This is a genomic window from Micromonospora pallida (assembly GCF_900090325.1).
GTDB classification, from domain to species: domain Bacteria; phylum Actinomycetota; class Actinomycetes; order Mycobacteriales; family Micromonosporaceae; genus Micromonospora; species Micromonospora pallida.
The window spans coordinates 2,532,887-2,590,557 of sequence record NZ_FMHW01000002.1 but is presented as its reverse complement, the minus strand read 5'-3'; the positions used below and the strand labels follow the sequence as shown (position 1 = coordinate 2,590,557).

The following is a 57,671-nucleotide window of genomic DNA, read 5'->3' as shown; positions in this document are numbered from 1 at the left end:
ACCAGCAGCGGCTGCGGCGGGTCGGGATGAACGGCCTCTCACCGGCCGAGGGCGCCGAGCTCCTCGACGCCGCCCTGCCGGCAGTCTCGTCGGTCGTCGTCGCGGCCCGGCTCCAGGTCACCGGCGAGGCGAGCCACGTGCCGCCGCTGATGCGGCACCTGCTGCGCGGCACCGGACGGCGCCGCACGGCCGCCGACCAGCCGACCGCCGGGGCGTCCTGGCGGGACCGGCTCGGCGGCCTGTCCGAGGCGGACGCCCGCCAGGCGCTGGTCGACCTGGTCTGCGGCCAGGCCGCGACCGTGCTGGGCCACTCCTCGGCGCAGGCGGTCCCCGCAGCCCGGGCCTTCAAGGACCTCGGCTTCGACTCGCTGACCTCGGTGGAACTGCGCAACCGGCTGGGCGCGGCGACCGGGCTGCGGCTGTCCGCGACGCTGGCCTTCGACCACCCCACCCCGGCCCGACTGGCCGACCACCTGTTCCAGCAGCTCGGCCACGCCACCGGCACCGGCCCGACCGTGCGTACCGTCGTCACCGCCGACGCCGACGAACCGATCGCCATCATCGGCATGGCCTGCCGCTACCCGGGCGGTGTCGCCACCCCGAGCAGCTGTGGCAGCTCGTCACCTCCGGGTCCGACGCGATCGGCGGGTTCCCCAGCGACCGGGGCTGGGACCTCGACCGGCTGTACGGCACGGACGGCGACCAGGCCGGCGGCACCGTCACCGACCAGGGCGGTTTCCTCTACGACGCGGCCGACTTCGACGCCGGCTTCTTCAACATCAGCCCGCGCGAGGCCCTCGCCATGGACCCGCAGCAGCGGCTCCTGCTGGAGACCGCCTGGGAGAGCTTCGAGTACGCCGGCATCGACCCCACCGCGGTCACCGGCACCGCCACGGGCGTCTTCGTCGGAGCCGCCTCCTCCGGCTACGCCAGCAGCGGCCGGGACGACCTGGACGGCCTCGAGGGGCATCTGCTGACCGGGACGGCGGGCAGCGTCACCTCCGGGCGGGTCGCCTACACGTTCGGCCTCGAAGGCCCGGCGGTCACCGTCGACACCGCCTGCTCCTCGTCCCTGGTCGCGCTGCACCTCGCCGCCCAGGCGCTGCGCGGTGGGGAGTGCGACCTGGCCCTGGCCGGCGGGGTGGCGCTGATGGCGCAGCCCGGCATGTTCTCCGAGTTTTCCCGCCAGGGCGGGCTGGCCCCGGACGGGCGGTGCAAGGCGTTCGCCACCGCCGCGGACGGCACCGGCTGGTCCGAGGGCGTGGGGATGCTGCTGGTGGAGCGTCTCTCCGACGCCCGGCGCAACGGCCACCGCGTCCTCGCCGTCGTGCGCGGATCCGCGATCAACCAGGACGGCGCGTCCAACGGGCTGACCGCCCCGAACGGGCCGGCGCAGCAGCGGGTGATCCGGCAGGCGCTCGCCAACGCCCGGCTGACCACGGCCGACGTGGACGCCGTCGAGGCGCACGGCACCGGCACCGTCCTCGGCGACCCGATCGAGGCCCAGGCACTGCTGGCCACCTACGGGCAGGACCGCAACGGCGGGGAGCCGCTCTGGCTCGGGTCGATCAAGTCGAACATCGGCCACGCCCAGGCAGCGGCGGGCGTCGCCGGTGTGATCAAGATGGTGCTGGCGATGCGGCACGGAATGCTGCCGCCCACCCTGCACGTGGACGAGCCGTCGCCACACGTCGACTGGAGCGCCGGGGCGGTCGCCCTGCTCACCGAGGCGCGGCCGTGGCCGGCCGGGGACCGGCCCCGCCGCGCGGCGGTGTCGTCGTTCGGCATCAGCGGCACCAATGCGCACACCATCATCGAACAGGTGCCGGACGAGGACGTCCCGGCGACGCCCCCGCCGGCGGAGGACCTGCCCGGCCTGGTCGGGCCCGCCGCCGTGCCGCTGCTGGTGTCCGGCCGCAGCCCCCGCGCCCTGCGCGAGCAGGCCACCCGCCTCGGCGAGCGCCTCGCCGCCGACGCCGACCTGGACCTGAGCGACCTCGGGTTCTCCCTGGCCACCCGGCGGGCCCACCTCGCGTACCGAGTGGTCGCCGTGGCCGGCGGCCGGGACGACGCGATCGCCCGCCTGTCCGCGCTCGCCGCCGCCGCCGACGCGCCGACCGGCACCGACGCGACGCCGAAGGTCGTCTTCGTCTTCCCGGGCCAGGGCTCGCAGTGGGCGGGCATGGCGTTGGACCTGCTGGACACCTCCCCGGTCTTCGCGCAGCGGATGCGGCAGTGCGCGGACGAGCTGTCCCGCCACGTGGACTGGTCCCTGGAGGACGTGCTCCGGGAGGCGCCCGGCGCGCCACCGCTGGACCGGGTCGACGTGGTCCAGCCCGTGCTCTTCTCCGTCATGGTGTCCCTCGCGCAGCTCTGGCGGTCGTGCGGCGTCGAGCCGGCCGCCGTCGTCGGGCACTCGCAGGGCGAGATCGCCGCGGCCTGCGTCGCCGGCGCGCTGACCCTCGCGGACGCGGTGCGGCTCGTCGTGGCGCGTAGCCGCGGCCTGCTGGCGATCGTGGGCCTGGGCGGCATGGTCTCCGTCCCGCTCTCGGCCGCCGACACCGAGCAGCTGATCGCGCCGTGGCAGGGAAGTCTCTCCGTCGCCGCCGTCAACGGCGCCGCCGTGACCGTGGTCTCCGGCGACTCGGCGTCGGTCACCGCGCTGCTCGCGCACTGCGCCGAGCGGGACATCCGGGCCCGGCAGGTCGCCGTCGACTACGCGTCGCACTGCGGCCACGTCGACGCGGTCCGCGACGAGGTGATGGCCGGGCTCGGCACGGTCGAGCCGCGGTCCACCACGGTGGCCTTCCACTCCACCGTCACCGGCGAGCTCGTCGACACCGCCGAGCTCGACGCGGAGTACTGGTACCGCAACCTGCGGGAACCGGTCCGGCTCGGGCCCGTGGTGGACCGGCTGGTCGACGGGGGCTTCCGGGTCTTCGTCGAGGTCAGCCCGCACCCCGTGCTGAAGGTGGCCGTCCAGGACGCGCTCGACCGGGCCGCCGGCGCCGGCGACGCGGGCGTGGTCGCGGGTTCGCTGCGCCGCGACGAGCACGGGCCGCGTCAGCTGCTGGCCAACGTCGGCGACCTGCACGTCGCCGGTGTGCCGGTGGACTGGGCGAGGGTGTTCGCCGGCTGCGGCGCCGCCCCCGTCGACCTGCCCACGTACGCCTTCCAGCGGGACCGCTTCTGGCCGGCGGTCGACCGGTCGGCGACCGGCGACGTGTCGGGCGCTGGCCTGGGCGTGGCGGGGCACGGGCTGCTCGGTGCGGCGGTGCGGCTCGCGGGTGACGACGAGGTGGTGCTGACCGGCCGGCTGTCGGTGTCGACGCACCCCTGGCTGGCGGACCACGTGGTCGGAGGCGCGGTGGTTCTGCCGGGCACCGCCCTGGTCGAACTCGCGGTGCGCGGCGGCGACGAGGTGGGCGCGTCGCGGGTGCGCGAACTGACCATCGCCGCGCCGCTGGTGCTGCCGGCGACGGGCGCGGTCCGCGTGCAGGTGCGCGTCGGCACGGCCGACGGTTCCGGCGCTCGGCCCGTGGCGGTGCACTCGCAGCCCGACGGCGACCCGGACGCCGCGTGGATGCGGCACGCCGACGGACTGCTGGAACAGGCCGCCGACGAGCCGGCCGTGGGCCCCTGGCCGCCGGCCGGGGCAACCGAGGTGGACCTCGCCGGCTGGTACCCGGCGCTGGCGGAGCGCGGCCTGGCTTACGGGCCGGCGTTCCGGGGCCTGCGCCGACTGTGGACCGCCGGCGAAGAGGCGTACGCCGAGGTCGCCCTGCCGGACGAGGCGGCCACCGACGCCGCCAGCTTCGCCGTGCACCCGGCACTGCTGGACGCCGCGCTGCACCCCGTCGGGCTGCTGCTGACCGAGCGGTCCGGCGGACCGCGCGTGCCGTTCGTGTTCGAGGGCGTGCAGGTGCATGCGTCCGGCGCCAGGACGCTGCGGGTGCGGCTGATCCGAGCAGGCTCGCGCGTGCGGCTGGTGGCCGGCGACGAGTCCGGCGCGCCGGTGGTGTCCGTGGAGTCGCTCGCCCTGCGGGAGATGACCGATGCCGCCGGTGCGGAGACCGCGGAGCGGTCGCTGTTCGAGGTGACGTGGCAGCCTGAGCCGGTCACCCCGGCGCGGGACGTCTCCGGCTGGGCGCTGCTCGGCGACGGGAACCCGCCGGAGGGCCTGGCCATGCCGGTGTTCCCGACCGTCGAGGAGTTGACGGCGGCGGTCTCGGCCGGGTCGGCCGAGGCGCCCCGCGCGCTGGTCCTCCCGGTGCACGCCGGTACGCCGGAGGGCGACCTGTCCCACCTCGTCCGTGCGGTCACCGCCCGGGTGCTGGCCGTGGTGCGGTCCTGGCTGGACAGCGAGGCCCTGGCCGACACGCCGTTGGTGGTGCTGACCCGCGGCGCCGTGGTCGCCACCCCGGCCGACGTGTTGCGGGACCTGCCCGGCGCGGCGGTCTGGGGCCTGCTGCGCTCCGCGCAGTCCGAGCACCCGGGACGGATCGTCCTCGCCGACGTCGACGGCGAACTCACCCCGGCCACCCTCGCCCTGCTGGCCGCCGTGGCCGAGGATCCGTCGACGACCGGCGGCCAGGTGGCCGTACGCGGCGACGAGGTGCGTACCCCCCGCCTGGGCCGGCCCGCCGGCCCGGCCGCCGAGGAACTCGTTCCGCCGGCCGGACTGTGGCGGGTCGGGGCGGTGAGCCCCGGCACCCTGGACGGCATCGGCATGGTGCCCGCCTCGGCCGTGGCTCTGGACGCGGGTCAGGTGCGCATCGCCGTGCGCGCGGCGGGGGTCAACTTCCGGGACGTGCTGATCGGCCTGGGGATGTATCCGGATCCGGCGGCGGTGATGGGCAGCGAGGGCGCGGGCGTGGTGGTCGAGGTCGGCCCCGGCGTGACCGACCTGGCGCCCGGCGACCGGGTGCTCGGCATGTTCGAGCCCGCCTTCGCCCCCGAGGTGATCGCCACCCGCGACCTCGTCGCGAAGATCCCCGCCGGCTGGTCCTTCGCGCAGGCCGCGTCCGTGCCGGTGGTCTTCCTGACGGCGTACTACGCCCTGCGTGACCTGGCCGGTCTGCGGGCCGGCGAGTCGGTGCTGATCCACAACGGCGCGGGCGGTGTCGGTATGGCCGCGATCCAGCTCGCCCGGCATTGGGGCGCGACGGTGTACGCCACGGCCAGCCCCGGTAAGTGGGGCGTGTTGCGTGGGCTGGGGGTGGCTGAGGAGCGGATCGCGTCGTCGCGTACGACCGAGTTCGAGCGGTCCTTCTCCTTGGTGACTGGTGGTGCCGGGGTGGACGTGGTGTTGGACGCGTTGGCGGGGGAGTTCGTCGACGCGTCGTTGCGGCTGCTGCCGCGTGGTGGCCGGTTTGTGGAGATGGGCAAGGCCGACCTGCGCGACCCGGGCATGGTCGCCGCCGACCACCCGGGCGTGACGTACCGGGCGTTCGACCTGAACGAGGCCGGACACCGGCGCATCGGCGAGATGCTCACCGAGGTCCTCGCCCTCTTCCAACAGGGCGCGCTGCGGCCGCTGCCCGTGCGGGCGTGGGACGTGCGGCAGGCCCGGCAGGCGCTGCGGCACATCAGCCAGGCCCGGCACATCGGCAAGGTCGTCCTGCGGGTGCCCGCGCCCGCCGACCCGGACGGCACTGTGCTGATCACCGGCGCCGGCGGCGCCCTCGCCGGCGTATTCGCCCGGCACCTCGTCACCACCGGCCAGGCGCGGCACCTGCTGCTGGCCTCCCGGCGCGGCCCGGAGCGGTACCGGGACCTGGTCGAGGAGCTGACCCGCGCGGGCGCCCGGGTCACCGTCGGCACCGCCGACGTGGCCGACCCCGCGCAGGTGACCCGGCTGCTGGAACTGGTGGAACCGGCGCACCCGCTGACTGCGGTGATTCACACCGCCGGGGTGATCGCCGACGCGACCATCGGCTCGCTCGACGAGCAGGCCCTCCGTACGGTGCTGGCGCCGAAGGTGGACGCCGGCTGGGCGCTGCACGAGGCCACCCGGCACCTGGACCTGTCCGCGTTCGTGCTGTTCTCCTCGGTGGCGGCCACCCTCGGCTCTCCGGGGCAGGGCAACTACGCGGCGGCCAACGCGTTCCTCGACGCCCTCGCCCGGCACCGCCACCAGCAGGGCCTGCCCGCCACCAGCCTCGCCTGGGGCATGTGGGCCACCAGCAGCGCCATGACGGCCCACCTGAGCGGCACCGAACACCGCAAGGCGATCCGCGCCACCAGCGCCCCGCTGACCGACCGGCAGGGCGTGGCGCTCTACGAGCTGGCGCGGCAGCGCGGCAACGCGCACCTCGTCCTCATGAACCTGCCGCCGGCGGCATCGCGGCCGACCGGCCAGAGCGTGCCCAGCCTGCTGCGTGACGTGGTCCGGACCACCGGCCCGGTCCGGCGCGCGGTGGGCCGCGGCTTGGCGGACACCGCGTCGGTGCGGGACCGGCTGGCGATGCTCAGCCCGGCGGAGCGGCGCGGGCACCTGCTCGACCTGGTGGCCGCCAGCGTGGCGGCCGTGCTCGGGCACCGCTCGGCGGAGAGCGTCGACGCCCAGCGCGCCTTCAAGGAACTGGGCTTCGACTCGCTCACCTCGGTGGAACTGCGCAACCGGCTTTCCGCCGCGACCGGGTTGCGGCTGCCCGCGACCGTGGCGTTCGACTACCCCACCCCGGCGGTGCTCGCCGAGTTCCTCGACAAGGAACTCGGCGGCGCGGCGGCCGTGGACCGGCCCGCCGCGGTCGGCACCGCCGCCGCCCTCGACGAGCCGATCGCCATCATCGGCATGGCCTGCCGGTTCCCCGGCGACGTGCAGACCCCCGAGCAGCTCTGGGACGTGGTCACCGCTGGCGCCGACGTCATCTCGCCCTTCCCCACCGACCGGGGCTGGAACCTGGACGACCTGCGCGCCGGCGGCGAGGACGACACCTCCGTACCGCGCCAGGGCGGTTTCCTCCACGACGCCGCACAGTTCGACGCCGCCTTCTTCGGGATCTCCCCCCGCGAGGCCCTCGCCATGGACCCGCAGCAGCGGCTGCTGCTGGAGACGTCCTGGGAGGCATTCGAACGGGCCGGGATCGATCCCCACACGGCGCGGGGCAGCAGCACCGGCGTCTACGTCGGGCTCATCTACCACGACTACGCCTCCCAGGCCGCCGGCACCGACGACGAACTGGGCGGCCACGTCGGCAACGGCAGCGCCGGCAGCGTCGCCTCGGGCCGGATTTCGTACCTGTTCGGTCTCGAGGGTCCCGCCGTCACCGTCGACACCGCCTGCTCGTCGTCGCTGGTGGCGGTGCACCTGGCCACCCAGGCGCTGCGGCAGGACGAGTGCCGGCTCGCGCTCGCCGGCGGGGTGAGCGTCATGTCCACCCCCGGCATGCTCACCGAGTTCTCCCGGCAGCGCGGCCTGTCGCCCGACGGGCGGTGCAAGGCGTTCGGCGCGGGCGCCGACGGCACCGGCTTCGCCGAAGGCGTCGGCATGCTCCTGCTGGAGCGCCTCTCCGACGCGCAACGCAACGGCCACCGCGTCCTCGCCGTCGTGCGCGGCAGCGCGATCAACCAGGACGGCGCCAGCAGCGGCCTGACCGCGCCGAACGGCCCCGCCCAGCAGCGGGTGATCCGGCAGGCCCTCGCCAACGCCCGGCTCGCCACGACCGACGTGGACGCCGTCGAGGCGCACGGCACCGGCACCGCCCTGGGCGACCCGATCGAGGCGCAGGCGCTGCTGGCCACGTACGGGCAGGGCCGGCCGCAGGACCGGCCGCTGTGGTTGGGGTCGGTGAAGTCGAACATCGGCCACGCCCAGGCGGCGGCCGGCGTCGCCGGCGTGATCAAGATGGTGCTGGCGATGCGGCACGGCATGCTGCCGCCGACCCTGCACGCCGAGAAGCCGTCCCCGCACATCGACTGGACGACCGGGTCGGTCGCCCTGCTCACCGAGGCGCGGCCGTGGCCGGCCGGGGACCGGCCCCGCCGCGCGGCGGTGTCGTCGTTCGGCATCAGCGGCACCAACGCGCACACGATCATCGAGCAGGCCCCGGAGTCCGCCTCGGCGCAGCCCGCACCGCCCGCCACCACCGTTCCGGGCGGCCTTGTCGCCTGCGTCCTCTCGGCCCGCGACGACGCCGCCCTGCGCGCGCAGGCGCGCCGACTGCGGACCCTGGTCGACGACGAGCCGGACCTGACCGTCGCCGACGTCGGCCGGGCGCTCGCCACCGGCCGGACCGCCTTCGAACACCGCGCCGTGCTGCTGCCCGGCGACCGCGACGGACTGCTCGCCGCCCTCGGCGCGCTGGCCGACGACGAGCCCTCGGCCGCCGTCGTGCGGGGGGTCGCCCGGGCCGGGCGGACCGCCGTCCTCTTCTCGGGTCAGGGCGCGCAGCGTGCCGGCATGGGTCGCGAGTTGTACGCGGCTTTCCCGGTCTTCGCCGCCGCACTGGACGACGTGTGCGGACAGCTCGATCCGCTGCTGCCGCGTGCGTTGCGTGAGGTGCTGTTCGCTGAGGCGGGTACGGCCGAGGCGGACCTCCTGGACCAGACGGTGTTCACCCAGGCGGGGTTGTTCGCCGTCGAGGTCGCGCTGTTCCGGCTGGTCGAGTCGTTCGGAGTGGTGCCGGACCTGGTGGCCGGGCACTCCATCGGCGAGATCGCCGCCGCCCACGTCGCCGGCCTGTTCAGCCTGGCCGACGCGTGCGCGCTGGTCGCGGCGCGCGGCCGGTTGATGCAGGCCCTGCCCGCCGGTGGCGGCATGCTGGCCGTGGCCGCCGCCGAGGACGCGGTGGCCGAGTCGATCGCGGGCCTCACCGACCGGATCGGCGTCGCGGCGGTGAACGCCCCGACCGCCGTGGTGGTCAGCGGGGACGTCGAGGCGCTCGACGGGCTGGAGCTGACCTGGCGGGAGCGGGGCGTCCGCACCCGTCGGCTGACCGTCAGCCACGCGTTCCACAGCCCGCTGATGGAGCCGATGCTGGCCGAGTTCCGGCAGGTGCTCGACGGACTGACGTTCCACTGGCCCGTCCTGCCGATCGTGTCCAACCTGACCGGACAGGTCGCGGACCCCGACGAGATCGGCACCCCCGACTACTGGGTCCGGCACGTCCGGGAGACGGTCCGGTTCGCCGACGGGGTCGCGAGCCTCCGCGAGCGCAACGTCCGTACGTTCCTCGAACTCGGTCCCGACGCGGTGCTCGCCGGCATGGTGGGCGCCTGCCTGCCGGACGACGGCGCCGCGCCGTCAGCGGCGGTCGTGGCGACCCTCCGCCCGGGGCGGCCCGAACCGGTGTCGCTGGTCCACGCGCTGGCGGAGCTGCACGTGTACGGCGTGCCGGTCACCTGGACCGCCCTCCTGCCGGGCGCGACCCGCCCGGTCGACCTGCCGACGTACCCGTTCCAGCGGCAGCGCTTCTGGCCGGCCCTGGGCCGGCTGCGGGCCGGTGACGTCAGCGGCGCCGGCCTCGGCGTGGCGGGGCACGGGCTGCTCGGCGCGGCGGTGGACCTGGCCGGGGACGACGAGGTCGTGCTGACCGGCCGGATCTCCCTGACCACGCACCCCTGGCTGGCAGACCACGTGGTCTCCGGCGTGACGCTGGTCCCGGGTACGGCGCTGGTCGAGCTGGCCGTACGCGCCGGCGACGAGGTGGACCTGCCCCGGCTGCGCGACCTGACGGTGCTGGTGCCGCTGGTGCTCCCCGAGTCCGGCTCCGTACGGATCCAGGTGCGGGTGTCCGCGTCGGAGTCGCCGCAGCGCCCCGTCGCCGTCTACTCCCGCCCCGACGACGACCCCGAGGCGGGCTGGACCCGGCACGCGGAGGGCGTGCTGGAGCCGGCGTTGGCCGACGAGCCGCGGATGGCCGCCTGGCCGCCGCCTGGCGCGTCTGAGGTGGACCTGGCGGGCTGGTATCCGATGCTGGCGGAGCATGGCCTGGCGTACGGGCCGGTGTTCCGGGGGCTGCGTCGGGTGTGGGCCGGTGGTGGTGGCGTGTTCGCCGAGGTGGTCCTGCCGGACGACGCCGCGACGGGGGCCGCCGGGTTCGGGGTGCATCCGGCGCTGTTGGATGCGGCCCTGCATCCGATCGGGTTGCTGCCCGGTTCGGTGGAGTCGGGTGGGCCGCGGGTGCCGTTCGTGTTCGAGGGTGTGCAGGTGTATGCCTCGGGTGCCGGGGTGCTGCGGGTGCGGTTGACCCGCAATGGTTCCGGGGTGCGGCTGGCGGCGTACGACGAGGCGGGCGCGCCGGTGGTGTCGGTGGACTCCCTCGTCCTGCGGGAGCTGACCGGCGTGGCCGCCGCGAGCGCAGCGTCCCGCTCGCTGTTCGAGGTGGCCTGGCAGGCCGAGGAGGCCGAACCGGTCGACGACGTGTCGGGCTGGGCGGTGCTGGGCGGGCCGGCCCTGCCGGGCGTTCCCGGCGGCCCCTCCGCCGAGACGATCAGGCAGCTGCGGGCCGCGATCGACGCCGGCATCGCGCCGCCGCGTCTGCTGCTGTTCACGCCGGCCGCATCGAACGCCGACGAGGCCGACCCGGCGGAGGCCGTACGCACGGTGACGTCCGACGTGCTGGGCCTGGTGCAGTCCTGGCTGGCGGCGGACGCGTTGGCGGATTCGCGGCTGGTGGTGGTGACCCGGGGCGCGGTGGCCGTCGGGGACGAGGACCGGGTGACCGACCTGGCCGCTGCGGCGGTGTGGGGTCTGCTGCGGTCGGCGCAGTCGGAGCACCCGGGCCGCATCGTCCTGGCCGACGTCGACGACGCGGTGAGCCCCGGCGTGCTGGGCACCCTGGCCCGGTTCGCCGCGGACCCGGCCGGCGGCCAGCTGGTCGTCCGCTCCGGCGCGGTGTTCGTGCCCCGGCTGGTGCGTGCGGTCGCCCCGGCGTCTTCGGACGGTCCCGTGGTGGGTGACGGCACGGTGCTGGTGACCGGTGGTACGGGTGCGTTGGGTGCGTTGGTGGCGGAGCACCTGGTCAGCTCGTGGGGTGTGCGGTCGCTGGTGTTGGTGTCGCGGCGGGGACCGTCGGCTGCGGGTGCGGGCGAGTTGTCGGAGCGGTTGACCGGGTTGGGCGCCGCTGTGCGGGTGGTGGCGTGTGACGTGACGGACCGGGATCAGGTGTTCGGCCTGGTTGGTGAGGTTGCTGCGGCGGGCCGGTTGGCGGGCGTGGTGCACACGGCCGGTGTGCTGGAGGACGGGGTTGTCGAGGGGCTGAGTGCGGAGCGTCTGGCGGGGGTGTTGGCGCCGAAGGTGTCGGCGGGTTGGTTCCTGCACGAGGCGACGGCGTCTCTGGATCTTGATTTGTTTGTGGTGTTCTCGTCGGTGGCGGGTGTGTTGGGTTCGCCGGGTCAGTCGGCGTATGCGGCGGGTAATGCGTTTCTGGATGGGTTGGCGGTGTGGCGGCGGCAGCTTGGGTTGCCGGCGGTGAGCTTGGCGTGGGGCATGTGGGACACGGCCGGCATGGCGGCGTCGATCGGCGGCAACGACCGGGCCCGGACGGCGCGCGCCGGACTCCGGCCGATGAACGCCCGCACCGGCCTGGAGCTGTTCGACACCGCAGTGGGGGCGGAGCGGGCCGTGCTGGTGCCGGCCGTGATCGACGTGCCCGCGCTGCGGGCGGCGGCCGTCGGCGCGGTCGTGCCGCCGATGCTGCGCAACCTGGTCGACGTGGCGACGACCCGCCGCCAGGCGGGGCAGGGCGGTGGCGGATGGGCCGACCGGCTCGCCGGGCTGACCGAGGACGAGGGCCGGGCCCAGGTCGACGTGCTGGTGCGGGGCTTGGTGGCGCAGGTGCTGGGGCATGGCGGCGCGGAGGCGGTGCCGGCGGACCGGGCGTTCCGTGACCTGGGCTTCGACTCGCTGACCGCCGTCGAGCTGCGCAACCGGGTCAACGGCGCGACCGGCCTGCGCCTCACCTCGACCCTGGTGTTCGACTACCCGTCCCCGCAGGTGCTGGCGGCCCACGTGTACGCGGAACTCGTCGGTGACCGGCCCGGCACCGTCGCCTCCGACGAGCCGACGGCCAGCGACGCCGACGAGCGGATCGCGATCGTCGGCATGGCCTGCCGCTATCCGGGCGGGGTGGAATCTCCCGACGAGCTGTGGAGGCTGGTCAGCACCGGCGGGGAGGGGATCGGAGAGTTTCCGGCGGACCGGGGTTGGGACCTGGAGTCGCTGTTCGATCCGGATCCGGAGCACAGCGGTACGTCGTACACGCGGCATGGTGGTTTTCTGTATGGGGCGGCGGAGTTCGATTCCGGGTTCTTCGGGATCTCGCCGCGTGAGGCTCTCGCGATGGATCCGCAGCACCGGCTGCTGTTGGAGGCGTCGTGGGAGACGTTCGAGTCGGCGGGCCTGGACCCGGCGGGCCTGCGGGGCAGCCGGACCGGTGTGTTCGCGGGCGTCATCTACCACGACTACGCGACGCGGCTGATGGAGACGCCCGACGTCGAGGGCTACGTCGGGACCGGCACGTCGGGCAGCGTGCTGTCGGGTCGGGTGGCGTACACGTTCGGCTTGGAGGGGCCGGCGGTCACCGTGGACACGGCGTGTTCGTCCAGCCTGGTGGCGCTGCACCTGGCGGTGCAGGCGCTGCGCAGCGGTGAGTGCGACCTCGCACTGGCCGGCGGCGTGACCGTGATGGCCACCCCCGGCACGTTCATCGAGTTTTCGCGTCAGCGTGGGTTGTCGCCCGACGGCCGGTGCAGGTCGTTTGCGGCGTCGGCGGACGGCACGGGCTGGTCCGAGGGTGTCGGTGTGTTGCTGGTGCAGCGGCTGTCCGACGCGCGCCGCGAGGGCCGGCGCATCCTGGCCGTGGTGCGTGGCACGGCGGTGAACCAGGACGGCGCGTCGAATGGTTTGACGGCGCCGAACGGTCCGTCGCAGCAGCGGGTGATCCGCCAGGCGCTGGCGAACGCGCGGCTCTCCACAGCTGACGTCGATGTGGTCGAGGCGCACGGTACGGGTACGACGTTGGGTGATCCGATCGAGGCGCAGGCGGTGCTGGCTACCTATGGGCAGGACCGTCCGCAGGACCGGCCGCTGTGGTTGGGGTCGGTGAAGTCGAACATCGGGCACACGCAGGCCGCGGCGGGTGTGGCCGGTGTGATCAAGGTGGTCATGGCGATGCGGCATGGTGTGGTGCCGCCGACGTTGCACGTGGACGAGCCGTCTCCGCATATTGACTGGACGGCTGGTGCGGTGGCCCTTGCGACCGAGCCTGTCCCGTGGCCGCGGGTGGACCGGCCGCGTCGGGCGGCGGTGTCGTCGTTCGGGATTTCCGGTACGAACGCTCACGTGATCATTGAGCAGCCGCCGGGGGAGGCGATCGAGGGCGAGATCGTCGCTCGGGACGTGCCGTCGGTTGTGCCGGTGCTGTTGTCCGCTCGGTCTGATGCGGCCCTGGCCAGCCAGGCGGGCAGGTGGGCGCGCTGGCTGTCGGCGGACGGGCAGCGACGTGCGGTGGACGTGGCGTGGTCGTCGGTGGTGTCGCGGTCGGCGTTGGAGCACCGGGCGGTCGTTTCCGGTGCGAGCCGGGAAGAGGTGCTGGCGGGTCTTGCGGCCGTGGCGTCGGGCGAGTCCTCCGGGGCTGTCGTCACCGGCTCCGCCGTCGCACGCGGTCAACTGGCGCTGTTGTTCTCGGGTCAGGGTGCGCAGCGCGCCGGGATGGGCCGGGAGTTGTCGGCCGAGTTCCCGGTGTTCGCCGCCGCGTTGGCCGAGGTGTGCGCTCAGATCGATCCGTTGCTGCCGCGTCCGTTGCGGGAGGTGCTGTTCGCCGCCGAGGGTTCCGCCGAGGCTGGGTTGCTGGATCAGACCGTGTTCACCCAGGCCGGGTTGTTCGCGGTCGAGGTGGCGCTGTTCCGTCTGGTGGAGTCGTTCGGGGTCGTTCCGGATGTCGTGGGTGGTCACTCGATCGGTGAGGTCACGGCCGCGTACGTCGCCGGGGTGCTGTCCCTGGCGGACGCGTGCGCGCTCGTCGCGGCGCGGGGCCGGTTGATGCAGGCGTTGCCGGCGGGTGGCGGCATGTTGGCGGTGGCGGCGGACGAGGCTGCGGTGGTGGAGTCTCTCGCGGGCCTGGGCGATCGCGTCGGCATCGCGGCGGTCAACGGGCCTGCCGCCGTGGTCGTGTCCGGTGCCGTCGACGCCTTGGAGGAGGTGGAGCGGCTCTGGCGGGACCGGGGTGTGCGGACCCGCCGGCTCGCGGTGAGTCACGCGTTCCACAGTCCGCTGATGGAGCCGATGCTCGACGAGTTCCGTGCGGTTCTCGACGGGTTGGCCTTTGCCGTGCCGTTGCTGCCGGTGGTGTCGAACGTGACCGGCGGGCTCGCCGACGCGGACGAGATCCGCACCCCGGAGTACTGGGTGCGGCACGTCCGCGAAGCGGTGCGCCATGCCGACGGGGTCGCCGCGTTGCGCGAGGCGGGGGTGGACACGTTCCTGGAGGTCGGCCCGCAGAGCGTGCTGACCGCGATGGCGGCGGACGTCCTGCCCGACGACGCTGCCGTGCTCGCCGTCGCCGTCCAGCGCCGGGATCGGCCCGAGACGCAGGCGCTGCTGCACGCCCTCGCCGAACTGCACGTGCACGGCGTGTCGGTGACCTGGCAGCCGTGGTTCGCCGACAGGGGCGCACGGCGGGTGGACCTGCCCACGTACGCCTTCCACCGGGAGCGGTACTGGCCCGAGCCGGCGGGCCGGCCACGGCAGACCCACAGCGGCGACGCCGACTTCTGGGACGCGGTGGAACGCGCCGACCTGACCGCCCTCGCCGCGCAGTTCGGCGACGATGGCGCGGCCCTGGACGCCCTCACCCCGGCCCTGCCGGTCCTGTCCACCTGGCACCGGGCGCGCACCCGGCGGGCGGTCGTGGACGGATGGTCGTACCGGGTCGGGTGGAAGCGGACCGACATCACCGCCGACCCGGCGCGGCCCGGCAGGTGGCTGCTCGTGACGGCGGACGACGACCTGGCGGACGGCACCCGGACGGAGGCGGTCACCAAGGCCCTCGCCGAGGTCGGCGCCGACGTGGTCCGGCTCACCGTCGACCCGGTCGGCACCGACCGGACGGACCTCGCCCGACGCCTGGCCGACGCGCTGGCCGACGGGCCCGTCACCGGCGTGCTCTCCCTGCTCGGCCTCCGCGACCGGCCGCACCCCGCCCATCCGGCCGTGCCGGTCGGGACGGCCGCCACGCTGCTGCTGCTCCAGGCCCTGCACGACACCGGGGCGACGACCCGGCTGTGGTGCCTGACCCAGGGCGCGGTCAGCACCGGCGACGGGGACACGATGCATGGCGTCGCCCAGAGCGGGCTCTGGGGCTTGGGGCTCGTGGCGGGCCTGGAACATCCCCAGCTGTGGGGTGGACTGGTGGACCTGCCCGACCAGGTCGACGCGACGGCGTGGGACCGGCTGGCGCGGGTGGTCACGGGGGCCGGCGACGAGGACCAGTTGGCCGTACGACCCTCCGGGGTGTTCGTCCGTCGCCTGGTCCGCCCGGCACCCGCCGCCCCCGACACGGCGGAGCGGTGGCGACCGTCCGGCACGGTGCTCGTCACCGGCGGCACCGGTGCGCTGGGCGCCCACGTGGCCCGGTGGGCGGCGGCCAGCGGCGCGGCGCACGTCGTGCTGACCAGCCGCCGGGGCGAGCGCGCCCCGGGGGCGGTGGAACTGCGCGAGGAGCTGACCGCGCAGGGTGTCCGGGCGTCGGTCGTCGCCTGCGACGTGGCCGACCGCGACCAGGTGGCGGCACTGCTGGCGCGGCTGGACGAGGACCCCACGCCGTTGACGGCCGTGGTCCACGCGGCGGGCGCCGGCGAGTCCGGCCTGATCGCCGACACCGACCTGGCCGCGTTCGCCGGCGTGCTCGACGGCAAGGTCGCCGGCGCGCTGCACCTGGACGCCCTGCTCGGTGACCGACCGCTGGACGCGTTCGTGCTGTTCTCCTCCATCGCCGGGGTGTGGGGCAGCGGCGGGCAGTCCGCCTACGCCACGGGCAACGCGTTCCTCGACGCGCTGGCGGAGAAGCGTCACGGACGGGGCCTGCCGGCGACGTCCGTGGCCTGGGGGCCGTGGGCCGACGGCGGCATGGCCACCGGCGAGGCCCAGCAGCTGCTGGCCCGGCGCGGCCTGACCGCGATGGCACCGGCCGACGCCGTGCACGCCATGCGGTACGCCGTCGGCCTGCCCCGGGCGGCGCTGACCGTGGTGGACGTCGACTGGACGGTCTTCGCCCCGGCGTACGCCTCGGCCCGCCCCCGACCGCTGCTCGACGACATCGCCGAGGCCCGGGAGGCGCTCCACGTCAACGCTGGGGAGCAGCCGGGCGGGGTCGCCGACGCCCTCCGGGACCGCCTGCTCACCCTGCCCCGCCCCGAGCGGGTCCGGCACCTGGTCGACCTGGTCCGTACCCACGCCTCCGCCGTGCTCGGCCACGCGGGCACGGACCGGGTCAAGCCGCAGCGCGCCTTCAAGGAACTCGGATTCGACTCGTTGACGGCGGTCGAGCTGCGCAACCGGCTGACCGGGGCCACCGGCCTGTCGCTGCCCGCGACCCTCGTCTTCGACTACCCGAACCCGGCCGTGCTCGCCGAGAACCTGCTCGACGGCCTGGTGCCCGAGGCGGCGCAGGCGGACGACGGCGACCCGGCGGAGGCGGCCCTCCGGCAGGCGCTCGCGACGATCCCGCTGGCCCGCATCCGCGAGGCCGGGCTGCTGGACCTGCTGCTCAACCTCACCGACGCCGACGGCGGTGCCGGTGGCGAGTCCACCGACGAGGTCCTGGACCTCGACGAGCTCGACACCGACACCCTCGTCAGGCTGGCGCTTGACGGAACCGATTCCTGACCGTGTCCTCAGTACGGAGCTCATGATGTCTACGTCCGCAGACAAGGTCGTCGAGGCGCTTCGCGCGTCGCTCAAGGAGACGGGCCGCCTCCGCCAGCTCAACCAGCAGCTGACCGCTGCCGCCCGGGAGCCGATCGCGATCGTCGCGATGTCCTGCCGCTACCCGGGCGGCGTCGCCAGTCCCGAGCAGCTCTGGGACCTGGTGGCCTCCGGCGGCGACGCGATCGGCGGCTTCCCGACGGACCGCGGCTGGGACCTGGACAACCTGTACGACCCGGACGCCGACCGGGCCGGCCGCTCCACCACCCGCGAGGGCGGCTTCCTCTACGACGCGGCCGACTTCGACGCCGAGTTCTTCGGCATCTCGCCCCGCGAGGCCATGGCGATGGACCCCCAGCAGCGGCTGCTGCTGGAGACGTCGTGGGAGGCGTTCGAGCACGCCGGCATCGCGCCCGCCTCCATGCGTGGGCAGAAGGTCGGCGTCTTCGTCGGGACCGCCGCCAACGGCTACGGGATGGGCCCGCAGAGCGAGGCCGAGGGCACCGACGAGGGCTACCTGCTGACGGGCACCGCCACCAGCGTCGTCTCCGGGCGGATCGCGTACGCCCTCGGCCTGGAGGGCCCGGCGGTCACGGTCGACACCGCCTGCTCGTCGTCGCTGGTGGCCCTGCACCTGGCATGCCAGGCCCTGCGGCAGGGCGACTTCGACCTGGCCCTGGCCGGCGGCGTGTGCGTCATGGCCAGCCCCAGCCCGTTCGTGGGATTCTCCCGGCAGCGGGGGCTCGCCCCCGACGGCCGGTGCAAGTCGTTCGCCGCCGCCGCCGACGGCACGGGCTGGTCCGAGGGCGTCGGCATCCTGCTCGTGGAGCGGCTGTCGGACGCGCAGCGCAAGGGACACCCCGTCCTCGCCGTCATCCGGGGCAGCGCGGTCAACCAGGACGGCGCGTCCAACGGCCTCACCGCGCCGAACGGGCCGGCCCAGCAGCGGGTGATCCGGCAGGCCCTCGCGAACGCGCGGCTGACCACGGCCGACGTGGACGCCGTCGAGGCGCACGGCACCGGCACCGTCCTCGGCGACCCGATCGAGGCACAGGCGCTGCTGGCCACGTACGGGCAGGACCGCCCCGCCGATCGGCCGCTGCTGCTCGGCTCGATCAAGTCGAACATCGGTCACAGCCAGTCCGCCGCGGGCGTGGCGGGCGTGATCAAGATGGTGATGGCGATGCGGCACGGGCTCGTCCCGTCCACCCTGCACGTGGACGAGCCGACGCCCAAGGTGGACTGGTCGGCCGGCGAGGTGTCGCTGGTGACCGAGGCCCGGCCGTGGCCGACGACCGACCGTCCCCGGCGGGCGGCGGTCTCGTCGTTCGGCATCTCCGGCACCAACGCGCACACCATCCTGGAGGAGCCGCCCGCCTCCGACACCGACGGCACGACCCACACCGACTCCCGTCCGGCCCCGGCCGTCACTCTGCCGGTGGTGCCCGTGCTGCTGTCCGCCCGCTCGGAGGCCGCGCTGACCGCGCAGGCGGGCCGCTGGGCCCGGTGGCTGGACGCCGACGAGACCCTCCGGCCGGTGGACGTCGGCTGGTCGTCGGTGGTGTCGCGCTCCGCGCTGGAGCACCGCGCGGTGCTCACCGCCACCGACCGCGAGGACCTCCTGGCCGGCCTGCGTGCCCTCGCCGCCGGGCAGCCGTCCGGCGCGGTGGTCGCCGGGCAGGCGGCCGATCGGGGTCCGCTCGCGGTGCTCTTCTCCGGCCAGGGCGCGCAGCGCGCCGGCATGGGCCGGGAGCTGTACGCCGAGTTCCCGGTCTTCGCGACCGCGCTCGACGAGGTGTGCGCGCAGCTCGATCCGCTGCTTCCGCGCCCGCTGCGGGAGGTGCTGTTCGCCGCCGAGGGTTCCGCCGAGGCGGAGTTGCTTGATCAGACCGGCTTCACTCAGGCCGGCCTGTTCGCGGTCGAAGCGGCGCTGTTCCGGCTGGTGTCGTCGTTCGGGGTGGCGCCGGACTTCGTGGGCGGCCACTCGATCGGCGAGATCGCCGCCGCGCACGTGGCCGGCGTGCTGTCCCTCGGCGACGCGTGCGCGCTGGTCGCGGCGCGGGGCCGGCTCATGCAGGCGCTGCCGGCCGGGGGCGGCATGCTCGCGGTGGCCGCGGACGAGGCCGTGGTCGCCGAGTCCATCGGCACCCTGGCCGACCGGGTCGCCATCGCGGCGGTGAACGGGCCCACCTCGGTCGTGGTCTCCGGCGCCGTCGAGGCCCTCGACGAGGTGGAGCGGCTCTGGCAGGAGCGGGGCGCGCGGACGCGCCGGCTGCGGGTCAGCCACGCGTTCCACAGCCCGCTGATGGAGCCGATGCTCGACGAGTTCCGGGCCGTCCTCGACGGGCTCACCTTCGCTGCGCCTTCGTTGCCGATCGTGTCGAACCTGACCGGCGCGCTCGTCGACGCCGAGGAGATCCGCACGCCCGACTACTGGGTGCGCCACGTTCGGGAGGCCGTCCGCTTCGCCGACGGGGTCGCCGCGCTGCGGAACGCCGGCGTGGACACGTTCCTGGAGATCGGCCCGCGCAGCGTACTGACCGCGATGACCCGGGACGTGTTGAGCGGGCAGGAGCCGGCTGACGCCGACGACGACACGCCGGTGATCGCGGTGCCCGTCCTGCGCGCCGACCGTCCCGAGGCGCGGGCCCTGCTCGCCGCCCTGTCCGAGCTGCACGTCAACGGGGTGCCCGTCGACTGGCCGGCCCTCTACTTCGGCGCTGGAGCGACCCCGGTCGCCCTGCCCACGTACGCGTTCCAGCGGCAGCGCTACTGGCCCGAGCAGATGCCGGTGTCGGTCACCGGCCCGGTCAGCCCGGACGTGGTGGACATCGAGTTCTGGTCCGCGGTGGAGCGGTCCGACGTGGCCGCCCTGTCGGCGCAGTTCGACGCGGCGGCCCTGGACGTCCTGGCCCCGGCCCTGCCGGTCCTGTCGTCCTGGCGCAGGGCGCGGCTGCGGGACGCGGTCGTCGACGGCTGGTCGTACCGGGTGGTGTGGAAGCGGACTGCCGCCCCCGCGCCGGTCACCCCGTCGGGCCGCTGGCTGCTGGTGGAACCGGCCGGCGACGCTCTGGTGACGGAATGGGCCGAGGCGCTCGCGGGGGCGGTGGCCGACGCCGGTGGCGAGGTGTCCCGGCTGGCGGTGGACCCGCTCGCGGAGCGCGACCACGTGACGTCGTGGGTCGCCGGGGCCGTGGGGGACGACCGGTTCTCCGGGATCGTGTCCCTGCTGGGCCTGCTGGACCGGCCGCACCCCGGCCAGCCGGCGGTGCCGCTCGGCACGGCCGCCACGATGGCGTTGGTGCAGGCCCTGCACGCCGCCGACATCGAGTCGCCACTGTGGATGGTGACCCGGGGCGCGGTCGGCACCGGGGACACCGACCCGGTCCGCAGCGTCGCTCAGGGCGGCCTGTGGGGCCTGGCCCGGGTCGCCGGGCTGGAACACCCGCAGCTCTGGGGTGGCCTGGTCGACCTGCCGGAGGGGCCCGACCGGACCGACTGGGACCACCTGGTGGGCGTCCTGACCGGCGGCGGTCACGAGGACCAGGTCGCGGTACGGCCCTCCGGCGTGTTCGTGCGGCGACTGGTCCGCGCCACGCCGGCGGCCGTGGGCACGGTCGAGCGCTGGCAGCCGTCGGGCACGGTGCTGATCACCGGTGGCACCGGGGCGCTCGGCGCCCACGTGGCCCGCTGGGTGGCGGCCAGCGGTGCGGCGCACGTCGTGCTGACCAGCCGCCGGGGCGACCGCGCCCCGGGGGCGGCGGAGCTGCGCGACGAGCTGACCGGGCTCGGCGCCCGGGTGACCCTGGTTGCCGCCGACATGGCCGACCGCGCCCGGGTCGAGGCGCTGCTGCGTGACGTCGACGCGGACCCGGCGCCGCTGACGGCGGTGGTGCACGCCGCCGGGGTGGGCCAGCTCAACATGCTGGCCGACACCGACCTGGCCGGGCTGGCCGAGGTGCTGGACGGCAAGATCGCCGGTGCGGTGCACCTGGACGAGCTGCTGCGCGACCGGCCGCTCGACGCGTTCGTGCTGTTCTCCTCCATCGCCGGTATCTGGGGCAGCGGCGGACAGGCCGCCTACGCCGCCGGCAACGCCTTCCTCGACGCGCTGGCGGAGCGGCGCCGGGCCCGCGGCCTGGCCGCCACCGCCGTCGCCTGGGGACCGTGGGCCGACGGCGGCATGGCCAGCGGCGAGGGCCAGGAACTGCTGGCCCGGCGCGGCCTCAGCCCGATGTCCCCGGCCCAGGCCGTGTACGCGCTGCGCAGCGCGGTGGGTCGGTCCGTGCCGTCGGTGACCGTGGCGGACGTCGACTGGTCCCTGTTCACCCCGGCGTTTGCCGCCGCCCGCTCCCGTCCCCTCCTCGACGACATCGCCGAGGCCCGGGACGCCCTGCGCGTGGTCGACGGGGAACCGGAGGACGCCGCTGGCGGCGGGCTGCGGCAGCACCTGCTGACGTTGCCCCGCGCCGAGCAGGACCGGTACCTGACCGACCTCGTACGGACGCACACCGCCGCCGTGCTCGGCCACTCCGGCACCGACCTGGTGAAGGCGAACCGGGCGTTCAAGGAACTGGGCTTCGACTCGCTGACGGCGGTCGAACTGCGCAACCGGCTCGGCGCCGCCACCGGGCTCACCCTGCCCACCACCCTGGTCTTCGACTACCCGAACCCGGCCGCCCTCGCCGACCGCCTGTCGGCGACGCTGCGCCTGCACGAGGTCGACACCGTCACCACCTGGGGCCCCGCTGGGCCGGTGGACGACGACCCGATCGTCATCGTCGGCATGAGCTGCCGGTACCCGGGCGGCGTGGCCAATCCGGACGACCTGTGGGACCTGGTCGCCACCGGGCGCGACGGGATCAGCGGCTTCCCCGAGGACCGGCACTGGGACATGGGCCGGCTGCTGGCCGTCGACGCCGACGGACAACCCGTGTCGCACACCCGCGAGGGCGGCTTCGTCGATGGCGCCACCACGTTCGACCCGGGCTTCTTCGGCATCTCACCGCGCGAGGCGGTCGCCATGGACCCGCAGCAGCGCCTGCTGCTGGAGGCGTCCTGGGAGGTCATGGAGCAGGCCGGGATCGACCCCGACGAGCTGCGCGGCAGCCGTACCGGCGTCTTTGTCGGCGCGTCCCCGTCGGGGTACGGCACCACCGACACCCCGGCGGAGCTGGCGGGCTACCAGCTCACGGGCGGCGCGCACAGCGTCATCTCCGGCCGGGTGTCGTACACCTTCGGGCTGGAGGGCCCGGCGGTGACGGTCGACACCGCCTGCTCGTCGTCCCTGGTGGCGGTGCACCTCGCCGCCCAGGCGCTGCGCGGCGGCGAGTGTGACATGGCGTTGGCCGGCGGTGTCACCGTCATGGTGACCCCCGGTGCCTTCGTCGAGTTCTCCCGCCAGGGCGGCCTCGCCCCGGACGGGCGCTGCAAGTCCTTCGCCGCCGACGCCGACGGCACCGGCTGGTCGGAGGGGGTCGGCGTGCTGCTGGTCCAGCGGCTCTCCGACGCCCGGCGGCAGGGCCGCCAGGTGCTCGCCGTGCTCGCCGGCAGCGCCGTCAACCAGGACGGTGCCTCCAACGGCCTCACCGCCCCGAACGGGCCGGCGCAGCAGCGGGTGATCCGGCAGGCGCTCGCCAACGCCCGGCTGACCACGGCCGACGTGGACGCCGTCGAGGCGCACGGCACCGGCACGACCCTCGGTGATCCGATCGAGGCGCAGGCCCTGCTGGCCACCTACGGCCAGGGCCGCCCCGCCGACCGGCCGCTGCTGCTCGGCTCGATCAAGTCGAACATCGGCCACAGCCAGGCCGCCGCTGGCGTCGCCGGCATGATCAAGATGGTGCAGGCGATGCGGTACGGCCTGCTCCCGAAGACCCTGCACCTCGACGAGCCGACCCCCCACGTGGACTGGTCCGCCGGCGCGGTGTCCCTGCTGACCGAGGCGCGTCCCTGGCCGCTGGTGGACCGGCCGCGCCGGGCCGCCGTGTCGTCGTTCGGCATCAGCGGTACGAACGTCCACCTCATCCTGGAGCAGCCGCCCGCGCCGACCGGCGGGGACGAGCCGGACGCCGGCGACGAGCCGTCCCGGGCGCCGTCGGTGGTGCCGGTGCTGCTCTCGGCCCGCGACGCGGCCGGGCTGTCGGCGCAGGCGGACCGGTGGGTGAGCTGGCTGTCGGCGGACGGGCAGCTGCGCCCGCTGGACGTGGCCTGGTCGTCGGTGGCGTCGCGGTCGGTGCTGGAGCACCGCGCGGTCGTGTCCGGTGCGACCCGCGACGAGGTGCTGGCGGGCCTCGAAGCCGTGGCGGCGGGCGAGCCCGCGCGCGGTGTGGCCGCCGGCCCGGGCGGGCAGCGGGGCCAGTTGGCGCTGTTGTTCTCGGGTCAGGGTGCGCAGCGCGCCGGCATGGGCCGTGAGCTGTACGGCGAGTTCCCGGTCTTCGCGTCCGCTCTGGACGAGGTGTGCGCACACCTCGATCCGCTGCTGCCGCGCCCGCTGCGGGAGGTGCTGTTCGCCGAGGCGGGTACGGCCGAGGCCGGGTTGCTGGACCAGACGGTGTTCACGCAGGCCGGCCTGTTCGCGGTCGAGGTGGCGTTGTTCCGCCTGGTGGAGTCGTTCGGGATCGTGCCGGGCATGCTCGCCGGTCACTCGATCGGTGAGATCTCGGCGGCGCACGTGGCCGGGGTGTTGTCGCTGGCCGACGCCGCCGCGCTGGTGGCGGCGCGGGGTCGGCTGATGCAGGCGCTACCCGCCGGTGGCGGGATGCTGGCGGTCGCCGCTTCGGAAGAGGCGGTGGTCGAGTCGATTGCCGGCCTGACCGGTCGGGTCGGGATCGCGGCGGTCAACGGTCCGTCGTCGGTCGTGGTGTCCGGGGCCGTCGAGGCTCTCGACGACGTCGAGCGGCTCTGGCGGGACCGGGGCGTCCGGACCCGCCGGCTCGCGGTGAGCCACGCGTTCCACAGTCCGCTGATGGAGCCGATGCTCGACGAGTTCCGTACGGTCCTGGACGGGTTGGCCTTCGCCGCGCCGCTGCTGCCGATCGTGTCGAACGTGACCGGCGCGCTCGCCGACGCGGACGAGATCCGCACCCCGGAGTACTGGGTGCGGCACGTCCGCGAAGCGGTGCGCCATGCCGACGGGGTCGCCGCGCTGCGCGAGGCGGGGGCGGACACGTACCTGGAGATCGGCCCGCAGAGCGTGCTGACCGCGATGGCGGCCGACATCCTGCCCGACGACGACGCCGTGCTGTCGATCGCCGCCCAGCGCCGGGACCGGCCGGAGGCGCACGCCCTGCTGCACGCCCTCGCCGAGCTGTACGTCCACGGCGTGCCGGTCACCTGGCAGCCGTGGTTCGCCGACACCGGGGCACACCGCGTCGAGCTGCCCACGTACGCCTTCCACCGGGAGCGGTACTGGCTGCCGCAGGCCGGCCCGTCGGCTGACGTCTCGGGAGCCGGCCTCGGCGTGGCGCGGCACCCACTGCTCGGCGCGGCGGTGTCGGTCGCCGGCGAGGACATGGTGGTGCTGACCGGCCGGCTGTCGGTGTCGACCAACCCGTGGCTCGCCGACCATGTCGTGTCCGGCGCTGTGGTCGTGCCGGGCACCGCCCTGGTGGACCTCGTCGTCCGGGCGGGCGACGAGGTCGGTACGTCCCGCGTCCGTGAGCTGACCGTGCTCGCCCCGCTCGTGCTGCCCGCCACCGGCCGTGGGGTACGGGTGCAGGTCCGGGTGGGTCCCGTCGACGGGACTGGCAGCCGCTCGGTGACCGTGCACTCCCAGCCCGAGGACGACCCGGAGTCGGGCTGGACCCGGCACGCCGACGGCCTCGTCGGCGCCCCGACGGGCGACGAGCCCACCGTGGGCGCGTGGCCCCCGCCGGGGGCGGCCGAGGTGGACGTGACCGGGTGGTACGAGACGGTGGCCGAGCACGGGCTCTCCTACGGGCCCGTGTTCCGCGGGCTGCGCCGGGCGTGGACCGCGGCGGACACGGTGTTCGCCGAGGTCGTGCTGCCGGACGAGGCGGCCGGGGACCCGGCGGGGTTCGGCGTGCACCCGGCGCTGCTGGACGCCGCCCTGCACCCCGTCGGGCTGCTGTCCGCCGACGAGGCGGGCGGCGGGGCCCGGGTGCCGTTCGCGTTCGAGGGCGTGCAGGTCCACGCGCTCGGGGCGCGGACGCTGCGGGTGCGCCTCACCGCGTCCGGCAACTCGGTGCGGCTGGTCGCCGTCGACGAAACGGGCGTGCCCGTGGTGTCGGTGGACTCGCTGACGCTGCGTGAGATGACCGGCCTGGCGGCACCTCAGGACGAGGCGCACCGCTCCCTGTTCGAGGTTTCCTGGCAGCCCGAGCAGATCACCGCGCCCGACGGCGGGTACGGCTTGATCGTGCTTGGTGACGGCCCGCTCGACGGCGCGCCGCAGCTCCCGGCGTACGCCGACGTGGCGGCGCTGGCCACGGCCGTGACGGACGGGACCGCCGCCACCCCGGCGGCGCTGCTGCTGCCCGCCCCCGCGGCGGGGCCGGAGACGGACGTGCCCGACGCGGTGCGGACGGTCACGGCGGACGTCCTCGGCACGGTGCAGGCGTGGCTGGCCGCCGACCCCCTGGCGGACTCGCGGTTGGTCGTGGTGACCCGTGGCGCGGTGGCCACCGGCACGGACGACCGAGTCACCGACCTGGCGGGGGCAGCGGTCTGGGGCCTGCTGCGCTCGGCCCAGTCGGAGCATCCCGGCCGGCTCGTGCTGGCCGACCTCGAGCCGGGCACCGACCTGGACAACGACCTGCTGGCCCTGCTTGCCGGCACCGCCGACGACCCGGGCCTCGGCGGGCAGCTCGCGGTGCGGGCCGGCACGGCGTACCTGCCCCGGCTGGTCCGCGCCGCCGGCGACGCGCGCACCCCGGCGGCCCTCGGGCAGGGAACCGTCCTGGTGACCGGTGGCACCGGATCGCTGGGCGCCCTGGTGTCCGAACACCTCGTCACCTCGTACGGCGTGCGTTCCCTCGTGCTGGTCTCCCGGCAGGGCCCGGCGGCCGCCGGCGCCGACGAACTGGTGGAGCGGCTGACCGCGCTCGGCGCGGCGGTCCGCGTGGTCGCGGCCGACGTCACCGACCGCGCGCGGGTCGGCGAGCTGGTCCGGGCGGTCACCGCCGAGGACCGGTTGGCCGGTGTGGTCCACACGGCCGGCGTCCTGGACGACGGCGTGGTCAGCGGGATCACCGCCGACCGCCTGGCGGACGTGCTGGCGCCGAAGGTCACGGCAGGCTGGTGGCTGCACGAGGCGACCGCCGAACTCGACCTCGACCTGTTCGCGCTCTTCTCCTCCGTCGCCGGGGTGCTCGGCTCTCCCGGCCAGGCCGCGTACGCCGCCGGCAACGCCTTCCTGGACGCCCTCGCCCAGGTGCGGGCGCAGCGAGGGCTGCCCGCGGTCAGCCTCGCGTGGGGCATGTGGGACACCGACGGGATGGCCGCGTCGATCAACGACACCGACCGGGCCCGGGTCAGCCGGGCCGGTCTGGTTCCGATGACCGCCCCGGTCGGGCTCGGGCTGTGGGACGCCGCCCTGGCCCACGGCGGGACGGCGCTGGTCCCGGCGGTGGTCGACCTGCCCGCCATGCGGGCGCAGAGCGCCGCCGGTCGCGTCCCCCCGATGCTGCGCACCCTGGTGGGAACGGCCGCGAAGCGCCGCCGCTCCGGCACCGGGGGATGGGCCGACCGGCTGGCGGGGCTCGACCCGCAGGAGGCGCGGACGCAGGTCGCCCTGCTGGTGCGCGGACTGGTCGCGCAGGTCCTCGGCCACAGCGGCGCCGACCAGGTGCCGGCGGATCGGGCGTTCCGGGAACTGGGCTTCGACTCGCTGACCGCGGTGGAGCTGCGCAACCGGATCAACAGCGCGACCGGGCTGCGGCTCACGTCGACGCTCGTCTTCGACTACCCGACCCCCGGCGCCCTGTCGGAGCACCTGTACGAGCAGCTGTCCGGCCAGGTCGCCGACCAGCAACAGGCCGTGCGGGCGACGACCGTCGACGAGCCGATCGCCATCGTGGGCATGGCCTGCCGCTACCCGGGCGGCGTGACGAACCCGCAGCAACTGTGGGACCTGGTCGCCGCCGGGTCCGACGGCATCGGCGAGTTCCCGACCGACCGGGGCTGGGACCTCGACCGGCTCTTCCACCCCGACCCGGACAACCCCGGGACGTCGTACACGCGGCATGGTGGTTTTCTGTATGGGGCGGCGGAGTTCGATTCCGGGTTCTTCGGGATCTCGCCGCGTGAGGCTCTCGCGATGGATCCGCAGCAGCGGTTGTTGTTGGAGGCGTCGTGGGAGACGTTCGAGTCGGCGGGTGTGGACCCGGCCCGGCTGCGGGGCAGCCGGACGGGCGTCTTCGCCGGGTTGATGTACCACGACTACGCCTCCGGCGTGCAGGAGCTGCCCGAGGGCGTGGGCGGCTACCTCGGCACCGGCACCTCCGGCAGCGTGTTGTCCGGTCGGGTGGCGTACACGTTCGGCTTGGAGGGGCCGGCGGTCACCGTGGACACGGCGTGCTCGTCGTCGCTGGTGGCGCTGCACCTGGCGGTGCAGGCGTTGCGTAGTGGTGAGTGTGATCTGGCGTTGGCCGGTGGTGTGACGGTGATGGCGACGCCGGGGACGTTCATCGAGTTTTCGCGTCAGCGTGGGTTGTCGCAGGACGGCCGGTGCAGGTCGTTTGCGGCGTCGGCGGACGGCACGGGCTGGTCCGAGGGTGTCGGTGTGTTGCTGGTGGAGCGGCTGTCGGACGCGCGGCGTAACGGGCACCGGGTCCTGGCCGTGGTGCGTGGCACGGCGGTGAACCAGGACGGTGCGTCGAACGGTCTGACGGCGCCGAACGGTCCGTCGCAGCAGCGGGTGATCCGGCAGGCCCTGGCGAACGCGCGGCTCACCACCGCCGACGTGGACGTGGTCGAGGCGCACGGTACCGGCACCACGCTGGGTGACCCGATCGAGGCGCAGGCGCTGCTGGCCACGTATGGGCAGGGGCGTCCGGCCGATCGGCCGCTGTGGTTGGGGTCGATCAAGTCGAACATCGGCCACACCCAGGCTGCGGCCGGGGCTGCCGGCATCATCAAGATGGTCATGGCGATGCGGCACGGTGTGTTGCCGTCGACGCTGCACGTGGACGAGCCGTCCCCACACATCGACTGGCCCGCCGGAGCCGTCTCCCTGCTCAGCGAGGCGCGCGACTGGCCGGCGGCGAACCGCCCCCGACGCGCGGCGATCTCGTCGTTCGGCGTCAGCGGCACCAACGCGCATGTGATCATCGAGCAGCCGCCCGCCGAGGCGGAGCCCGCCCGGGGCGCCGACGCGCCGACCCGCGGCGACGAGCTGGTGCCGGCCCCGGTGCTGCTGTCGGCCCGGTCCGAGGCCGCAGTCGCGGCGCAGGCGGACCGCTGGGCACGCTGGATCTCGGGCGACGAGGAACTGCGCCCGGTCGACGTCGGCTGGTCGTCGGTGGTCAGCCGGGCAGTGCTGGAACACCGTGCGGTGGTCACCGCGACCGACCGGGACGACCTGCTGGCCGGGCTGCGTGCCCTCGCCGCCGGCGAGCCGGCCGCCGCCGTGGTCACGGGCACCGGCCCGACGCGCACCCAGCTGGCCATGCTCTTCTCGGGTCAGGGTGCGCAGCGCGCGGGCATGGGCCGGGAGTTGGCGGCCCGCTTCCCCGTCTTCGCGTCCGCGTTGGCCGAGGTGTGTGCGCAGCTCGATCCGTTGTTGCCGCGTTCGTTGCGGGAGGTGCTGTTCGCGGAGGCGGGTACGGCTGAGGCCGGGTTGCTGGATCAGACGGTGTTCACCCAGGCCGGGTTGTTCGCGGTCGAGGTGGCGCTGTTCCGTCTGGTGGAGTCGTTCGGGGTCGTTCCGGATGTCGTGGGTGGTCACTCGATCGGTGAGGTCACGGCCGCGTACGTCGCCGGGGTGCTGTCCCTGGCGGATGCGTGCGCGTTGGTGGCGGCGCGGGGCCGACTCATGCAGGCCCTCCCGGCCGGGGGCGGGATGCTCGCGGTGGCGGCGGACGAGGCTGCGGTGGTGGAGTCTCTCGCGGGCCTGGCCGACCGGGTGGGCATCGCGGCGGTCAACGGGCCTGCCGCCGTGGTCGTGTCCGGTGCCGTCGACGCCTTGGAGGAGGTGGAGCGGCTCTGGCGGGACCGGGGTGTGCGTACGCGCCGGCTCGCGGTGAGTCACGCGTTCCACAGTCCTTTGATGGAGCCGATGCTCGACGAGTTCCGCACGGTCCTGGCGGGGCTGACGTTCCGGACGCCGCTGGTGCCGGTCGTGTCGAACCTGACCGGGGCGCTCGCCGACCCACAGGACATCACCCGCGCCGAATACTGGGTCCGCCACGTCCGAGAGGCGGTGCGCTACGCCGACGGGGTCGCCGCGTTGCGGGCCGCCGGGGTGGACACGTTCCTGGAGGTCGGCCCGCAGAGTGTCCTGACCGCGATGAACGCCGACCTGCTCGCCGACGACGCGCTCGTCGTGGCCGTGCAGCGCCGGGACCGTACCGCCCCGCAGGCGCTGCTGCACGCGCTCGCCGAGCTGCACGTCCACGGCGTCCCGGTGACCTGGACACAGTGGTTCACCGACTCCGGCGCCGCCCGGGTCGACCTGCCGACGTACGCCTTCCAGCACGAGCGGTACTGGCTCGGCACGGGTCAGGCGCGTACTGCCGACGTGTCCGGCGCGGGCCTGGGTGTGGCCGGGCACCCGCTGCTCGGCGCGGCGGTCGCCGTCGCCGGCGCCGACATGGCGGTGCTGACCGGCCGATTGTCGCTCGCCACCCACGCGTGGCTCGCCGACCACGTCGTCTCCGGCGTGGTGATCGTGCCCGGTACCGCCCTCGTGGAGCTGGCCGTCCGGGCGGGCGACGAGGTGGGCGCGTCGCGGGTACGGGAGTTGACCGTCGCCGCGCCGCTGGTGTTGCCGGAGGCCGGTGCGGTGCGGGTGCAGGTGCGCGTCGGCGCGGCCGACGAGACCGGCACCCGGGTCGTGGCGGTGCACTCGCAGTCCGGGGGCGACCTGGAGGCCGAGTGGGTCCACCACGCGGAGGGCGTGCTGGAGCCGGCGTCGGCCGACGAGCCGAGGATGGCTGCCTGGCCGCCGCCCGGCGCGTCCGAGGTGGACCTGGCGGGCTGGTACCCGACGCTGGCGGAGCATGGCCTGGCGTACGGGCCGGTGTTCCGGGGGCTGCGTCGGGTGTGGACCGGTGGTGGCGACGTGTTCGCCGAGGTGGTCCTGCCGGACGGGGCGGCGGCGGAGGCTGCCCGGTTCGGGGTGCATCCGGCGCTGTTGGATGCGGCCCTGCATCCGATCGGGTTGCTGCCCGGTTCGGTGGAGTCGGGTGGGCCGCGGGTGCCGTTCGTGTTCGAGGGTGTGCAGGTGTATGCCTCGGGTGCCGGGGTGCTGCGGGTGCGGTTGACCCGCAACGGTTCCGGGGTGCGGCTGGTCGGGTATGACGAGTCGGGCGCGGCCGTGGTGTCGGTGGACTCGTTGGCGCTGCGCGAACTGACCGGCGTGGCTGTGGCGAGCGCGTCGGCCCGCTCGATGTTCCAGCTCACCTGGCAGGCCGAGGAGGTCGCCGCCGGGAACGTCTCCGGGTGGGCACTGGTGGGCTCACCCGGCATCGCCGACCTGCCGGCGTTCCCGGACGTCGAGGCGTTCGTCGCGGCGGTCGACGCCGGTCAGGCGGTCGCGCCGAAGGGGCTGGTGCTGCCGGTCGACGCGTCGGGTGTCGCCGTCCCGGACGGGGTACGTGCGGCGACGTCGGCCGTGCTGGCGACCGTGCAGTCCTGGCTGGCGGCCGACGTGCTGGCGGATTCGCGGCTGGTGGTGGTGACCCGGGGCGCCGTGTCCGTCGGGGACGAGGACCGGGTGACCGACCTGGCCGCTGCGGCGGTGTGGGGTCTGCTGCGGTCGGCGCAGTCGGAGCACCCCGGCCGGATCGTCCTCGCGGACGTCGACGGCGACCTGGATGCCGGGACGCTGGCTGTCCTGGCCGCGGTGGCCGACGAGCCGGTGGCGCATGGTGGTCAGGTCGCGGTGCGGGCGGGTGCGGTGTTCGTGCCCCGGCTGGTGCGTGCGATCACCCCGGCGTCTTCGGACGGTCCCGTGGTGGGTGACGGCACGGTGCTGGTGACCGGTGGTACGGGTGCGTTGGGTGCGTTGGTGGCGGAGCACCTGGTCAGCTCGTGGGGTGTGCGGTCGCTGGTGCTGGTGTCGCGGCGGGGTCCGGAGGCTTCGGGCGCGGTGGAGCTGTCGGAGCGGTTGACCGGGTTGGGTGCCGCCGTGCGGGTGGTGGCCTGTGACGTGACGGACCGGGATCAGGTGTTCGGCCTGGTTGGTGAGGTTGCTGCGGCGGGCCGGTTGGCGGGCGTGGTGCACACGGCCGGTGTGCTGGAGGACGGGGTCGTCGAGGGGCTGAGTGCGGAGCGTCTGGCGGGGGTGTTGGCGCCGAAGGTGTCGGCGGGTTGGTTCTTACATGAGGCGACGGCGTCTCTGGATCTTGATTTGTTTGTGGTGTTCTCGTCGGTGGCGGGTGTGTTGGGTTCGCCGGGTCAGTCGGCGTACGCGGCGGGTAACGCGTTCCTGGACGGGCTGGCGGTGTATCGGCGGCAGTTGGGTCTGCCGGCGGTCAGCCTGTCGTGGGGCATGTGGGACACGGCGGGCATGGCGGCGTCCCTGGACGAGGCGGATCGGGCGCGGTCGGCGCGGGCGGGTCTGACGCCGATGAGCGTCGAGGTCGGGTTGGAGCTGTTCGACGCCGCTCTGGTGGCGGATCGGCCGGCGTTGGTGCCGGCCGTGATCGACGTACCGGCGATGCGGGCGTCCCTCGGTGCCGGCCCGGTGCCGGCCCTGCTGCGTACCCTGATCGGGTCGACGGCGGCCCGGCGACGGGCCGCGCGGGGCGGTGACTGGACCGACCAGTTGGCGGGCCTGGCACCCGACGCGGCGCGCGCCCAGATCGACGTGCTGGTGCGGGGCCTGGTCGCGCAGGTGCTGGGGCACGGCGGCGCGGAGGCGGTGCCGGCGGACCGGGCGTTCCGTGAGTTGGGCTTCGACTCGCTGACGGCGGTCGACCTGCGTAACCGGCTGAACGCGGCCACCGGGCTGCGGCTGGCCTCGACGCTGGTCTTCGACTACCCGACCCCGGCCGTCCTCGTCGACCACCTATACGAGCAGGTCTCCGGGCAGATCACCGCCCGCCAGACGGCGGTGCTCACCGCCAACACCGACGAGCCGATCGCGATCGTGGGCATGGCCTGCCGCTACCCGGGCGGTGTCGAGAGCCCGGACCAGCTCTGGGAGTTGCTGGCCGCCGGTGGCGACGGGATCTCGGAGTTCCCGGCGGACCGGGGTTGGGACCTGGAGTCGCTGTTCGATCCGGACCCGGACCGCAGCGGTACGTCGTACACGCGGCACGGTGGTTTCCTGTACGGGGCGGCGGAGTTCGATCCCGGGTTCTTCGGGATTTCGCCGCGTGAGGCTCTCGCGATGGATCCGCAGCAGCGGTTGCTGTTGGAGGCGTCGTGGGAGACGTTCGAGTCGGCGGGTGTGGACCCGGCCCGGCTGCGGGGCAGCCGGACGGGCGTCTTCGCCGGCGTGATGTACCACGACTACGCCTCCCGACTGATGGACCTGCCGCCGGATGCCGAAGGCTTCGTCGGGACCGGCACGTCGGGCAGCGTGTTGTCGGGTCGGGTGGCGTACACGTTCGGCTTGGAGGGGCCGGCGGTCACTGTGGACACGGCGTGCTCGTCGTCGCTGGTGGCGTTGCATCTTGCCGCGCAGGCGTTGCGTAGTGGTGAGTGTGACCTGGCGTTGGCCGGTGGTGTGACGGTGATGGCGACGCCGGGCACGTTCATCGAGTTCTCGCGTCAGCGGGGCCTGTCGCCCGACGGCCGGTGCAGGTCGTTCGCGGCGTCGGCGGACGGCACGGGCTGGTCCGAGGGTGTCGGTGTGTTGCTGGTGGAGCGGCTGTCGGACGCGCGGCGTAACGGGCACCGGGTCCTTGCCGTGGTGCGTGGCACGGCGGTGAACCAGGACGGTGCGTCGAATGGTTTGACGGCGCCGAACGGTCCGTCGCAGCAGCGGGTGATCCGGCAGGCCCTGGCGAACGCGCGGCTCACCACCGCCGACGTGGACGTGGTCGAGGCGCATGGCACCGGCACCACGCTGGGTGACCCGATCGAGGCGCAGGCGCTGCTGGCCACGTATGGGCAGGGGCGTCCGGCCGATCGGCCGCTGTGGTTGGGGTCGATCAAGTCGAACATCGGGCACACGCAGGCCGCGGCGGGTGTGGCCGGTGTGATCAAGGTGGTCATGGCGATGCGGCATGGTGTGGTGCCGCCGACGTTGCATGTGGACGAGCCGTCTCCGCATATTGACTGGACGGCTGGTGCGGTGGCCCTTGCGACCGAGCCTGTCCCGTGGCCGCGGGTGGACCGGCCGCGTCGGGCGGCGGTGTCGTCGTTCGGGATTTCCGGTACGAACGCTCACGTGATCATCGAGCAGCCGCCGGCCGGGGCGATCGAGGGCGAGATCGTCGCTCGGGACGTGCCGTCGGTCGTGCCGGTGCTGTTGTCCGCGCGGTCTGACGCGGCCCTGGCTGGCCAGGCGGGCCGGTGGGCGCGGTGGCTTACGACCGACGAGACCCCGCGTCCGCTGGACGTGGCGTGGTCGTCGGTGGTGTCGCGGTCGGCGCTGGAGCAGCGCGCCGTCGCCGTGGTGGCCGACCGGGACGACCTGCTCTCCGCGCTCCGCGCCCTCGACGCGGGCGAGTCCTCCGGTGCCGTCGTCACCGGCTCCGCTGCCACACGCGGCCAGCTTGCGCTGCTGTTCTCGGGTCAGGGTGCGCAGCGCGCGGGCATGGGCCGGGAGTTGTACGGCGAGTTTCCGGTGTTCGCGTCCGCGTTGGACGAGGTGTGTGCGCAGCTCGATCCGTTGTTGCCGCGTTCGTTGCGGGAGGTGCTGTTCGCGGAGGCGGGTACGGCTGAGGCCGGGTTGCTGGATCAGACGGTGTTCACGCAGGCCGGGTTGTTCGCGGTCGAGGTGGCGTTGTTCCGTCTGGTGGAGTCGTTCGGCGTGGTGCCGGACGTGGTTGCCGGTCACTCGATCGGTGAGGTGACCGCCGCGTACGTCGCGGGGGTGTTGTCGCTGGCGGACGCGTGCGCGTTGGTGGCGGCGCGGGGCCGGTTGATGCAGGCGTTGCCGGCGGGTGGCGGCATGTTGGCGGTGGCGGCGGACGAGGCTGCGGTGGTGGAGTCGATCGTCGGCCTGGCCGACCGGGTGGGCATCGCGGCGGTTAACGGGCCTGCCGCCGTGGTCGTGTCCGGTGCCGTCGAGACCCTGGAGGAGGTGGAGCGGCTCTGGCGGGACCGGGGTGTGCGGACCCGCCGGCTCGCGGTGAGTCACGCGTTCCACAGTCCTTTGATGGAGCCGATGCTCGACGAGTTCCGTGCGGTTCTGGACGGGTTGGCCTTTGCCGCGCCGTTGCTGCCGATCGTGTCGAACATGACCGGGGCGCTCGCCGACCCACAGGACATCACCCGCGCCGAATACTGGGTCCGCCACGTCCGAGAGGCGGTGCGCTACGCCGACGGGGTCGCCGCGTTGCGGGCCGCCGGGGTGGACACGTTCCTGGAGGTCGGCCCGCAGAGTGTGTTGACCGCGATGGCGGCGGACGTCCTGCCCGACGACGCTGCCGTGCTCGCCGTCGCCGTCCAGCGCCGGGATCGGCCCGAGACGCAGGCGCTGCTGCACGCGCTCGCCGAACTGCACGTGCACGGCGTGTCGGTGAGCTGGCGGCAGTGGTTCGCCGACAGCGGCGCACACCGCGTCGACCTGCCCACGTACGCCTTCCAGCACCAGCGCTACTGGCCCGCCGCCAGCCGGGCGCGGATGGGTGACGTGTCCGGAGCGGGCCTCGGCCGTACCGAGCACCCGCTGCTCGGCGCGACGGTCGACCTGGCCGGCGACGATGAGATGGTGTTGACGGGACGGGTCTCCCTGGCCACGCACCCCTGGCTGGCAGACCACGTGGTCTCCGGCGTGACGTTGGTCCCGGGCACCGCCCTGGTCGAGCTGGCCGTACGAGCCGGCGACGAGGTGGGCCTCTCCCGGCTGCGGGAACTGACCGTGGCCGCACCGCTGGTCGTCCCCGCAACCGGAGGCGTACGGATCCAGGTGCGGGTGGACGCAGCCGGTGACTCCGCGCACCGCACCGTCGCCGTCTACTCTCGCCCCGACGACGACCCTGAGGCGGGCTGGACCCGGCACGCGGAGGGCGTGCTGGAGTCGTCCACCGCCGACGAGCCGGACATGGTCACCTGGCCCCCTGCCGGCGCGTCCGAGGTGGACCTGAGGGGCTGGTACCCGACGCTGGCGGAGCACGGCCTGGCGTACGGGCCGGTCTTCCAGGGGCTCCGGCGTGCCTGGACCGGCGGCGGCGAGGTGTACGCCGAGGTGGTCCTGCCGGACGACGCCGCGACGGAGGCCGCCGGGTTCGGCGTGCATCCGGCGCTGCTGGACGCCGCCCTGCACCCGATCGGACTGCTGTCGGGGGCGGAGCAGTCGGGCGGGCCGCGGGTGCCGTTCGCGTTCGAGGGTGTGCAGGTGCACGCCTCGGGTGCGGGAACGCTGCGGGTGCGCCTGACCCGCAACGGTTCCGGGCTGCGGCTGGCGGCGTACGACGAGGCGGGCGCGCCGGTGGTGTCGGTGGACTCCCTCGTCCTGCGGGAGCTGGCCGGCGTGGCCGCGCCGGGCGCGGCCACGCGGTCGCTGTTCGAGCTGCGGTGGCCGGCCGTGGAGGTGACCCTCGGCGGGGAGACCTCCGGGTGGGCGCTGCTGGCGGGCGGCCGGGAGGTGCCGGCGGAGCTGGCGGCACGGGTCGGGCTGGCCGCGTACCCCGATGTGGCGGCGGTCGCGGGGGAGGAGTCCGTCCCCCGGACGCTGCTGCTTCCGGTGTCTTCCGGCGCGGCGGTGGAGCCGCCGGAGTCGGTCCGGGCGGTGACCTCGGACATGCTGGCGACGGTGCAGTCCTGGCTGGCGGCGGACGCGCTGGCGGATTCGCGGCTGGTGGTGGTGACCCGGGGCGCGGTGGCCGTCGGGGACGAGGACCGGGTGACCGACCTGGCCGCTGCGGCGGTGTGGGGTCTGCTGCGGTCGGCGCAGTCGGAGCACCCCGGCCGGATCGTCCTCGCGGACGTCGACGGCGACCTGGACACCGCGCTGGTGACCCTGCTGGACGGCGTCCTGCGGGAACCGGCCACGACCGGCGGCCAGCTGGCCGTCCGCAGGGGCGGGGTGTACTCGCCGCGCCTGGTCCGGGCAGGCGTCACGGCGGCGCCGTCGCCGAGCCTCGGCGTCGGCGTGGTGCTGGTGACCGGTGGTACGGGTGCGTTGGGTGCGTTGGTGGCGGAGCACCTGGTCAGTTCGTGGGGTGTGCGGTCGCTGGTGTTGGTGTCGCGGCGGGGACCGTCGGCTGCGGGTGCGGGCGAGTTGTCGGGGCGGTTGACCGGGTTGGGCGCTGCTGTGCGGGTGGTGGCGTGTGACGTGACGGACCGGGATCAGGTGTTCGGCCTGGTTGGTGAGGTTGCTGCGGCGGGCCGGTTGGCGGGCGTGGTGCACACGGCCGGTGTGCTGGAGGACGGGGTTGTCGAGGGGCTGAGTGCGGAGCGTCTGGCGGGGGTGTTGGCGCCGAAGGTGTCGGCGGGTTGGTTCCTGCACGAGGCGACGGCGTCTCTGGATCTTGATTTGTTTGTGGTGTTCTCGTCGGTGGCGGGTGTGTTGGGTTCGCCGGGTCAGTCGGCGTATGCGGCGGGTAATGCGTTTCTGGATGGGTTGGCGGTGTGGCGGCGGCAGCTTGGGTTGCCGGCGGTGAGCTTGGCGTGGGGCATGTGGGACACGGCGGGCATGGCGGCGTCCCTGGACGAGGCGGATCGGGCGCGGTCGGCGCGGGCGGGTCTGACGCCGATGAGCGTCGAGGTCGGGTTGGAGCTGTTCGACGCCGCCCTGGGCGCCGATCGGGCGGCCCTGGTGCCGGCCGTGATCGACGTGCCCGCGTTGCGGGCGGCGGCCTCTGGCGGTGCCGTGCCGGCCGTGCTGCGCACCCTGATCGGCGTGACCAGCACCCGCCGCCAGGCGGGGCAGGGCGGTGGCGGATGGGCCGACCGGCTCGCCGGGCTGACCGAGGACGAGGGCCGGGCCCAGGTCGACGTGCTGGTGCGGGGCCTGGTCGCGCAGGTGCTGGGGCATGGCGGCGCGGAGGCGGTGCCGGCGGACCGGGCGTTCCGTGAGTTGGGCTTCGACTCGCTGACGGCGGTCGACCTGCGTAACCGGCTGAACGCGGCCACCGGGCTGCGGCTGGCCTCGACGCTGGTCTTCGACTACCCGACCCCGGCGGTGCTCGCCGACCACCTGTGGTCGGAGTTGGCCGGGGTGCGTCAGTCGACCGCCGACCTGGTCGCCGGCACGGTCGTCGGCACCGACGAGCCGATCGCGATCGTGGGCATGGCCTGCCGCTACCCGGGCGGTGTCGAGAGCCCGGACCAGCTGTGGGAGTTGCTGGCCGGCGGTGGCGACGGGATCTCGGAGTTTCCGGCGGACCGGGGTTGGGACCTGGAGTCGCTGTTCGATCCGGACCCGGACCGCAGCGGTACGTCGTACACGCGGCATGGTGGTTTTCTGTATGGGGCGGCGGAGTTCGATTCCGGGTTCTTCGGGATCTCGCCGCGTGAGGCTCTCGCGATGGATCCGCAGCAGCGGTTGTTGTTGGAGGCGTCGTGGGAGACGTTCGAGTCGGCGGGTGTGGACCCGGCCCGGCTGCGGGGCAGCCGGACGGGCGTCTTCGCCGGCGTGATGTACCACGACTACGCGACGCGGCTGATGGAACTGGCCGACGAGGTGGAGGGCTACGTCGGCACCGGCACCTCCGGCAGCGTGTTGTCCGGTCGGGTGGCGTACACGTTCGGCTTGGAGGGGCCGGCGGTCACCGTGGACACGGCGTGCTCGTCGTCGCTGGTGGCGCTGCACCTGGCGGTGCAGGCGTTGCGTAGTGGTGAGTGTGATCTGGCGTTGGCCGGTGGTGTGACGGTGATGGCGACGCCGGGGACGTTCATCGAGTTTTCGCGTCAGCGTGGGTTGTCGCCCGACGGCCGGTGCAGGTCGTTTGCGGCGTCGGCGGACGGCACCGGGTGGTCCGAGGGTGTCGGTGTGTTGCTGGTGGAGCGGCTGTCGGACGCGCGGCGTAACGGGCACCGGGTCCTTGCCGTGGTGCGTGGCACGGCGGTGAATCAGGACGGTGCGTCGAACGGTCTGACGGCGCCGAACGGTCCGTCGCAGCAGCGGGTGATCCGGCAGGCCCTGGCGAACGCGCGGCTCTCCACATGCGACGTGGACGTGGTCGAGGCGCATGGCACGGGTACGACGTTGGGTGATCCGATCGAGGCGCAGGCGGTGTTGGCCACCTACGGGCAGGATCGGCAGGGCCGGGAGCCGCTGTGGCTCGGTTCCATCAAGTCGAACATCGGGCATACGCAGGCTGCGGCGGGTGTGGCCGGTGTGATCAAGGTGGTCATGGCGATGCGGCATGGTGTGGTGCCGCCGACGTTGCATGTGGACGAGCCGTCTCCGCACATCGATTGGACGGCTGGTGCGGTGGCCCTTGCGACCGAGCCTGTCCCGTGGCCGCGGGTGGACCGGCCGCGTCGGGCGGCGGTGTCGTCGTTCGGGATTTCCGGTACGAACGCTCACGTGATCATTGAGCAGCCGCCGGGGGAGGCGGTTGAGGGCGAGATCGTCGCTCGGGACGTGCCGTCGGTCGTGCCGGTGTTGCTGTCTGCTCGGTCTGACGCGGCCCTGGCTGGCCAGGCGGGTCGGTGGGCGCGGTGGCTGTCGGCCGACGAGACCCCGCGTCCGCTGGACGTGGCGTGGTCCTCCGTCACCACCCGGCCCGCGCTGGAGCAGCGCGCCGTCGCCGTGGTGGCCGACCGGGACGACCTGCTCTCCGCGCTCCGCGCCCTCGACGCGGGCGAGTCCTCCGGTGCCGTCGTCACCGGCTCCGCTGCCACACGCGGCCAGCTTGCGCTGCTGTTCTCGGGTCAGGGTGCGCAGCGCGCGGGCATGGGCCGGGAGTTGTACGGCGAGTTTCCGGTGTTCGCGTCCGCGTTGGACGAGGTGTGTGCGCAGCTCGATCCGTTGTTGCCGCGTTCGTTGCGGGAGGTGCTGTTCGCGGAGGCGGGTACGGCTGAGGCCGGGTTGCTGGATCAGACGGTGTTCACGCAGGCCGGGTTGTTCGCGGTCGAGGTGGCGTTGTTCCGTCTGGTGGAGTCGTTCGGCGTGGTGCCGGACGTGGTTGCCGGTCACTCGATCGGTGAGGTGACCGCCGCGTACGTCGCGGGGGTGTTGTCGCTGGCGGACGCGTGCGCGTTGGTGGCGGCGCGGGGCCGGTTGATGCAGGCGTTGCCGGCGGGTGGCGGCATGTTGGCGGTGGCGGCGGACGAGGCTGCGGTGGTGGAGTCGATCGTCGGCCTGGCCGACCGGGTGGGCATCGCGGCGGTTAACGGGCCTGCCGCCGTGGTCGTGTCCGGTGCCGTCGAGACCCTGGAGGAGGTGGAGCGGCTCTGGCGGGACCGGGGTGTGCGGACCCGCCGGCTCGCGGTGAGTCACGCGTTCCACAGTCCTTTGATGGAGCCGATGCTCGACGAGTTCCGTGCGGTTCTGGACGGGTTGGCCTTTGCCGCGCCGTTGCTGCCGGTGGTGTCGAACGTGACCGGCGGGCTGGCCGACGGCGACGAGATCCGTACCGTCGCCTACTGGGTGCGGCACGTGCGCGAGGCGGTGCGCTACGCCGACGGGGTCGCCGCGTTGCGGGCCGCCGGGGTGGACACGTTCCTGGAGGTCGGCCCGCAGAGCGTGCTGACCGCGATGGCGGCGGACGTCCTGCCCGACGACGCTGCCGTGCTCGCCGTCGCCGTCCAGCGCCGGGATCGGCCCGAGACGCAGGCGCTGCTGCACGCCCTCGCCGAACTGCACGTGCACGGCGTGTCGGTGACCTGGCGGCAGTGGTTCGCCGACACCGGGGCACACCGCGTCGACCTGCCCACGTACGCCTTCCAGCACCAGCGCTACTGGCCCGAGGGCACGCCGACGAAGCAGGCCGCCCCGGACAGCGGCGACGCCGACTTCTGGGCCGCCGTCGAGCGTGGCGACCTGGCCGCCCTCGCCGCCGAACTCGGCGACGACGCCCAGGCCCTGGAGGCCCTCAGCCCGGCCCTGCCGGTCCTCTCGCGCTGGCGTCAGCTCCGGTCCCGGGACACCGCACTGGACGGGTGGTCGTACCGGGTCGGGTGGGAGCCGGTGCGGCCGGCCCCGGCGACCGGGCTGTCCGGGCGGTGGCTGGTGGTCACCGTCGACAGCGGCGCCGACGCGGACGCCGCGAAGACCCTCACCGAGGCGGGCGCGCAGGTCGACACGCTGACCGTGTCGACCACCCTCACCCGGGCCGGCCTGGCCGAGCGGCTGGCCGGGACCAGCGCGGACGGCTGGGCCGGGGTGCTCTGCGTCCTGCCCCGGCAGGACCAGCCCCCGGCGCACAGCCCGGCGATACCCGCCGGCGCGGCGCTGCTGCTCACCCTCACCCGGGCGCTCACCGACACCGGCCTGCCGGGACGGGTGTGGGCGCTCAGCCGGACGGCGATGCCGGTCACGGCGGGGGAGCCCGGCGACGCCTGGGCGGCCCTGACCTGGGGCCTCGGCCGTGTCGTCGCCCTCGAACAGCCGGACCGCTGGGGCGGCTTGGTCGACCTGCCCGACCGCGCCGACCGGAGCGCCCGCGCCGGGCTCGTCGCGGTCCTCGCCGACGGGACCCTGGACCAGGTGGCCGTCCGCCGCAACGGCCTCTTCGGCCGGCGGTTGGTGCCGGCCGCCCCGCCCGCCGGGTCGGGCTGGCGGCCCGCCGGCACGGTGCTGGTCACCGGCGGTACGGGTGCGTTGGGCCGGCACGTGGCCCGCTGGCTGTTGGCCAACGGTGCGGCACAGGTGGTGCTCGCGTCCCGGCGCGGCCCGGACGCGCCCGGTGCGGCGGAGCTGGTGGACGAGTTGGGCGCGGTGCGGGTGGTGGCCTGCGACGTCACCGACCGGGCAGCGGTCGACGCCCTCGTCGCCGGGCTGCCCGAGCTGACCGCCGTCGTGCACACCGCCGGCGCGTCCGGCGGCACCACCCCGGCGTACGAGGTGACCGACGGCGAGCTGTCGGAGACCCTGGCCGGCAAGGTGCTCGGCGCCGTGCACCTCGACGCCGCCTGCCGGGGCCGGGACCTCGACGCGTTCGTGGTCTTCTCCTCGGTGGCGGGCGTCTGGGGCGGCGGCGGGCAGGCCGGCTACGCGGGCGGCAACGCCCTGCTCGATGCCCTCGTCGCCGCCCGCCGGGCGGCGGGCCTGCCCGCCACCGCCCTGGCCTACGGCCCGTGGGCGGAGGACGGCATGGCCGCCGGGGAGACCGGGGACGGCCTGCGCCGCCGCGGGTTCACCCCGCTCGCGCCCGACGCCGCCGTCGCGGCGCTGGGCCGCTGGGTGAACGCCCCGGAGGCGGCGCCGGTGATCGTCGACGTCGACTGGTCCCGGTTCGTCACGGCGTTCACCGCCGCCCGACCGAGCCACCTCTTCAACCGGGTCGCCCCGGCCGTCGCCGAGGAGCCGGAGCGGCCGGGGAGCGCCGCCGCCACCGACGGGCTGCGGGCCCGGCTCGTGGCGCTGCCGGCGACCGGCCAGGAGACGCTGCTGGTCGACCTGGTCCGCGCGGAGGCGGCGGCCGTCCTCGGTCACGCCACCACCGACCAGGTGCCGGCCGGTCGGGCGTTCCGCGAACTGGGCTTCGACTCCCTCGCCGCCGTGCAGTTGCGGGACCGGCTTGGTCGGGTCACCGGCCTGACCCTGCCGTCGACCGTGGTCTTCGACCACCCGTCGGCGGCGGAACTGGCCCGCTTCCTGCGTACCGAAATCGTGGTCGGCGCGGACGGCGGCCCGGCCGCCGGCGGCGCGACCGTGGTCCGGCCGCCGGCGGACGAACCGATCGCGATCGTCTCGATGGCCTGCCGGTTCCCCGGCGGGGTGTCGTCGCCGCAGGAGCTGTGGCGGCTGCTGGCCGACGGGGCGGACGCGGTGACGCCGATGCCCACCGACCGGGGCTGGGACCTCGACGCCCTGTTCGACAGCGACCCGGAGCGGGTCGGCACCAGCTACACCCGCAGCGGCGGGTTCCTGCACGACGTGGCCGGCTTCGACGCCGCGTTCTTCGGCATCAACCCGCGCGAGGCCCTGGCGATGGACCCGCAGCAGCGCCTGCTGCTGCACACCACCTGGGAGGTGTTCGAACGCGCCGGCATCGACCCGCAGCGGGTACGCGGCTCCGCCACCGGCGTCTTCATGGGCACCAACGGGCAGGACTACGCCACGCTGCTGCTGGGCGCCCGGTCCCAGGTGGAGGGCTACCAGGCGACCGGCAACGGCGCGTCGGTGGTCTCCGGCCGGCTCTCGTACACCTTCGGTCTGCAGGGGCCGGCGGTCACCGTCGACACCGCCTGTTCGTCGTCGCTGGTGGCGCTGCACCTGGCCGCGCAGGCGCTGCGCAGCGGCGAGTGCGACCTCGCCCTGGCCGGCGGTGTGACAGTGATGTCGACACCGGGCGCGTTCCTGGAGTTCTCCCGGCAGCGCGGCCTCGCCGCCGACGGGCGGGTCAAGGCGTTCGCCGAGGCCGCCGACGGCACCGGCTGGGGCGAGGGCGTCGGCGTTCTGCTGCTCCAGCGGCTCTCCGACGCCCAGCGCGACGGCAACCAAATCCTCGCCGTCGTGCGGGGCAGCGCCGTCAACCAGGACGGTGCGAGCAACGGCCTCACCGCACCGAACGGGCCGGCGCAGCAGCGCGTCATCCGGCACGCTCTGGCCAACGCCGGCCTCACCCCGGGCGACATCGACGCCATCGAGGCGCACGGCACCGGCACCACCCTCGGCGACCCGATCGAGGCGCAGGCGCTGCTGGCGACGTACGGCAAGGACCGTTCCGCCGACCGGCCGCTGTGGCTCGGGTCGGTGAAGTCGAACATCGGCCACACCCAGGCCGCGGCGGGCGCCGCCAGCCTGATGAAGATGGTGCTGGCCCTGCAACACGAGGTGCTGCCGGCGACCCTGCACGTCGACGCGCCGACTTCGCACGTCGACTGGACGTCCGGCGCGCTGGCGCTGCTCACCGAGGCGCGCCCCTGGGAATCCGGTGGGCGCCCCCGCCGGGCCGGCGTCTCGTCGTTCGGCATCAGCGGAACGAACGCCCACGTGATCCTCGAACAGGCGCCAGCGGACGATTCCGCTGACGAGGCCGACCGGCCCTCGCCCGCCGCAGCGGTACTGCCGTGGCCGGTCTCCGCCGCCACGGCCGCCGGGCTGCGCGACCAGGCCGACCGCCTGGCCGCCCGGCTCGGCGACGCGGCCCACCCCGAGGGCACGGATGACCGGCCCGACGACGGCGCGGTGAGCTGGGCGCTGGCCGAGGGCCGGGCACACCTGGCCCATCGGGCGGTGGTCGTCGCCGCCGACCCGCAGACCCGGCTCGCGGCGCTGCGCGCCCTCGCCACCGGCAGCGCGCACCCCGCCCTCGTGTCGGCTGCCCCGGCCGCGACGGGCGGCACCGCCGTCCTCTTTTCCGGTCAGGGCGCGCAGCGTGCCGGGATGGGTCGGGAGTTGTACGGGGCTTTCCCGGTGTTCGCGTCCGCGTTGGACGAGGTCTGCGTCGAGCTGGACCCGTTGCTGCCCCGCCCGTTGCGGGAGGTGCTGTTCGCCGGGACGGGCTCGCCCGAGGCGGGCCTGCTGGACCAGACGGTGTTCACCCAGGCCGGCTTGTTCGCGGTCGAGGTGGCCCTGTTCCGCCTGGTGGAGTCGTTCGGGATCGTGCCGGACTTCGTGGGCGGTCATTCGGTTGGCGAGATCGTGGCCGCGCACGTGGCCGGGGTGTTCTCCCTGGCTGACGCGTGCGCGTTGGTCGCCGCCAGGGGACGGCTGATGCAGGCGCTTCCGGCCGGCGGCGGCATGCTCGCGATCGCCGCGCCGGAGGCCGACGTGGCGGAGACGCTCGCCGGGGCGACCGGTCGGGTCGGGATCGCCGCCGTCAATGGGCCCGCCGCCGTTGTGGTCTCGGGTGCGGTCGATGCCCTGGACGAGGTGGAGCGGCTCTGGAAGGAGCGCGGGACACGCACCCGCCGGTTGACTGTAAGCCACGCGTTCCACAGCCCGCTGATGGAACCGATGCTCGCCGGGTTCCGTGACCTGCTGGACGGGCTCACGTTCGCCGCACCTGTGCTGCCGGTGGTGTCGAACCTGACCGGGGCGTTCGCGGACGCCGACGAGATCCGCACCCCGGACTACTGGGTGCGGCACGTCCGCGAGGCCGTCCGGTACGCCGACGGGGTGCGGGCGTTGCGGGACGCGGGCGTCGACACGTTCGTCGAGGTCGGCCCCGCCGCTGTGCTCACCGCCATGAACGCCGACCTGCTTCCCGACGGCGCCACGACCGTGGCGACCCTGCGGGCCGGGGTATCGGAGGTGACGGCGCTGCTCACCGCCGCGGCCACCCGCTACGCCAGCGGCCGGAACGTCGAATGGCCGGCCCTGCTGACGTCGCTCGCCGGCTCCCGGCCCGACGCTCGTGACCTGCCGGAGCTGCCCACGTACGCGTTCCAGCCGCAGCGGTACTGGCCCACCCTGACCGCCACGCCGACCGGCGGCGCGGACCGTGCCGACACCGAGTTCTGGCGGGCGGTCACCGACGGCGAACTGAACCGACTCGGCATCGACGCCAGTCAGCCGCTGAAGGACCTGCTGCCGGAGCTGGAGTCGTGGCGCCGCCGGCAGCACCAGGAGGGCACACTGAGCGGTTGGCGGTATCGTGTCACCTGGCGACCCCAGCGGCTCACCGCCGGCCAGCCGGGCACCTGGCTGCTCGTCGCTCCGCGCCGGCAGGCGGCCGAGACGATCACCGACGCGCTGCGCGACGCCGGGGCCACCGTGCACCTGCTCACCGTGGACCCGTCGACCGCCGACCGGGACGGACTCGCCGCCGACCTGGCGCGGGCCTGCGCCGAGCACCAGCCGACCGGGCTGCTCTCCCTGCTCGCCCTGGACGAGGCGCCGCACCCGGGGCAGGACGCCCTGCCGTCCGGGCTCGCGGCGAACCTGCTGCTCCTTCAGGCACACCTCGGCCAGCAGGCCGACGCGCCGCTGCCGCTCTGGCTGGCCACGACCGGGGCCGTCGCCACCGACGAGGAGCCGGCCAGCCGGCCGTGGCAGGCCACCAGCTGGGGCCTCGGCCTGGCCGCCGCCCTGGAACACCCCCGGCACGTCGGTGGTCTCGTCGACCTGCCCGGCACGGTGACCGGGGAACTCGGTGCCGCGCTGGTCGCCGCGCTGACCAACACCGAGGGGGAGGACCAGCTCGCCGTCCGCGCCTCGGGCGCGTACGCGCGACGACTGGTCCGGGCCAGCGGCCCGGCCGAGGGTACGGGCGGCGGCTGGACGCCGCAGGGCACCGTCCTGGTCACCGGTGGGGCGGGCGTGGTCGCCCGGTACGCCACCGCCTGGCTGGACCGGCAGGGCGCGGCCGTGGTGCCACTGGACCAGCCGGCCGGCGGGAAGTTGACCGACCGGATGGAGCAGCTCGCCGCCGACGGCCGGTCGGTGACCGCGCTGCTGCACGTGCCGGCCGACACCGGCACCGTACCGCTGGCGGAGCTGACCCTCGCAGGCCTCGCCGCCGACTTCGTCGCCACCGTCGGGGACATCCCCCGGTACGCCGACGAGCTGGAGAGCCAGGCCCTCGGGGCGCTGGTGCTCTGCTCCTCCACCTCCGGGGTGTGGGGCTCCGGCGGGCGGTCCGGCCAGGCGGCCGGTGACGCCCTGCTCCAGGTCCTCGCCGCGAACCGGCGGCGGGCCGGGCTGCCGGTGACGTCGGTGGCGTTCGGTCCCTGGGCCGACGGTCTCACCGACGCCGACCTGGAGCAGCTGAGCCGGCGCGGCATGCCCGGCATGGCCCCGGAGCTGGCCACCGCCGCACTCTGGCGGGCTGCGGCAGAAGGCGCACAGGTCGTGGTGGCCGACGTGCGGTGGGACCGGTTCGTGCCGGCGGTCGCCGCCGTGCGGACCCGGCCGCTGTTCGTCGAGGTCCCCGAGGCGGGGGAGGCGCTGCGTAATCTGCACACCGGGGAGCCTGCGGACGACGGGGCGGCGGCTGCGCTGCGCGAGCGGCTCCGGCCGCTGTCGGACGCGGAACGGGACGCTGTCCTGGTCGAGCTGGTGTCCACCCAGGCCGCAGCGGTGCTCGGCCACTCGGGCACCGCAGACCTCGGCCCAGCGCGTGCGTTCCGGGAGGTCGGCTTCGATTCCCTGACCGCGGTGGAACTGCGCAACCGGCTCCGGGCGGCCGCCGGGGTCACGCTGCCGGCGAGCGTGGTGTTCGACTACCCGACCCCGCTGGCGCTGGCCCGCCACCTGCGTAGCCTCGTGGTGGAGGACGAGGCTGCCGCCAGCGTGGGCCTGCTGTCGGAACTGGAGAAGCTGGACGGCCTCTTCGCCGCCAGCGCGCCGGACCCGCTCACCCGGCAGAAGCTGCTGGTGCAGTTGCAGGCGTTCGTGGCCCGCTGGGGCGACGACCGGTCCACGCCGGTCGAGTCGCCGGTGACGCCGACCCTCGACGGGGCCAGCGACGCCGAGATCTTCGAATTCATCCACCGGGAGCTCGGCGGACCCGGCGGCAATGTCGGCGGCGTTTTCTGAACCAGTTGCGTGTCCATTGTCGGATGCGCCGACGGAGCCGGTCGTGGAGGCTGTGACAGTCTCCACGACCGGCTCCGCCGGGCGGCCGTGCCGGCGCCCGGCTGAGCGGCCCCCGGCCAGCCTGCGGCCGGTCCCGCCGAGGTCCTGCTAGGGGCGGCCGTAGGGGCAACCTAGGGGTTGTGAGCGTCACCGGCCGACACTTACCTTCCTCCCGTGAGTAGGACGTGGTCGGCGCTGCAAAGCTGTTGATTATTGCAATTCGTGGTCGGCTGAATTGGCTGTGGTATCGCGGCTTGAGGCGTCGGTTGATGGTATTGAGTCGCCTGGTTCTTCCGGCTCGAAAAGGTGGCACTGATGGCGACTGAAGACACTCTCCGGGAATACCTGAAATGGGTGACCTCGGACCTCCACCAGACGAAGAGGAAACTCGGCGAACTGGAGGCGGCGCACCGGGAGCCCATCGCCATCGTCGGCATGGGATGCCGGTTCCCGGGCGGCGTGCGGTCCCCCGAGGACCTGTGGCGGCTGGTCGCCGCCGGCAGTGACGCCATCTCCGACTTTCCGCCCGACCGGGGCTGGGACCTGGAGCGGCTGGTCCACCCCGACCCCGACCACCCCGGCACCTCGTACGTCGGCCAGGGCGGTTTCCTCGACTCGGCCACCGAGTTCGACTCCGGGTTCTTCGGCATCTCCCCCCGCGAAGCGCTGGGCATGGACCCGCAGCAGCGACTGCTGCTGGAGACCTCCTGGGAGGCGTTCGAGCACGCCGGCATCGACCCGGCCACGCTGCGCGGCCACCAGGTGGGCGTCTTCGCCAGCACCACCGGCCAGGACTACGCGGCGCTGCTCCAGTCGCCCCCGCCCGGCGTCGAGGGGTACGTCCTCACCGGCACCGCCGCGAGCGTCGTCTCCGGCCGGATCTCGTACGTGCTCGGCGTCGAGGGGCCCGCGGTCTCCGTAGACACCGCCTGCTCGTCGTCGCTGGTCGCGCTGCACCTGGCCTGTCACGCCCTGCGTCAGGGGGAGTGCACCCTCGCGCTGGCCGGCGGCGCCACCATCATGTCGACCCCGGCCGCGTTCATCGGCTTCTCCCGGCAGCGCGGTCTTGCCGCCGACGGGCGCGTGAAGGCGTTCGCCGGGGCCGCCGACGGCACCGCCTGGGGCGAGGGCGTCGGTGTCCTGCTCGTCGAGCGCCTGTCGGACGCCCGCCGCAACGGCCACCCCGTCCTCGCCGTGGTGCGGGGCAGTGCCGTCAACCAGGACGGCGCGTCCAACGGCCTCACCGCCCCCAACGGGCCCTCCCAGCAGCGGGTCGTGCTCAAGGCCCTCGCCAGCGCCCGGCTCACCCCGGCCGACGTGGACGCCGTCGAGGCGCACGGCACCGGCACCAGCCTCGGCGACCCGATCGAGGCCACCGCCCTGCTCGCCACGTACGGGCAGGGCCGGCCCGCCGACCGGCCGCTCCGGTTGGGCTCGGTGAAGTCGAACATCGGTCACACCCAGGCGGCGGCTGGCGTCGCCGGGGTGATCAAGATGGTGATGGCCCTGCGGCACGGCACGCTGCCGGCCACCCTGCACGTCGACGAGCCCACCCCGCACGTGGACTGGACGGCCGGCGCGGTGTCGCTGCTCACCGAGGCGCAGCCCTGGCCGGCGGGGGAGCAGCTCCGCCGCGCGGGTGTCTCCTCGTTCGGCATGAGTGGCACCAACGCCCACGTGATCATCGAAGAGGCCCCGGCGGAGACCCTGGACGCCACCGCCGCCCCCCTGGTGGCGTCCGGCTCCCCGACCCCCGGCCCCGCCAGCACCGACACCGTTGGTGCCGGCGCCGGGGGCACTGGAGCCGGGCCGGCAGCCCCCGCCGGCCCGGCTCCGGTGACAGCCGCCGGGCTGGTGCCCGTGCTGCTCTCCGCCCGCGACCGCGCCGGGCTCGCCGCCCAGGCCGGGCGCTGGGCCGACTGGCTCGACGCCGACCCCGACGCGGCCGACGCCGGACCGGTCGACGTCGGCTGGTCCTCGGTCACCACCCGGGGGGCCCTGGAACACCGGGCCGTCGTCCTCGCCGCCGACCGCGCCGACCTCCTGCGTGACCTGCGTACCCTCGCCGACGGCGGCACCGCGTCCGGCCTCGTCGTCGGCACCGGCCCACGAGGTGGGCAGCTCGCGTTCCTCTTCTCCGGGCAGGGCGCCCAGCGTCCCGGCATGGGTCGGGAACTGGCCGCGACGTTCCCCGTGTTCGCCCGTGCGCTCGCCGAGGTCTGCGCCGCGCTCGACCCGCACCTGCCCCGCCCGCTCGGCCCCGTGCTCGCCGCCGAGCCGGGCACCGAGGACGCCGACCTGCTCGACCAGACCCTCTACACCCAGGCCGGGCTGTTCGCCGTCGAGGTGGCGCTGTACCGGCTGCTGGAGTCCTGGCAGGTCACCCCCGACGTGCTGATGGGCCACTCCATCGGCGAGGTCGTGGCCGCTCACGTCGCCGGGGTGCTGTCCCTGCCCGACGCAGCCGCGCTGGTGGCCGCCCGGGGCCGGCTCATGCAGCAGCTCCCCACCGGCGGGGCCATGCTCTCCGTCGCCGCCGGGGTGGACGAGGTCGAGGCCGTCCTCGCCGGGACGGACGGCCCGGTCGGCATCGCCGCCGTCAACGGCCCCGCCGCCGTGGTGGTCTCCGGCGTCGTCGACGCGGTCGACGAGGTGGAGCGCGTCTTCACCGACCGGCAGGCGCGCACCAGGCGGCTGCGGGTCAGCCACGCCTTCCACAGCCCGCTCATGGAGCCCATGCTCGCCGCGTTCGCCGCCGTGGTGGACCGGCTGGAGCTGCGCGCCCCCACCCTGCCCATCGTGTCCAACCTGACCGGAGCGCCGGTCGACCCGGAGGCGATCCGGAGCACCGACCACTGGGTACGGCACGTCCGCGAGACGGTCCGCTTCGCCGACGGCGTCGACCGGCTGCGAGCCCTCGGCATCGGTACGTTCCTGGAGGTCGGCCCGAGCGGCGTGCTGACCGCGCTGACCCGGGACATCCTCGGCGCGGACGACGACCCGACAGCCGCCGTGGCGCTGCTGCGCCGGGACCGCCCCGAGCCCGCGTCCCTGCTCACCGCGCTCGCCGAACTGCACGTCGCCGGTGTGCCGGTCGGCTGGCGACACCTCTTCACCGGCGCCGCCCCCCGCCCGGTTCCGCTGCCCCGGTACGCGTTCCGCCGCGAGCGGTTCTGGCCCGAGCCGCCCCCGGCCGCCCCGGCCGGCGAGGTCTCCACCGAGGACGCCGCGTTCTGGTCGGCGGTCGAGCAGGCCGACGTCGACGCGCTGCGCGACCAGTTCGGTGGCGACGACGACCCCGTCCGGACCCTGCTGCCCGCGCTGCCCGTACTCGCCTCCTGGCGGCGTAACCGGCACGACCGCTCGGTGGCGGACGACTGGTCGTACCAGGTGGTGTGGAAGCCCGTGCCGGTCGCCGAGGGTGACCGGCCGGCGGGGCGCTGGCTGCTGGTGCTGCCCGTGGACGCCGCGCCGGCCTGGGAGGACGACCTGGTCGGCCTGTTCCGGGCCGACGGCGACGAGCCGGCGACGCTGCGTGTCGGCGCGGACGACCTGGACCGGGCGGCGCTCGTCGGCCGGCTGCGCGCGGCCGTCGGCGACCGGCCGGTCGCCGGGGTGCTGCACCTCGTCGCCGGCCAGGACCGGCTGCTTTCCGCGTACCCCGGCATGACCGTCGCCGCCGCGACCACCCTCGTACTCGTCCAGGCGCTCACCGACCTCGACCTCGACGCGTCCGTCTGGTGCGTCACCACCGGTGCGGTCAAGGCCGGACCCGCCGACCGGGTGGAGCACCCCCTCCAGACCCTGGTCTGGGGCCTCGGCCGGGCCGCCGCCGTCGAGCAGCCGCACCGCTGGGGCGGTCTCGTCGACCTGCCGGCCGCCGTCGATGCCGGCGTGCTGCGTCGGCTCGCCGCCGTCCTCGCCGGCGGCAGCGGGGAGGACCAGGTCGCCGTCCGCTCGGGTGGCGTCTGGGGGCGCCGGCTCACCCCGGCAGCCGCCCCGGACCGGGCCGCCGGAGACTGGTGGGCCGACGGCACCGTCCTCGTCACCGGTGGTACGGGCGCGCTCGGCGGTCACGTCACCCGCTGGCTGCTCGACCGGGGCGCGCGTCGGGTCGTGCTCGTGGGCCGGCGGGGCGCCGCCACGCCCGGCCTGGCCGGCCTCCTCGAGGAACACGGCGCTGACGGGCGGGTCACCGCTGCGGCCTGCGACATGACCGACCGGCAGGCCGTTGCGGCGCTGCTGGACTCGCTGCCCGAGCTGACCGCGGTGGTGCATGCCGCCGGCACCGACCAGCTCACCCCGCTGACCGGTACGACCATCGACGAGTTCTCGCACGTCGTCGCCGGGAAGGTGCTCGGTGCGCTGCACCTCGACGAGTGCCTGGCCGACCGGCCGCTCGCCGCGTTCCTGCTCTTCTCGTCCATCTCCGGAATCTGGGGCAGCGCCGGTCAGTGCGCGTACGGGGCCGGCAACTCGCTGCTCGACGCGCTCGCCGTGAACCGCCGGGATCGGGGCCTGGCAGCCACCGCCGTCTCTTGGACGGCGTGGGGCGGCGTCGACGGCATGGCCGCCAAGAACGCCGCCACCGAGCAGCTGTACCGGATGGGTCTGCCCACCATCGACCCGCAGCGGGCACTCGTCGCCCTCGACCGGGCGGTGCGCCGGCCTGCCCCCTGCGTCACCGTCGCCGACGTCGACTGGAGCCGCTTCCACCCGGCGTTCACCCTCACCCGGCCGAGCCCGTTCCTGTCGGAGCTGCCCCAGGTGCGGGCACTCGTCGAGGCCGAGGCGGAGAGCGCCGCCGCACCGGCCGGCGTCGGCGACGCCCTGCGCCACCTGGTCGACCTGACCGAGGCCGAGCAGGAACGGGAACTGCTGCAACTCGTCAACGAGCAGACCGCCCGGGTGCTCGGCCACGCCACCTCCGACGACCTGCGCGGCCGGCCGTTCAAGGACCTCGGCTTCGACTCGCTCACCGCCGTGGAGTTCCGCACCCGACTCAACGAGGTCACCGGGCTGCGGCTGCCGTCCACCCTCGTCTTCGACCATCCCAACCCCGCCGACCTGGCCCGGCACCTGCGCGAGACCGTGTTCGGCGCCGACCGTGCCGCCCCCGCCGAGGTGGCCGTCTCCGCGACCACCGACGAGCCGATCGCCATCGTCGGGATGGCCTGCCGTTACCCCGGCGACGCGCGGGGACCTGAGGAGCTGTGGCGGCTCGTCGTCGAGGGCGTCGACGCCATCGGCGACTTCCCGACCGACCGGGGCTGGGACACCACCGCCCCGGACAGCGGATACGCCCCGGCCGGTGGCTTCCTGTACGACGTCACCGGCTTCGACCCGGCCTTCTTCGGCATCTCGCCGCGCGAGGCCCTGGCCATGGACCCGCAGCAGCGGCTCACCCTGGAGGCGTCCTGGGAGGTCCTGGAGCGGGCCGGGGTCGACCCCACCTCCATGAAGGGCAGCCGCACCGGCGTGTTCGTCGGCGCGTCCACCTCCGGGTACGGGACGGGGCTGACCGAGGTGCCGGAGGGCGCCGAGGGATACCTGATGACCGGTGCCGCGCACAGCATCATCTCCGGCCGGGTGTCGTACACCCTGGGGCTGGAGGGGCCGGCGGTCACCGTGGACACGGCCTGTTCGTCGTCCCTGGTGGCGCTACACCTGGCCAGCGAGGCGCTGCGCCGGGGCGAGTGCGACCTCGCCCTCGCCGGTGGCGTCACGGTGATGGCCACCCCCGGTACGTTCGCCGAGTTCTCCCGCCAGCAGGGCCTGGCCGCTGACGGTCGGTGCAAGTCGTTCGCCGCGTCGGCGGACGGAACCGGCTGGTCCGAGGGTGTGGGCATGCTGCTCGTGCAGCGTCTCTCCGATGCTCGCCGGGACGGTCGGCGGATTCTGGCCGTGGTGCGGGGGAGCGCGGTCAACCAGGATGGTGCGTCGAATGGTTTGACGGCGCCGAATGGTCCGTCGCAGCAGCGGGTGATCCGTCAGGCTCTGGCGAACGCTCGTTTGACTGTCGCCGACGTGGACGTGGTGGAGGCGCACGGTACGGGCACCACCCTCGGTGATCCGATCGAGGCGCAGGCCCTGTTGGCCACGTATGGGCAGGGCCGTGACGGGTATGGGCCGCTGCTGTTGGGGTCGATCAAGTCGAACATCGGGCATGCGCAGGCGGCTGCTGGTGTGGCGGGTGTGATCAAGGTGGTGCAGGCGATGCGGCACGGGGTGGTGCCGGCGTCGTTGCACGTGGACGAGCCGTCGCCGCACATCGACTGGTCGGCTGGTGCGGTGGAGTTGGTGACGGAGGCGCGGTCGTGGCCGGCGGTGGATCGACCGCGCCGGGCGGCGGTGTCGTCGTTCGGGATGTCCGGCACCAACGCCCACGTGATCATCGAGCAGGTCGACGAGCCGGTGGGCCCGGAGTCCGACGCCGACGCCGATCGGGCACCGGGTCTGGTCGCCTCCGACGTGACGGTATGGTCGCTCTCCGCCCGGTCCGCCACGGCGCTCGCGAGTCAGGCCACCCGGCTGGCCGCGTACGTGCGGGAGCACGGCGACGTGGATCCGGCGGCGGTCGCCTGGTCACTGCTGACGACCCGGTCGACGTTCGACCAGCGGGCGGTGGTGGTCGGGTCGGGCGTCGAGGACCTCCTCTCGGGTCTGGATGCGCTGGCGGGTGGCCTGCCGGCGGGCAATCTCGTGTCTGCGGCTGTTGGGCCCGGTTCTGGTCCGGTGTTCGTGTTTCCGGGTCAGGGTGCGCAGTCGGCGGGGATGGCCGCCGGTCTGATCGGTCGGGTTCCGGTGTTCGACGCCCGCCTGGCCGAGTGTCAGCGTGCGTTGGCCCCGTATCTGGATGTGGATCTGGTGTCGGTGTTGACCGGCGGCGACGAGTCGTGGCTGGATCGGGTCGAGGTCGTCCAGCCCGTCCTGTGGGCTGTCGGTGTCGCCTTGGCCGCCGTTTGGGAGCACGTCGGGGTGTCTCCGGCGGTGGTGATCGGTCACTCGCAGGGTGAGATCGGTGCCGCGTGTGTGGCCGGGATCCTCAGTCTCGAGGATGCGGCGAAGACGGTCGCGTTGCGGTCCCGTGCCCTGGCCGTTCTTCGTGGCACCGGGGCGATGGCGTCGGTGGACCTGTCCGCCGAGGCGGTGGCCGAGCGTCTGCCGGTGTTCCCCGGTGTGGGTGTGGCGGCGGTGAACGGCCCGTCGACCGTCGTTGTGTCCGGCCCGCCGGATCCGGTGGCGGATCTGGTGGCCGGGTGTCAGGCCGACGGCATCCGGGCGCGGTTGATTCCGGTGGACTACGCCTCGCACTCTGCGGCGGTGCAGGAGGTCGCCGAGCAGCTCCGTACCGATTTGGCGGACATCACGCCCCAACCCGGTCAGGTTCGGTTGGTGTCGACGTTGACCGGCACCTGGGTGGAGCCGGCCTCGATGGGTGCCGGCTACTGGTACGACAACCTGCGGCAGACGGTGTTGTTCGATCCTGCTGTCCGGGTGGCGGTCGAGGCGGGGCACAGCACGTTCGTGGAGGTTTCTCCGCATCCGGTGTTGACGATGCCGGTGACGGCGATCCTCGACGACACCGGCAGCACCGGGCGCACGCTCGGCACCCTGCGCCGTGGCGACGACGATCCGACCCGGCTGTTGACCAACCTGGCGATCGCCCACACGGTCGGCCTGCCCGTCGACCTCACCAAGGTCCTCGCCGGGACGACGACCATCGACCTGCCCACCTACCCGTTCGCTCGAGACCGGTACTGGTTGCAGCGCACCGGCGTGGACCGGGCCGGGCTGCCGTCCGTCGGCCTGGACGCCGTGGACCACCCGCTGCTCAGCGCCGTGGCCGACCTGCCCGGCGACGAGGGACTGCTGTTCACCGGCCGGATCAGCCTGGCCACCCACCCGTGGCTCGCCGACCACGCCGTACTCGGCACGGTCCTGCTGCCCGGCACCGCCCTGGTCGAGTTGGCGTCCTGGAGCGGCCGGCACGTCGACGCCGCCCACGTGACCGAGCTGGTCCTGGAGGCCCCGCTCGCCGTGCCCGACGAGGGTGGTGTGGACCTGCGGGTACGCGTCGGCGCGGCCGACGACGACGGCCTCCGGCTCGTCTCCGTCCACTCGTACGTCGACGGCGGCAGCGACCATCCCAGGACGGCCCGGCAGTGGCGGCGGCACGCCACCGGCCTGCTCGCCCCCACCCGGCCGGTCAGCGCGGCCCCGGCCAGCGCCTGGCCCCCGGCCGACGCCGAGCCGATCGCCCTCGACGCCCTCTACCCGCACCTCGCCGACCAGGGCTACCACTACGGACCGGTCTTCCGCGCGCTGCGCGCCGCGTGGCGCAGCGGCGGCGACATCCTCGCCGAGGTGTCCCTGGACGACGACGCGCCCACCGACACCGCCCCGTTCTCGGTGCACCCGGCGCTGCTCGACGCCGCCCTGCACGCCATCGGCGCCAGCGTGTTCGACCGCGCCGACGCCGCCCCACGGTCCGGCGACGCGCAGCCGGGGCTGCCGTTCTCCTGGACCGGGGTGGCGATCCAGCCGACCCGGGCCCGGGAACTGCGCGTCCGACTCACGGCCGCCGAGGGGTCGGTGGCCGCCACCGTCACCGACACCGGCGGCGTGCCCGTCGCCTCGCTCGACGCCCTGGTGCTGCGGCCGATCACCGCCGACCAGCTCAGCGCCGCCCGGCGTACGGCCAACCGGTCGCTGCACCGGCTCGACTGGACCGAGCCGACCGCCGTGCCGACCGGCGTCGCGCCACGGCTCGTCGCGCTCGGCGACGCCTGGCCGGGCGTCGAGGCGTACCCCGACCTGGACACTCTGGTCGCGGCCGTGGCCGGCGGCGCGACCGCGCCCGAGGCGGTGCTCGCCACGTGTGTGGGCCGGCGTGCCGACGAACCGGGTCCGGCGCGGGCGGCCCACCTGGTCAGCCACGAGACCCTGGCCCTGGTGCAGGACTGGATCGCCCGCCCGGAGCTGGAAGCCGCCCGCCTCGTGGTGGTCACCCGGGGTGCGGTCACCGTCGACGCCGACGACCGGCTCGCCGACCTGCCCGCCGCCGCCGGGTGGGGGCTGGTCCGCTCCGCCCAGTCGGAGAACCCGGGCCGGATCGTCCTGCTCGACCTCGACGACGACCCGCGCTCCGCCGCCGCGCTGCCTGCGGCCCTGGCCACCGGCGAGCCGCAGCTCGCCGTGCGTGCCGGGCAGCTCCGCGCGCCCCGACTGTCCCGGCTCGGGCCGCCGCCGAAGGACCGGTCGGCCCCCGACCTGTCCGCCGGCACCGTCCTGGTCACCGGTGCCACCGGCGCGCTCGGCCGGCTCGTCGCCCGGCACCTGGTCACCGGGCACGCGGTGCGCCGGCTGCTGCTGGTCAGCCGCAGTGGCCCGGACGCCCCGGGCGCGGCCGCGCTGGCCGACGAGCTGACCGGGCTCGGTGCCACCGTCCAGGTGGTGGCCGCCGACGTCACCGACCGTGACGCCCTCGCCGTGCTGCTCGACGAGATCCCCGCCGACCAGCCGCTCGTCGGCGTCGTGCACGCCGCCGGGGTCCTCGACGACGGGGTGCTGCCCGCGCTCACCCCCGCCCGCTTCGACGCCGTCCTGGGACCGAAGGTGGACGCCGCCTGGCATCTGCACGAGCTGACCGAGAAACTGGACCTGACGGCGTTCCTGCTGTTCTCCTCCGCGTCCGGGCTGTTCGGCGGCCCCGGGCAGGCCAACCACGCCGCCGCGAACGCGTTCCTCGACGCGCTCGCCCACCATCGGCAGGCGCGCGGGCTGACCGTCACGTCGATGGCGTGGGGGCCGTGGGCCAACCCCGACCTGCCCGGCGGGCAGCCCGGCCACGTCGACGAGCAGCGGATGAGCCGCAGCGGCTTCCGTCCGCTCGACGCCGACGAGGGCATGGACCTGTTCAGCGAGGCGCTGCGGTTCCCCGACCCGGTGGTCGTACCGGTCAGTCTGGACCTCGGGGTGCTCGGCCGGCTCGGCCCGGCGCTGCCCCGCCTGCTGCACGGCCTGATCCGGCCGGCGGGTGCCACCCCGGCCAGTGCCGCACCGGCGGCCGACGCGGCGGCGGCCCTGCGGGACATCCTCGCCGGCACCCCGGAGGGGGAACGGGACAGGGTGCTCTCCGACCTGGTTCGCACCCACGCGGCGGCGGTCCTCGGGTACGCCTCGATGCGCGCCGTCGACGAGGACAAGGGCTTCGTCGAGCTGGGCTTCGACTCGCTGACCGCGGTCGAGTTCCGTAACCGGCTCACCGCCGCCACCGGGCTGCGCCTGCCGTCCACCCTGATCTACGACCGGCCGACCACCACCGCGCTGGTCGGATACCTGCGCGGCGCGCTGCTGGCCGAGCGGAGCACGTCGGCGCTGTCGGTGCTCGGCGAGCTGAACAAGCTGGAGACCGCCATGCGTGCGGTCGCCGGCGACGACACCGACCGCACCGCCGTCGCCGCCCGGCTGCGCGAGCTGCTGTCCCTGTGGACGTACGCCGAGCGCGGCGTGGACGACGTCGCCGTTACCGCCGGCGACCTCGGCTCCGCTACCGCAGAGGAGATCTTCAACCTGCTCGACGACGAGCTCGGAACAGTCTGACCGCGGATGCCCCGGATTTCTGATCCCGATACGGAGTGGCCCGATGCCCACTGAGGAAGAGTTCCTCGACTACCTCCGGCGCGCCACGACCGACCTGCGCGAGGCGCGGCGGCGGGTGCGCGAGGTGGAGGCGAAGGACCGCGAGCCGATGGCCATCGTCGGCATGGCCTGCCGGTTCCCCGGCGGGGTCCGTGGCCCCAACGACCTGTGGGACCTCGTCGCCGAGGGCAGGGAGGGGCTGGGCGACTTCCCGACCGACCGCGGCTGGGACCTGGAGCGGCTGTTCCACGTCGACCCCGACAACCCCGGCACCTCGTA

At 74.6% G+C, this 57,671-nt stretch carries 3 protein-coding genes and 1 pseudogene (2 of these 4 running past the window's edge); all 4 read left to right on the top strand.

Annotation, left to right across the window (positions count from 1 at the left end; translation table 11 throughout):
* A pseudogene (locus GA0074692_RS10615) lies at nucleotides 1-16,831 on the top strand (type I polyketide synthase); it begins 5,767 nt to the left of the window's first position.
* A gap of 25 nt (nucleotides 16,832-16,856) precedes the next feature.
* On the top strand, nucleotides 16,857-46,709 hold the full coding sequence (locus GA0074692_RS10610; protein WP_091642601.1) for a type I polyketide synthase: 29,853 nt from the start codon (nucleotides 16,857-16,859) through the stop codon (nucleotides 46,707-46,709).
* A 354-nt stretch (nucleotides 46,710-47,063) separates the two neighbouring features.
* Nucleotides 47,064-57,353: a type I polyketide synthase gene (locus GA0074692_RS10605; RefSeq protein ID WP_091642598.1), complete on the top strand. Its 10,290-nt coding sequence runs from the start codon at nucleotides 47,064-47,066 to the stop codon at nucleotides 57,351-57,353.
* A 43-nt stretch (nucleotides 57,354-57,396) separates the two neighbouring features.
* Nucleotides 57,397-57,671: the 5' portion of a type I polyketide synthase gene (locus GA0074692_RS10600; protein ID WP_091642595.1), read on the top strand. Its footprint extends 14,350 nt past the window's final position; only the first 275 of its 14,625 coding nucleotides appear in the window; its start codon is at nucleotides 57,397-57,399; its stop codon lies beyond the right edge, outside the window.

Excerpts from the sequence above, each read along its gene's own strand:
- GA0074692_RS10610 (WP_091642601.1), top strand. The coding sequence starts at position 16,857 with ATGTCTACGTCCGCAGACAAGGTCGTCGAGGCGCTTCGCGCGTCGCTC.
- GA0074692_RS10605 (WP_091642598.1), top strand. The coding sequence starts at position 47,064 with ATGGCGACTGAAGACACTCTCCGGGAATACCTGAAATGGGTGACCTCG.